Consider the following 56,321-nt stretch of genomic DNA (forward strand, 5'->3'; position numbering starts at 1 on the left):
GGTTCTCGGCGCTCATACGCGCGTGGGACAAGCGAAAATCGTGCACGCGCCGAGGACGCGAGATCCAGGGCAGAAGAGCGCGCGCGCCTTTCGAGTCTGCGACGCGCCCCCGCTGCGTCCTTTCATTCGTGAACGGTCTTCAGATGGCCGGCAGCTCCGACCCTGCGAGATCGAGCCTGCGCCAAGCCCCGCTCCGGAAGCGCAGGAGCAGGATGACGGCCATGATCGCGATGTACCCCGTGAGCCAGAAGACGACCCACCCGATGCCGCCGCCGAGCACCCGCACGGAGATGAACGAGCCCGGCACGAAGACGCACCACGCCACGATCCCGCGGACCCAGGCGGTGAAGGCCGTGTCTCCCGCGGCGCGCAGCGACTCGGCGAGCGTCATCACGGTCGCGTCGAACATCTGCCACGTGATCGAGAGCGTGAGGATACGAGCCGTGATGTCGAGGAAGGCCTCGCGCTCGGCCCCGGGCGGCGCGAAGGGGAGCATGCAGTACCGCGCGAACACGAGGTAGACGAGACCCACGAAGCCCATCCAGCTGCACGCCACGAGGGCCGTGAGCTTCACCGTCTTCGGCACTTGATCGAGCTGCTTCGCGCCGATCGCTTGCCCCGCGAGGATCGCCCCCGCGCTCGTCAGGCCGAACGCGGGCATCGCCGCGACCTGGTTCACCTCCATCGAGGCCATGAACCCGGCGAGCGTGGTCGTGCCGAGCCCGTTGATCACGAGATTGATGAACAAGGAGAACGCGCCGAACTCGACGAACCAGTTGAGCCCCGAGGGGATGCCGAATCGGAGCATGCGCACGAGCTCGGCGAACCGGAGCTTTGCCTTGCCCTCCCGGGCGCTCGGGTGCTCGCCGACGCCCGCGAGGAAACACCCGAGGAGCACGAGGAAGGCGAACAACGTCGCGAGCGCGCTGCCGAGCGCCGAGCCGACGACGCCGAGCGCGGGCGCGCCGAGGTGCCCCGAGATGAACACCCAGTTCAGCGCGACGTTGAGCACCATGCAGAGGACCTGCGTGGCCATGGGCAAACGCGGGTTGCCGAGCCCGCCGTAATAGTTGCCGAGCGCCTCGAGCCCGATCGCCGCGCCGCCCGTGCAGAGGCGGACGGTGAGCCATTGCTGCATGAGCGTCGCGACGGCGGGCGTGTAGCCGATCGCCTCGACGGCCCGCGGCATGACGAGGGCGCCTGCGAAGTAAAGGAGCTGCGCCATCGCAGCCACGGCGAGGCCATAAAACCCGTACCGGCGGGCCCCGGCGTGATCGCCGCGGCCGTAGAGCTGCGAGGCGAAGCTCGACACGATGAAGACCACCCCCATCGGCAGGATGAAGAAGGCCATCAGGTTGAGCCCGCCCGTGGTCGTGGCGGCGAGGCTGTCCTGGCCGAGGTGCGAGACCATGGCGGCGTCGGAGACGCTCACGACGACCTGCGCCGAACGCGAGATGATGATCGGCCACGCAAGGCCGAGGAGCCTCCGCAGCGAGGGGGTGTGCGCGGCGGTTTCGATGCGCGCGGCGTCGATCATGGGGCGCGAGATGTGACACCGGACGAGGCGTCGCGCTCGCATCGCTCGCCTCCTCGGCGGCTTTGAGGCAAGAAAGCGACATGAACCGACCCCGCTTGGCGATCGCCACGTGCGCCCGTCTGCCCAACCTCGACGTCGACGATGCGCGGCTTTTCGAGGCCCTCGATGCGCGAGGGATCTCCTACCGTTGCCTCGTGTGGGACGACCCGTCCGCGCCCTGGGACGAGGCTGATCTCGCGCTGATCCGCACGCCGTGGGACTACTGGGACGGGCCCGGCCGCAGGGAGGCGTTCGTCGCGTGGGCCGAGCGGACGGCCGCGCGCGTGCCGCTCTGGAATGGCGCCGACGTCATCCGCGAGAACACGCACAAGTCCTACCTGCGCTCGCTCGAAGCGGCCGGCGTGTCCGTGATCCCGACGATCTGGCTCGCGCCGGGCGAAGGCGCCGAGGGCCTCGCGCGGCGGATCACGTCGCGGGGTTGGTCCGAGGTCGTGATCAAGCCGGCGGTCTCGGCGGGCTCGGTGGGCGCGATGCGGATCGACGTGCGGACGAACCCGAGCGAGGCGGAGGCGCACGCCGCGTCGCTCACGGCCTCCGGCGAGGTGATGGTGCAGCCGTATTTGCGCTCGATCGAGTCGGAGGGCGAGCTCAGCGTCGTGTTCTTCGGCGGCGAGGCGAGCCACGCGGTCCGGAAGGTGCCGTGCGCGGGGGATTTTCGTTCGCAGCCGGAGTTTCAGAGCCGCGTCTCGGCGACGCCGATCGAGGCCGAGGCGCTTCGCGTGGCCCAGGACGCGTTCGCGGCCGTGGGCAAGCCGCTCCTTTATGCCCGGGTGGACCTCGTGCGCGGCGACGACGGCGCGCTCCAGCTCATCGAGCTCGAATTGACCGAGCCGAGCCTGTATTTCCGATGGAGCGAGGGAGCGGCGGCGCGGTTTGTTGAGACGATTCTCGCGCGGATGTGATCGGGGAGCGATTCCGGCGAGGTCCTTGCGCCTGCCGATTGCATACCGCTGTCCAGCGGTCACCTCGGCGCCGCGCGGAATCACGCAATGCCGAACGATGCCATCGCAAAAGTACCGTCACGATCGCCGCGCCCGGCAAACGCGGGGATCGGCAGGAGGTTGACGCATGATGTCAACGGGGACGGGAAGCGCGCGCGGTGACGAACGCAGCATGTGCGACCTCGTGCCTGTCCGTGATTGACGCGAGCCTGGACAATCCGGTAGCGTACAAAGAATGGTCGCCCCAACCCCCGAAACTCCTTCGCCCCTCGACCAGCCACCGAACTCCGCGCCGATCGACGGCGCCCTCGCTCCCCTCGACGACCCCGACGCCGCGCTCGCCGCGGGCCCGACGAGCCGCCGCAATTTCCTTGCGGGCGGCATCGCCGCGGCCGCCGCGCTCGTCGGGGGCGACGCCCTCGCCTTTGGCAGTGGCGGGGATCCGGTCTACCGGATCCACCCGGCCATCGGCATCGCCCGCGTCGGCAACGCCGACCCGGACACGTACTTCATCGGCCCCGAAATCCCGGGCCAGCCGCCCCTCGGCAGCGCCCCCGGCACCGCCGTGCCGTCGTACAAGGTCGACGGCAAAGTCAAACCCCAGGCCGCACGTTTCCGCATTTTCGAGTATCGCTGGATCGGCGGCAAATTGACGCTGATTCGCGAGGTCACGCTCGGCACGCCCGGCGTCATCGACATCACCTGGACGGCGCACCTCGCCAACAAGAAGGCGTCCTTCCACAAGTTCTACGGCATGGCCGGCGAGAAGGGGCCGCCGGGGCCGCTGCGGAATGCGTCGGTCGCGGATCGGCGCTCGCTCGAGATCGATTTCGGCCCGCGCTCGATCAGCGGCTCCTCCGAAGGCCCCGTCAAGTTCCGCCCGGGCACGAGCGACGACCCCTCCCAGGAGTCGTGTCCGCTCGGCGCGGACGGCGAGCCCGTCATCAAATACCTCGGCCAGCTCCGCACGGACGTCGAGGGGCGGCTCATCGTGCTCGGCGGCAAGGGGCACGCCCGATACAACACGGCCACGCCCCCGGACCTCCCCTCGTACGCGAACAACGACGGCTGGTTCGACGACATCTCCGACGGCCCGGTGACGGCCGTGGTGACGATCGAGGATGGCAATGGCGGCGTGCGAAACGTCCCGGTCGACGCGGCCGGCGGAGCGTGGGTGCTCGTCGGCCCGCCCGATTTCGCGCCGAACGTCACGAGCGCGGTCACGCTTTACGACATCCTCTATGACATGGCCGTGCGCGAGCTGCCCGTCCCGCACGACAACGCGCTCTACGATCCGGGTGGCCCGCTCGCGCGCCTCCGGCAGCTCGCGTCCGATTACCAGCCGTCCGGCGCGGTGGAGTTCCCGGACTTCCTGCCCGATTTCACCACCGAGATCCGCCCGATCTTCGCGCGCGGCGGCGGCTATCGCTGGGTCATCAAGTCGGCGGGGGACAAACACGGACCCCTCTTCGATCCGACGCTGGGCGATCCCTCCCCGCAATACGCCAAGACGCGCAAAGGCTTCTTCGGGGCCATGCGCGCGCCGAACGGGGCCGAGGTCCCGAAGGGAAAGGGGAGCATGCCGCTCCTGCTCGGGGACGACCCCTACAACAACCAGGCGCCCGACTACGAGCAGCGCCTGGCCGTCACGCCGACGCAGTTCGGGCTCTTGCGCAACTGGGCGAACGGGCAGTTCGTCCCGGGCCCGGTCGCGGTCCCGCCTTCGGGGATCACGCCGCACGGCCTCGATCGCGCCCAGCTCGAGGCGGCCTCCGGCGGCGCGTTTTTCCCGGGCATCGAGGTGGGCTGGCAAATCCGCAATGCCTCGCTGTTCATCGAGCCCTTCCGGCTCGACCTCCAGGCGACGAGCGGCTACTGGGGCGAGGACGCCCCCATCGGGCCGGGGCATTTCTCGCGGCAGATGGCGCTGCCCTGGCATGCCGATTTCACCGATTGCGCGGCCGAGGGCAACCGGGGCTGGTGGCCGTCGATCCGGCCGGATGACGTCTTCCCCGACGCCGAGGCCACGACGCGCGTCCCGTGGGCGCGGGCCACGCATCGCTTCGGGAGCGGCAAGACCGAGGTCCAGCACGAGGACATGGTCGACAACTGGTACAAGTTCGGATTCGTCGTACGGCAGCCGGACAAGACGCAGATCGAGACCGAGCGCGCGCCGCACATTCCCTGAGCATTCCTGCCCCCCGCCCCCCGGCGTTCGCTCCGAACCGTAGCGCCACAGACAGAACACCGACGCGGGCGTCCCAGGTGCGTTGACGCTCCTGCCTCCCCGGTGCGACCATCCCGGCCATGCAGGAAACGATGAACCACGTCAGCGCGGGCCTCACGAGCTTGAAGACCACGCTCGTCGAGTTCGCCGTGCGGTACGGGCTTCAGATCCTCGGCGCGTCCGTCATCGTCTTCGTCGGGCTCAAGGCCGCGGGATACCTGACCCGGATGCTCGACGCGTGGCTCGAAAAGAGGACCACGATCGACGTCGCGCTCCGGACCCTCCTCGTCCGCCTGCTCCGCCTCGTCGTCGTCGGCGCCACGATCGTCATTGCCGCCGAGAAGATCGGCGTCCCCGTCGCCTCGCTCATCGCCGGCCTCGGCGTCGCCGGCGTCGGCATCGGCCTCGCGATGCAGGGCGTGCTTTCGAACCTCATCGCGGGCATGACGATCTTTTTCCTCAAGCCCTTCAAGGTCGGCGAATACATCGACGTCCTCAAGGAGCACGGCGAGGTCGTCGATATCACGTTGTTCTCGACGACCCTGCGCCACACCGATCAATCCCTGATCGTCATCCCGAACCGCCAGATTTCCGGGGAAATCCTGCACAACTACGGGACGAAGCGCCAGCTCGACATCGAGATCGGCATTGCGTACGCCTCCGATATCGGCAAGGCGATCGACGTCGCGACGGAGACGGTCCTCGCCGATCCGCGTGTCCTCCGCGAGCCCGCGCCGCTCATCGGCATTCGCAAGGTGGGCGACGCCGTGCTCACGATCTCGGCGCGCCCCTGGGTGCCCGTCCCCGACTTCGAGCAGGCGCACCTCGGCCTGTATCGCGCGCTCGTCGAGGCGTTCCGCGAGCACGGCGTCGACATGCCCTTCCCCCAGCGCGAGATCCGCGTGGTCCACGCGGAGACCGGCGCGACGCGGGCCGTCCTCGGCGCGCCGGTCGTCAAGGTCAACTGACGCGGGTGGTCACTCGTCGTGCACCTTGAGCCCCGGGATGCCCAGCATCACGGCCTGACCGCTCACGGCCGAGCCCGCGATGTGCAGGTTCTTCAGGTTCTTGAGCCCCTTCAGCGGCGAAAGATCGGTCACGCGCGTGTTCTTCATCTGAAGCATCTCGAGCTTCGTCAGCTTGGAGAGCGGCGTCAGATCCGTCACCTCGGTCTCGTCGATCTGCAGCTCCGTCAGGCTCGTCAGCCCTGACAGCGGCGTGAGATCCTTGACCGGCGTCCGGCCGATATCGAGCCGATCGAGCTTCGCGAGGCCCGCGAGCGGCGTGAGGTCTTTGACCTGCGTGGCCGCGATGCGAAGCGACTCGATCGTCGTGAGCGTCTTCAGCGGGCTCAGATCTTCGATCTTCCCGGGCGGCAGGTAGACGCCCTTCACCGACGTGAACAGCGGGAAGATGCACGGGTCGATCTCGTCGAGCTTCACCTCGGTGAGCTTCAGCGTCTTCACTTTGCCGAGGTCCGCCTTCGTCAGCGCGCCCTCGGGCTTCTGCGCCTGGCTGCGCACGGCGTTCTCGAACGCCGGATCCGTGAACGTGATCGTCGCGTCCTTCGAGCACACGACGTCCTTCTTCTTCGGCGGCGGGGCCGGCTCCGCGGCGCTCGGCGTGGGCGCGGGCGTGGGCGCCTGTGCGGCGGAGGCGACGGGCGCGGCGCTCGGCTTCGGGGGCGCGGCGTCGGGCTTCTTTTCGTCGCATCCGACGAGCGACGTGAGGGCGATCGAGAGGGCGAAACCCGCGAGGGGAGCGATCGTTCGGGGCAGCATCGGCGCCGATGGTACAAGGGCCGTCTGCGGAGGGGTAGATCCTGGCTACGGCGGGACGAACGCGCCGTTGCGCCGCGTCACGATCACCCGTACCATCGGGTCTCCCGCGAACCGCGAGGGAGCACTTGACGGCCGCACGACTCGACTTCGGCAACACGCTGAGCGAATTGGCGCTCGCCCCGACCTACAGGGCGTTCGAGAGCTTTCGCGAGGTGCGCGTCCCGCAAGGCCTCGCCGAGGTCTCGCACGACAGGCTGCTCGGGGCGCTCACGTCGGCCGTCGAGATCACGGCGAAGCGGCTCGGCCTCAAGGCCCGCGACGTCGAGGCGATCCTGCCGTGGGCCGGGTACATGGGCCAGCTCCAGCAGCTCGAGCGCGCGCGCGTCGAGGCGCAGAGCGTCTTCGAGCAGTACGCGGCCTCGGTCGGAGGCCTCCTCACGGGCCTCGCCGGCGCCACGATGGAGGTCGATCCCAAGCGCAAGAGCGCCGCGCAGACGCTCACGAACGTGGCGCGCCGCTTCTCGCGCGAGCGCGCGCTCGTGGGCCCGCTGAAGGTGCTCGCGGCCGAGCTCGAGGCCTGGGAAGAGGCCATGGAGAAGGCCGGAGAGCTCATCGATCGGAGCCGGCTCGTCCATCGGCACCTGCAAAGGCGGCAGCTCTTTCGCGTCTCGCTCGTGTTCTTGATCTTCGCGATCTGCTCGGTCGCGGCCGCGTTCGTGATCCGCGAGCGCCGCATCGCCGCTGCGCGTCAGAAGCTCGACGCGCGCATCACGGCCGCGACCGATCCGTGCTCGATCACGGACATCGACGAGGAAGAGAAGCGGCACGCGCTCCCCGAGCATTTCACGCGGATCGACGAGAAGAAGAAGGTCTGCGAGGAGCGCCGCGCGCGCGAGCGGTACGAGGCCTCGTGCGACGCGCTCGCGAAGGCCGTCGAGTCGGGCAAGCTCTCTGCGGAGGACAAGGCGACCGCGAAGACCGCCGCCGAGAAGCTCGAGCGCGCCGCGGAGGGCAAGCTCGTCGCCGCGGACCTCATGGCCAAAGAGTCCGAGATGCCGTGCGGCGACACGAAGGCGAAGGGCCGCATCTGGCTCGCGTACGCGCGCGGCGCGGCGCGCTCGTCGGCCGCATGGGCCGACGTGCCGGAGATCTCCGAGGACCTGAAGAAGGCGCTCGCTTCGAAGGATCTCGAGAAGGAGACGGCCTACAAAAAGGGCATCGCGCCGGACGCCGAAGAGGTCGCGTCCCGCGCGATCAAGGGCGACGCCGTGGCCATGGAGCGCGCCGAGAAGCTCTGCAATGGTCGTGCGGCCTACGGGCTCGAAGTCGGCAAGAAGTGTCAGCGCTTCCTTCAGATTCTCGCAGGGCTCGCGAAGCAAAAAAAGAAGTGAGCTGCGCGCCCGTGAAACCCCGGTGTTGACGTTGGGGGCTCCGCTCCGCGAGCGGAGCTCGCGCCCCCAAACCCCCCGCGCGCCTTGACAGCCTCGCGACGAGACGGTTCGATCAGCACGATGGAGCGCGCGGCCGACGACGTCTTCCAGCGAGCCCGTGCGCGCGTGGGCCAGGTCCTGCGCGGCAAGTGGCGGCTCGACCACCTGCTCGGCGTCGGCGGCACCGCGTGCGTCTACGCGGCGACGCATCGGAACGGCAAGCGCGGCGCGGTGAAGCTCCTCCGCCCCGAGTTCGCGACCGACGAGGAAGCGCGCCATCGCTTCCTGCGCGAAGGGTACGTCGCCAACCGGATCGAGCATCCCGGCGCGGTCGCCGTGCTCGACGACGACACCGCGGAGGACGGCGCGGTTTTCCTCGTGATGGAGCTCCTCGAAGGGCAGAACCTCGAGGAGCGCGGGCGCTCGCAGCCCGGCGGCCGCCTGCATCCGTCCGAGGTCGCGTTCGTCGCGGAGCGCCTGCTCGACGTCCTCGCGGCCGCGCACGACAAGGGCATCGTGCATCGGGATCTGAAGCCCGAGAACGTGTTCTTGACCCGAACGGGCCAGGTGAAGATCCTCGATTTCGGCATCGCGCGCATGCGCGACAACACGGCCGTCGGGGGCGTCGGTCGCGCGACGGAGGTCGGCAGCGTCATGGGCACGCCGGCCTTCATGCCGCCCGAGCAGGCGCTCGGGCATACGGCCGAGATCGACGCGCGCACCGACCTCTGGGCGCTCGGCGCGGTCATGTATTACGCGCTCTCCGGCCGGCTCGTCCACGAGGCCGAGACCGTGAACAAGGTCCTGCTTCTGGCGATGACGCGGCAAGCGCCGCCGATCGCATCGATCGTGCCCGGCCTCCCTTCGAGCTTCTGCGAGGTCGTCGATCACGCGCTCGCCTTCGATCGCCAGCGCCGCTGGCCCGACGCGCGCGCGATGCAGCGCGCCCTCCGCGCGGTGATGCAGCACATGCCGCCGGCGCCGCCGATCACGATGGGCCCGGCCGCGACGGGCGCTGCAAACGTGCCCGGCGCGGCGCGCCTCACGGGCTCGCCGTTCTCGCGTGACGCCTCTTCGCCGCTGCCCTCGCGAAAAACCCTCCTCGTGGGCGTCTCGCTCGCGGCGGCCCTCGTGCTCGGTGCGGGCGGGTTTTTCCTCGTCCGCGTCCGCGGCGCGACGCCTGCTTCGGCGGCGACGCCTCCCACCGCGGCCTTGCCCGAGCCTGCGCGGTCCGTCGCCCTCGCGCAGGCCGTGTCCGCGGCGCCCGCGCCGTCTGCCGCTGCCGCGCCCGCGCCTTCGGCGAGCGCTCCTTTGCCGGCGACGACCGGACCGCGTGTCGCGCCTGCCTCGACGCCCGCTCCGAAACCCTCCACGAAGCCGCCGCAGGGCGGCACGACGAAGGACATCTTCAGCGAATGGTGACCTGGAAGAACGACCGCTCGACCTGGGAGCGGCGCAAGCTGCGCGCCGTGGGGATCAGCGCGGCGCTTCTTTCCCTTTTGCTCGCGCGCCCTGCGGCCGCCGACAAGACCGACGACGACGCGCGCCGCGCCGAGGAGCTCTTCAAGGAGGCGCGCGCGGCCATCGACCGGAACGATTACGTCGCGGCTTGCCCCAAGTTCGAGGAGAGCCTCGCGCTCGTCCGCCGCGCGGGCACGCTCTTCAACCTCGCGCAATGCGAGGAGCACGAGGGGCGCCTCGTCACGGCGCTGCGTTATTACAAGGAAGGCATCGTCGTCCTCGACCCCGGCGACCCGCGCCTCGCGCCTTCGAAGAAGAAGCTCGCGGAGATCGAGCCTCGCATCCCGTACCTCACGATCAAGCCCAAGACGGAGCTGCCCAAGGACGCCCGCGTCACGATCGACGGCAAGGAGGCCGAGGGGGTCGGCGTCGCGATCCCCGTCAATCCCGGCACGCGCACCGTCTCGGTGCTCGCGCCGAAGCGCACCGAGGAAAAGTTCGTCGTCGAGGTCGGCGAGGCGGAGCAGGTGGAGATCCTCGTCAGCGCCGGCAAGGTCATCATCGAGCCGACGCGGCCGGTGACCGCCGTCCTCGGGCCGCGGCGCATCGCGGGCCTTGCGGCGCTCGGCGTGGGCGGGCTCGGGTTCGTCGGAGCGATCATCACGGGCGGGATCGTCGTCTCGGCGAATGGGCGCGTCGAGGAGGGGTGTCCTCGCGTGCAATGCGACACGGCGAAGGGGTACGAGGCGGCCGAGCTCGGCAAGACGATGCTCGTGGCGAATGCGATCGCGTGGGGCGTGGGGATTGCGGGCGCGGGCGCGGGGGCCGTGCTCCTGCTGCTCGACGGGAAAAAGAGCCGGGAAAAAACCAAGACCGGCCATTCCTTCGTCGTCGGGCCCGGCTTCGTGGGGGTCGAAGGGAAGTTTTGATGCGATCCACGAAGAAGACGCAGGTGCTCTCCCGGGCCCTCGCCCTGTCGCTCGTCCTCGGCGCGGGCGGGTGCGTGGTCCTCGGCTACGATTTCGACAAGCAGCCGCCGGTCTCGTGCGAGCGAGCGCAGGACTGTCCGGGCGAGGACACCGCGTGCGGCAAGCGGGCCTGCGAGCAGGGCGTGTGCAACTTCGTCGACGTGAAGCCCGCGGGGGAAAAACCCCTCGGCCAGCCGCTCCACGATTGCCAGGACGTGACCTGTGACGGCGCGGGGCATGCCGTCTCCAAGCCGGCGCCGGATCAGCTCCCCGAGGATGGAAGCGAGTGCACCGAGGACAAGTGCGTCGATGGCACGCCGCTCCTCGTGCCGTTCGAGAACACCACGGCTTGTGGCAAGGACAAGCTGCTCACGTGCAACGGTCTCGGGTCCTGCGCGGGTTGCACGATGCCGAGCCAATGCGGCGACGAGGGCCCCTGCTTGAAATGGTCGTGCGAGGAAGGCGTCTGCATACGAGCCTTCACGCCGGCGGGCACGATCGTCGCGAACACGGTGACGGGCGATTGCGTGGCGGAGGCCTGCGACGGCGCGGGCAACCTTGGCCAGATCCTCGATCCGACGGACGCGGCCGACGACGGCGATCCCTGCACCGACGACATCTGCACGGACACGGGCACCGAGCACGCGAATGCAGCGAACGGCACTCCGTGCGAGGGCGTCTGTCAATCGTGCACGGACGGCGTCTGCGGCGATTGCAGCCCCGGGTTCGTGTGCGATGGCGTGGAGAAGTGCGTCTCGACGGGCGACCAGCCCGTGGGGGCGGTGTGCATGAACAATCCCGATTGCATGACCGGCTTTTGTGTCCAGGGGGTCTGCTGCGACAGCGCCTGTGACGGCAAGTGCATGGGGTGCATCAAGACGGCGACCGGAATGCCGAACGGCGTATGCGCGCCGGCCCTCGACGGCAACAATCCGGGGGGGCGTTGCACGGGCGCGGACACCTGCGTCGGCGGGATGTGCCGGTGTGAGAACGGCGTGCAGGACGGGAGCGAGGCCAAGGTCGATTGCGGCGGGGTCTGCGCGCCGTGCGCGGGCCAGTGGTTCTGCAATGGCGTGGCCGGCTGCGGCGCGCCCAAGCAACAATGCTGCGGGGCCGAGTGCATCTCCGATTGCCCCGACGACACGACGGCGTGCTTCGAGATCCAGGCCATGCCGTGTTTCCTCGGCGAGCCGGCGAGGTCGTTCACGGGCGGCACGGTGAAGGACGGCGGGTGCTTCTTTCAATATGCGTGCGAACGCATGACGTGCATCTGCCAGTAATCGCCCGTCGCACTTGACCCTGCCGGCTTGCCGGCCGAAGCTTGCCGCGTGCACTCGCTCCGCCCGCTCCGAGGTGTCCTCCTCGCGCTGACGTGCCTGGCGCTGCCGATCCGCGCCCACGCCACGCCCGATGCTTCGGCGCTTTCGCCCGGCGCCGCGTCTGCAGCGGCCGCCGCTTCCGCTTCCGCTCCCGCTCCCGCGCCCGCTTCCGCTTCCGCTCCCGCGCCCGCGCCCGCTTCCGCTCCCGCTCCCGCCGCCGCTTCCGCTTCCGCCGCCGCCTCCGCCCCTCCTCCCACCGCCGAAGGCGTCCCCGTCCGTGTCCGCGATGCGCGCCTCTTCGCGCTTCGTGTCCCCCGCGCGGGTGAATCTCCCGAGGAGCGCGCGCGCGCCGCGACGATGGCCCTGCGCGCGGCCGCCGAGAGCGGCGAACAGGCGGCCGTGCGGGTCGAGCGCCGCGGCGATGAAGCTCTCGTCATCGTCGCCGATCGAACCATCGTCACCTTTGGCCCCGACGACGCCGCGTCCGCCGGCGAGCCCAGCGCGGCCACGCTCGCCGAGGATGTCGCCGGCCGCGTCCGGGTCGCGCTCGCCAAGGAGCAATCGCGCAGCGCCGCGCTCCTCACCTTGCTCTCCGTCGCGCTCGTCGTGCTCTCGGGCATGGTCGCCCTCTTCTTCGCCCGCAAGATCGGCCAGATCGCCGACCGGGCGCGCGCCTTCCTGGAGGAGCACCCCGAGCGGATCCCCGCGATTCGCCTGCAATCGATCGAGGTCGTGCGGCCGGAGTCCTTCCGCGCCGCCATGCTCATCGCCACGAAGGCCGCGCGTGTCCTCTTTCGGCTCGGCATCTTTTATGGCTGGGTCCTCATCGGCCTCTCGCTCTTCGAGCCCACGCGCGGTTATGCCGAGCGCCTCAGCGGCTTCGTCTTCGGCCCGCTTTATTCGCTCCTCGCGCGCCTCATCGGCTCGCTCCCCTTGCTCGTCGTCGCGGTCATCGCCGCGATCGCCCTCATCGTCCTCGTCCGCTTCATCAGCCTGTTTTTCGAGGGCGTCGCGCGCGGCCAGACGACCCTCGATTGGCTCCCGGCCGATCTCGCCGCGCCGACGAGCATCCTCGTCCGGGCCGCGGTGGTCATCGGGTTTTTTCTGGTCGCCGCGCCGCTCGTGCTCGGCGACGACGACGGCGCCCTCGTGCGCGCCGGGACGGCCGTGATCGCGGCGCTCGCCCTCTCCACCACGCCCGTCGTCGCCAGCGCGGCCGTGGGGATCGTCGTCGTGTACGGCCGGCGTTTGTCCGTCGGCGATCACGCCGAAATCGGCGGGCGTGCGGGAAGAGTACGCGCGGTCTCGCTCCTCGAAGTGGAGCTCGAAGGCGAGGACGGCACGTTTCGTATCCCGCACCTTTATTCGCTCGTGCGGCCCACGCGCCTCCTTGGCCCCGAGCCGCCGGTCTCGGTCGAGGTCACGCTCGAAACGAGGGCCCTCGACGAGGAGGTGCGCGAGCTCTTGCGCGAGGCGGCGGGCGCCGTGGGCAGCCGGCCGCGCGTCGAGCTCGTGCGGCTCGACGCCGAGGGCGCTTGTTATCGCGTCACCGCGCATCGCGCCGGCGCGGGCGCTTCGAGCGAGCTCGTGGTGATCCTCGCCGAGGCGCTCTCCGCCGCCGAGATCCCGCTCGCGCGGGCCGGCGTGCGCGTCGTGGCTACTTCCCGACCTGCGCGCGCATGAATGCGCGCCAGTCGTCGGGCTTCATCGTCTCTTTCGAGAGCAGCTTCAGCTTGTAGGTCACCCATTCGGGGTGATTCGGCAGGCTCAGCTCCATGTCGACGATGTGGGACTCTTTCTGGTCCACCCAGACGAACCCGCCTCGATTCTTGAGCCCCGGCCCGTCCATCTTGTACTTGCTACACGGCGTGCTCTCGCGCGTCTCGTCGCCCACGTACGACACCACGACCTCGCCGCGGTATTCGAAGATCGGGCCCCTTTCGGCGTACGTCGGGTTCGCGACGCCGATCTTGAACGAGCCGAGCGGGTCTTTCAGGTACCGGAACGCGAGGTTCAGGCTCCCGAAATCGAAGCTGTGCACGTGGAACGGCGATTGCGCGATCGTGATCGTATTCGGGGCGAACCCATTGATCTCGACCCGCAGCGTCTGCGTCATTGGCGCGTATTCGGCCACCGCGACGTCGCGCTCTTTCCCGCCGCGCGTCATCTGCCGCGATTCGAGGCGCGTCGCCAGGAAGCGCGTCCAGTCCATCGTCGCGAGGACGTGGCTCGCGCTCTTGGGCTTCGGCTCCCGGAATTTGAACGCCTCGATGGTCTCTCGATTGACCACGTAGAACGAGACACGCTCCGGCTTCGACCCGTCCGTGTTCGACTTGACGTAGTGGTAGGCGATGCCCACGGGGAGCTTCGACGCGTCGAACGAGAATGCCTCGACGCCCTGCGGCTCGGCTTTCGGGCCGCCGAAAAGCCCGGAAATCGGCCCGCCGCACCCCGCCAAGAAGAGCGTCGCCGCCAGACAGGTCGCCCCCAGGACCGCTCGCATGCGCCCGCATGCTAGCAAAGTTTTCACGCCAAACGAAAGATCCTGACCGGCTCTTTTCGACCGCGCACGTGCAGCGGCGCCGTCGCCGTCGCCTCGGGCAGCTCGAGGCCGCACGATTCGAAGACGCGCGCCGTCACGAGGATCTGGGATCCAAGCTCCTTGTTCAGCCCCTCGACGCGGGAGGCGACGTTCACCACGTCGCCAATGACAGTGTATTCTTTTCGCTCCGACGAACCCACGTTCCCGATGAGCGCCTTGCCCGACGCGATGCCGATGCCGACCCGCGTCGCCGGGATCGATCCGTCCGCGACGAGCGCTTCGAGCTTCGACACGATCTCGATCGCCGCTTCGATCGCGTTCTTGCAATCGTTGTCGCCCCGGAGCGGCGCGCCGAACACGGCCATGAAGCCGTCGCCGAGGAACTTGTTCACGATGCCGTGGTGCGCGTTGACGCTCTCGATCATGAAATCGAAGAGGGCGTTCAGGTACCCCACGACCTCCTCGGGGCTCTTTCGCTCGGCGAACGCCGTGAAATTGCGGACGTCGAGGAACATCACGCAGACCTCGCGCACCTCGCTCTTGACGTCGGCCTTCTGCGCGAGCAGCCGCTCCACGACCGCGGGCGAGACGTGCTGGCCGAACACGCTGAGGATGCGGCTGCGATCTTCGAGTGATTCGAGCGTCCGGCGGAAACCCTTCTCCAGCCGCCGCGCCACGAACCCCGCGGCCACGCCGCTCGCGAGCAGCACGAGCGCCTTGCCGCCGTGGTGCGCCTTCGACGTGAGCGAGGCGCTCGCCACGCCGAGCTGCGCGGCTCCGCCCGAGAGGAACGCGAGCAGGCCGTACTCGGTCGCGGCCACGATGCCCGAGAAGACGCAGAGCTTCGGATCGAGCCGCAGCGTCGAGAGCAGGATGAACACGAAGTACACGAATGCCGGCGGCAGCAGCAGCGCCTCGAAGGGCTCGACGATCGACATGTAATAGACGATCGCCAGCGTGGGCAGGCTCGTCTCGACGAACGTATCGATGTAACGCCGCGCCGCGGGCGGCTTCGTGCGGCTCTTGATGAACTTCTCGAGCCCGCGCAGCACGACGAGCTCGTAGGCCGCGAACCCGCCGAGCAAGAGGCCCACGCGGACGCGATCGAGGCGGCTGTGGAAGAGCTCGGCCATCGCGCCCGGGTACGACGCCGAGAACGCGAGGAACGCGATGAGCGCGCCGCCGAAGATGCCCGCGAGCAGCTGCGCCCGGAAGCGCTCGCTGATGAGGATCTCCCGCGCGAGGCTCGCGTCGATCGCCGCCGTCGCGCGGGGCGTCGGGCCCTGTCTCTGGTCGGTCACCAAGGACCGCGATGCTACCACCTCGCGCGCCGTCGACGGATCGATCGAATGAGCGCACGAGCGCCGACCCAGGTCGAGAGCCTGGATCGGAGCCCGCGGTCGAGCGGCGTCAGGGGGGTTCAGCGAGCATGCCGGGCCGCTGGGAGGTGCAATCGAGGGCCACGGCGGAAGACCTCGTCGAGAGAGGTCAGCCCTGGGCGATCTTCTCGTCGGCGATCGTGAGCGCGGCGTCGAGCGCGGCGATGCCCTCGTCGAGCTCCTCCTCCGTCACGATGAGCGGCGGCGCGATCACGAGGTGGCTCACCCACGCGAGCACCGTGACGCCGCGCTTCGTCATCTCGGCGGCGACCGCGTCGATGACGAGCGGCTTGCGGGCGGCCTTGTCCTGCGGCGTGTTGAACGGCTCCTTCGTCGTGCGGTCCTTGACGAGCTCGACGGCCCAGAAGAGGCCGAGGCCGCGCACGTCGCCGATCGACGGGTGCTTCGCGGCGAGCGCCTTGAGCTTCTGCCCGAGCAGCTCGCCCATCTTCGCCGACCGCTCGATGAGGTCGAGCCGCTTGTACTCGTTGATCGCCGCGATCGCGGGCGCGAGCGTCAGCGGGTGCGCCTCGTAGGTATGGCCGTGCGCGAAGTAGTTGTCGTCGAAGAAGTCGGCGATCGCGCGGCTCGTCGCGACCACGCCGAGCGGCATCGCCGCGTTCGTCACGCCCTTCGCCGTCGTCAGGATGTCGGGCGTCACGCCCCAGTGCTCCACGGCGAACCACTTGCCCGTGCGGCCCCAGCCCGTCATCACCTCGTCGGCGATGAGCAAGACGCCGCGCTTCTTCGCGAGCTCGGCGAGCTTCGGCAGGTAGTCCGGGGGCGGCACGAGCACGCCGTTCGTCCCGACGATCGGCTCGACGATGACGGCGGCCACGTTCTCTTCGTGGTCGATCATGTACGCGAGGTAATCGGCGCAGGCCGTGCCGCACGTGCCCTGCTTTTGCTGGAGCGGGCAGCGATAACAATTCGCCTCGGGCCCGAATATCACGCCGGGGATCTTCCCGGTCGGCTCCACGAACCAGCGGCGCAGGTCGCCCGTCGCGGCGATCGAGCCCGCCGTCGAGCCGTGGTACGAGGTGTAGCGGGCGATGATCTTGTGTTTGCCCGTGTAGAGCCGGGCGATCTTGATGGCGGCCTCGTTCGCCTCGGTGCCGGACGTGGCGAAGAAGAACTTGTCGAGCCCCGCCGGCATCACCTCGAGCATCTTCAGCGCGGCCTTCGCGCGCACGTCGCACGTGTACGAGGGCCCGATGAACGCGAGCTCCTTGGCTTGCGCGCAAATGGCGTCGATGACCGCCTGGTTCTGGTGGCCCAGGTTCGAGCAGACGAGCTGCGACGAGAAATCCAGGTATCGTTTGCCGGAGGCGTCCCAGAAATGGCAACCCTCGGCCTTCGTGACGTGCAGCGGCTTCCAGCCGCGCTGTGCGCGCCAGGTGCCGTAGGTATGCCTCGCTGTGAGCTCGGAGATGTCGTCGGTCATGGCCGCGCATCCTAGGCCATCGCCGAGCGCTACGGAACGCCGGTTTTTGGTGAGGGCCGTTGCCGCGGTCAGGGCATCTTGACGACGTGGAAGGTCTGGACGAAACCCGGCTTCGACGGCGTGCCGAAGACGCCGAGCAGCTTCGAGTCGGGCACGATGTAGATCGCCTTCAGCGCCGAGATGTCGAGCTTGCCGCCGGCCGCCGTGAACGGAGTGGGCTTCTGCCCCTCCTTCACGCCCTCGATCTTGCCCTTCGACCACTTGAGCTTCATCGACAGGCTCGACACGTCGAGCTCGTCGCGGTTGTCCGGCCAGCCGATGCTACGGATCGCAACGAACTGACCCTCCTCGAGCTTCTGCGCGAGCTTCGGCAGGACCTCCGCGACCTTCTCGTCGAGGTGCTCCTCGCACTCGCCGGGCTGACAGACGCGCATCGGATCGCGGCTCTGCCCGTCCTCTCCGAAGAAGTGGATCTCGAGGCTCCCGGTCGACTCGTTGCGCTTCTCCATCGGCACGACGAAGAGCTTCTTCGACGCCGACCAGCCGATGCGCCGGCCGCCGCCCTTGATGATCTCCTTCGCGAGCGACTCCGACTCGCTCAGCGCCTTCGCCTCCGCGGGCTTGCGCTCCGGCGCCTTCGCCTCGGCGGGTGTTTCGCCCGCGGGCTTTGCCTCGGCGGCCTGGGTCTCTTCCGCGGGCTTCGACTCCTCGGGGGCCGCCTCTTTCGTGGTGCTTTCGCCGCCGCCTTCGGGCGTGACGGGTTCCTTCGCGGGGCCGCAGGCCGGCAAGAGCGCGAGCACGAAGGCGAGGGAAGCGAGCGAGCGAACCATGGGGGAGACCTCCTGGGGGTTTGGGGCGCAGGACACCGCAGGTGATCCGAAGCCCCAAGCGTCGACCGATGTGGTTCGAGGAAGCTACTCCAGGCCGAGCCCGCGCGGAAAACCTTTTCCAGCGCGCGGAGGCCGGTACACTCGCGCATCATGCAAAACCACTCGGGTTCTTTCTCTTTGCCTCGCACCACGACCGGGCTCGCTCTTCGGCTCTCGGCGCTCTTCTTGCTCGCCGTTCCGCTCGGCGCGTGCGGGGACGAGGCGCCGGCGCCTCCCGGGCCGATCCCGCTCGACGCGCTGCGTGAGGAGCTCGCGCATGCGACGTGCGAGCAAAACGTGCGGTGCGGGCTCACGCCGGACAAGGCCACGTGCGACGCGACGCAAGGCGACGAGCAGCAGACGCTCCAGCTCCTGACGGACGCGGTGCTCGGGCGCGTGACGTACGATGAGGCCGCGGGCCGCGCGTGCGTCGAAGCGATCCGCGCGTATGCGTGCGACACGCGCGCCTCGGCGCAGAAGGGCGTCTCCGACGCGTGCGCGGGCATGTTCGTCGGGACGGTGCCCGAGGGTGACGCGTGCCTGCTCGCGGAGGAGTGCGCGGGCGACAGCTTCTGCGACACGTCGATGCCCACGGGGGGCGGCGTCTGCTCTCTTGGCGTGTGCAAGAAGCGGCCGGCGCTCGTGGCCGTGGGCGGCGATTGCACGACGAACCCGTGCGTCGCGTCGGCCTACTGCGATCAGGCGGCAATGCCGTTCACGTGCAAGGCGCGCAAGGACAACGGCGACGCGTGCGACGCGGTCGATCAATGCAAGGACGGGATGCGCTGCGACGTCGGCGGCAACCCGCAGACCTGCTACCTCTTGCAAAACCGCGGCGGCCAGTGCAATCCGTCGTTGCAGCAAGGCGCGTGCTTTCGGTTCGACGATTATTGCCACCCGACGGACCGCAAATGCGTGCAGCTCCCGAAGGACGGGACGCCGTGCACGATGGACAACGAATGCCTGGAGTATGCATTCTGCGACAACGGCACGTGCAAGCGGAAGGCGACCGAGGGCGAGGCGTGCATGGGTGACGGCGATTGCCTCGGGACGCTCTGGTGCAACGAGATGGTGTGCACGATGCGGGCGTCGAATGAGGTTTGTGCGTTCTGAGAGGGCGTGACCGCGGGCAAGGAATGCCCGTGGCGGGGGGGCGTCCCGGCGATGCTTCGATCTACATGCCCTCTCGAACCTCCGTGGCGCGTTCAAGCTTCGCGTGGAGCTCGTCGAAGACGGAGTCGGAGAGGGCCGCGGGGTCGGCGGATAACCCTCGCGCCCGGAGCAACGGGACGTAGAGGCAATCGTCGAGGAGCGCGGCGCGCGTGGCCTCGAGCGCCCCGCGGTCCTCGATACCGGCGTCGATGAGCGCGTCGAGGAAGGCGAGGCGGCCCGGCACGTCGTCCACGTGCTCGGCGGCCCGGAGGCCCAGGCGGAAAATCTGCGCTGCGCGTCCATCGAGACCGAGTCGCGAGGCGAGGCCGCCGAGGTAGTGGAGGTATCGGAGCACGCATGGATCGTCCGGCTCGGCGAGGCCGCGCATGCAGAGCACGCGGGCTGCGAGATCCTCCATGACGCGCTGGCACCGGGGCAACTCACCCGATGCTGCATGCAGACCTACGCGGTAGGTGACCCGCAAGAGTTTGTGGAACCCGCTGACGTTCCAGGCATCGCTTTGGAGCAGAGCCGCTGCCTCCGCGAATTGCTCCAGCCTGGCGAGCGTGAGAAGCTCCATCTCTTCCAGTAATAGAAATGGCTGCTCGCCACAGAATGAGCGCGCCCGGCGCAAGAAGTCGAGGGCGCCTGTGAGATCCCGGGCGACGAAGTACGTCTTGACCGAGTCGACGACGTACACGTTTCGGAGCAGGTCGGACAACGATCGACGCCGCACGAGCACTTGCCACGATGCTGGGTCGATCTCCACCTCGCCCAGCCGTACGGGCTCGCCCGAAAGCGTCTCGACCACGAGCGCGAAATGGGCGAGCGCGGACTCGTGATCACCAACGATGCGGCGCAGCCTGCCGAGGTTGATCCAGGGCTGGATCATGTGCGCCCCTGCAATTGTGACGCCGTGCCGTCCGACCAGGCGCGCGGCCCACCCCAGTTGTCGCGCGCAGACCTCTGCCGCCGCGCGCGGGCGACCTCGGTAGACCTCGATGAGCCCGGTGTTGTTGCAGCACTCTTCGATGCGCGAAAAGGCAGCGTCGTCCGGCTCCAGGGCGTTCAGCCTGCCGATCAAATCGGACGCCCACACGCGGAGCGGCGGGCGCCGTACTCTCCCCTGTTCGGCGAGCGTATCAGGGGGGAGCCATGCGTCGCGTGGATCCATGCTGGAGAGCTCCTTCGGCAAAGGGTGAAATGAAAGAAGCGGCTGGCGTGGTCCCACGCGCAACCGCTCCCGGACTATACGTTGCTTGCGGAGCTCGGTCCCGAACGGCAAGAACCATTGGTGCAACCACCACCGTTGACGCTCGCGCCACCGGTCACCCCGGCGAGATCGAGATCATCGAGCTCTGCAATCTCGAACTCGATCGCTTCCTCCGCTGGCACCTTCTCGTTTGGGTTTCTCTTTTCCTCGGGCATATTCTTTCCCTTTGGGTCGCGTACTAATGCGCCATTCGTACTCTGTCGTTGAATAAGGAGAGGCTGACGTGTTCCAACGTGCAGCCGCTTCCGGAGGTCACCTGCAAAATCCGTTGGCAGTGCCGCAACTGCCGCCCCTGCAACCACAGTCGGCGGCGAGAACTGCCTCCGCCACATTCCCCTCGCTGCCGCCGGTCACCTCGGCGAGGTCCATCTCGTCGAGCTCCATGATCTCGAGCAGAATCGCTTCCTCCGTCGTAATTTCTTCGTTCGTGGGTTTCACTTTATCGGACATGTTCTCTCCTGTCGTCAGTCCCGCGATGCGGGCTCATCGAGCCGATCGACGGCCATCGTCGGGAAGCTCGATGTGCTCTTTGCTTGGCGCCATCCTCTCCGCGACCTCGCGGACCCGCGCCATCCGGGTCGGGTATTCGAGCAACTCGAACAGCTCGCTTTTCGAGTTTGTCCGCGTAGGAACGCACGGGCGCGTGCCATCCGTGATTCGCGGCAGCGGGCACGAGATGCCCTGGCAGCTCGGCAGCACCGCGCACTTCTGACACTGGGAATCCCGCTGAAAGGCGGGCTCCGTCCATAACGCCATCCGATCATCATCCAGCACCAGCCTGCCGTCCTCGTGGAGACGGCCCACCACGTTGTTCTCGTCCTTGTCGAGCACGACGGTGCATTTCATGACCTTGCCGCTCGCACCAATGATCAGGTTGAACGGTCGCGCGGCATAACAGACCTGACCTCCGACGAAACTCACGTCCTTCAGGGTGGAGACCCTCAGGCCATGTCGATGCGCCAGCGCTTTCAGCGCGCGTTGCACGGTGTCGCGCTCATCGTCGCTGCACACCTCGAGCTGCGGGTCGTTCGGCCCACCCCAGCGCCCCACGGCATGAAAATCGAGCGTGAAACGTGAATCCCCGTGGAACGTCTTCTCCACGAGTTCAAACAGCTCCTCGAGGTGGGGATGGTTGTTCTTGTCGAAGTTGACCCGCAGCGTGACGGAGAACTGGTCACGCCGTTGCGAGAGTGCTTCGAGGTTCTGGAAGATCGTCGCAAAGCTCCCTTGCCCGTCCCGCGTCGGCCGACTGCAATCGTGGGTCGCGGCGAGACCGTCGAGCGTGATTTGAAAAGCGTTCACCCGCCAGGCGAGCAGCTTCTCCGCGACCTCGGGCGTGAGCAAATAGGCGTTCGTCGTCATGTGGCTCCGGTACGCAACCCCGTGCCTCTCCGCGAGCTCGGAGAGGTACGGCGCCAGGTCCTCGACGGCCTCCCAACCATAAAGGGGCTCGCCGCCGAACCACCGGATGTCCAAGGCGAGCAGCTTCTCGATCCGAGCCTCGACCAGCCGCTTAATGCCGCGCCGTACCCCCGGGCGCATCGTGCCGCGCGCGAAATCCTCGTAGCAATACGTACACCGGAAATTGCAGTCCTCCGACGAGAGCACGAAGAGCTCGAGCCTGTCGCTCCGGTAATGCTGCTGGCCAAAGGCGAGGAGGAACTTCCGATACTCGTCCATTCCCTTCCGAACCAGAAATCCGCGCTCCACGAGGTACCCGGCAAGCCCCTCCCTGCGCGACTCGAACCCTTGCGCCTTGAGCAACGTGAGCACCTGCGGGACCTGCTCGGGCTTGAAGACGCTGATCGCCGTGCTCAGCGTATTCCACAGGATCAATCGCCCGTCGTCGGTCGTCGCGTGCACGTTGAAGCGCGAGGGCACCCAGGACTCGATCCGCGACGCATTCGACAGCTCTTCCGGCTCGGCCTCCGTCAGGTCATGGGGAGATTGCTGCAATACGTTCAGCCGCACGATTCGTGTTGCGCTCATGACGTCTCTCTCGCTCGTACCTAGGTCGATTGCGACCGGAGCGGGAGCCGTGAGATCGTCTGGCCGGATCCGACGCACCGCCTTACATGGTCCGACGCCATGAACGCCGCGAAGAGGGGGCTCGGGGGAGCCGCGATATTCGTCCTGCTCCCGCTGCTCCTGCCCGGGTGCCACGACCCGGAATGCGTACGAATCGCGGCGCAGGTCGATGCTCCGCCGCCGACGAGCCCGGGCTCCGGGACGACGAGCGAAAGCGTGGCAGAGCCGACTCCACGGTTCGTCGGCGTGATCCTTTCTCGAAATACCGTCGATATCGCGCCCAGGTTCGATGGCAAGATTGGTGAGGTCTCCGTTCGTCTCGGAGATCGGGTCCCCGAGGGGGGATTGATTGCCGTCCTCGACGCACCCGCGGTCGCCTTCGACGTACGCATGGCGGCGGCCGCCTTGAAGAGCGCGGAGTTGTCACGCGATCAGGCCAAGCAGGAGCTTGCCGAGGCCGAGGAGCGCTTGGCACGGCGTGAAGGGCTCTCTGCCGAGGGCCTCACGACCGGGGAGGACGTCGCGACCGCTCGCCATCAGGTCGCGATCCGGCGAGCGCACGTCGAGACCCTCTCCGCGCAGATCGACGAGCGGCGCGCGAAGCTCGCGCTTTTCCGTAGAAGCAAGACGGACCTGCACATCACCGCGCCCTTCGAGGGATACATCGCCGCCCGTTTCGTCGATCCGGGCGCCAGCGTGACGGCAGCGACGCCCGTCGTGCGGCTCGTCGGTGCGCGCTCCTTGTTCGTTCGATTCGCCGTGCAGGAGAGCGAAGTCGCGCTCCTTTCCGCCGGTCGCGCGCTGCGCATCGGGACGGTCGAGGGGAAACCCGAGGTGGTGCTCGATGGAAAGGTGGACAGGATCGCTCCGGAGATCGACGCGGCGTCACGAATGGTCGTCGTCGAGGCGACGATCGAGGGAGGAGATCTCCAGAATGCCGTGCTTGCCGGCCGAGGCGCGGAGGTCTCTCTCCGGCCGGACCCGTGAGGCCCCACCATGGATCGAGGCGCGCCCAGGATGTTCCGACGCGAGGCTCTCCGGAGACATGCGGGGCGGCTCGAGGGCGACATCCTCCGAACGCCTTCCGGCTGGACGACGTGGTCGTATCGCATCCTCGTCGCTGCCCTCGTCGTCACCTTCGCATTCACCGTCCTCGCCACGATGTCCGAGTATGCGTCCGGCCCTGCCGTCGTCTGGGTCCCCGGCAAGCTCGACCTCACGGCGACCGTCCAGGGAACGGTGCATTCCATCGACGTTCGATCCGGGCAGCGCGTCGAGGCGGGGGAGCTCCTGGTTCGCCTTCAATCGTGGCAAGCCGAGGCCGAGCTCTCGCGCGCGCAGCGCGAATTCGATCTCCAGCTCATGAAGACCCTGCGTGATCCGTCCGACGCGCAGGCGCGGCAGACGCTCACCTCGCTCCGAGCCCAGAAAGACCTGGCCAAGGCGCGCCTGGAACAGCTCTCGATTCGCGCTCCCCACGCCGGCGTCGTGGGGGATGTCAGGATTCGCCCGGGTCAGGCGGTCGCGATGGGCGACGTCGTGCTCCACCTGCTCGACGCCAGCAGGGAGCCCTCGATCCTCGCCATCGTTCCTGCCCAGTACAGGCCCCAGCTTCGCCCCGGCATGTCCATGCGCTTCGAGCTGAAAGGGTATCGTTTTGCGTACACCGAGGCGACCATCACCTCGGTCGGCAACCAGATCATCGGCCCCCACGAGGTGCAGCGTTACCTGGGACAGGAGCTCGGGGATACGGTCGAGATCAAGGGGCCCGTCGTGCTGATCGAATCGGTTCCCTCGTCCCCGACGTTCGAGATCGAGGGGCAGCGCTTCGACTTCCACCATGGAATGAGCGGCGTGGGGGAAGTGCGCGTGCGGTCGGAGCGCGTGATCGTGGCATTGATTCCGGGCCTTCGCGTGCTGCTCCGGGGGACACATGGATGAAGAAGCGCAATCCCGAGATCTGCGCCGCCGCTTCCCGGCGTTCGCGCGCCTGGGTCAGAAGGCAAAGCGCATCCCGTTCATCCAGCAACTCGCGTCCACCGAATGCGGGGTTGCCTGCCTCGCCATGGTGCTCGGGTACCACGGCAAGAACGTCCCTTACGAGGAGCTCCGCAGCCTCGTCGCGCTCGGCAGGGGCGGCACGACGGCCCGGGAGATCCTGCGCGCGGCCCGGCACCATGGGCTCCGCGGCCGCGGTGTGCGGCTCGAACCGAGGGCCCTCGGGTACCTGCCCACAGCGTCGATCCTCCACTGGGATTTCGACCATTTCGTCGTCCTGGAGAGAGTCACGAAGAGAGGAATCGACATCGTCGATCCGGGCGCAGGCCGGCTCCGGCTGCCGCTGTCCGACGTCGACCGCTCCTTCACCGGCGTCGCGCTCGTGCTCGAACCGTCCGAGCATTTCCCTCCCCCCGAGGGCGTGAGCAAGCGAGCGCCTTCGTCTGGATATCACGCCCTCCTGCGCGAGGCGGGCGCGTGGGGGCGCATCGTCACGACCTCGTTTTTCTTGCAGGCCATGCTGCTCGCTTTGCCCGCGCTGACCGGCACCGTCGTGGACCGCGTGGTGCCCCGGAGCGACCTGCACATGCTGCTCGTGCTGGCCATCGGAATCGTGGGCATCGTGGTGTTTCACCTCCTGGCATCGCTGGTACGGGCGCACCTCCTCCTCGACATGCGCACGATTCTGGATGCCCGGATGACCGTGAGCTTCATGGAGCACCTCATCGCGTTGCCCTACGCTTTCTTTCAGCGCCGCTCGACGGGGGATCTCCTGATGCGGCTGAACAGCAATACCCTCATCCGCCAGATCTTGACCTCGGGCATGCTGTCGGCGCTCCTCGATGGGACGATGGCGGTCGGTTACCTCGCCCTGCTGTTCATGGTGAGCTGGAAAATTGGGCTGCTCGCCCTGGCGTTCGGCATCGCTCAGATCGGCATCCTCGCGCTCACCAGCAAAAAGCGCAGAGAGCTCGACGCCCGTATGCTCGCCAGGCAGGCGCGCGCCGAGGGGTATCAGGTCGAGCTGTTCGCCAACGTGGAGACGCTCAAGTCCATGGGAGCGGAAGCGCGCGCGCTGGAGCAATGGTCGAACCTGTTCGTCGACGTGCTGAACGCGTCGCTCTCGGAGGGCAAGCTCGACGCCGCCGTCGAGGCGCTCGGCAGCACGCTCCGCATGAGCGCGCCGCTCGTCGTTTTGTGGGTCGGGGCCATCCAGGTGCTCGACGGAACGATCTCGCTCGGAGTGATGCTCGCGCTCAATGCGCTGGCCGCCGGCATCTTCGCGCCGCTGTCGAGCCTCGCGTCGAATGGGAGCAAGCTCGAGCTCCTCGGTTGTTACCTCGAGCGGGCCGAGGATGTTCGGCGGACGCCGCCCGAGCAAGTGCCTGGGAGCAAGGTATTGAAGCGCGTGCGCGGGCGCATCGAGCTCGAGCGCGTGAGCTTTCGGTACAACCCGCTCGACCCGCTGGTGGTCGAGGACGTCTCCCTTCGAATCGAACAGGGGCAGTTCGTCGCCATCGTCGGCCGCTCGGGCTCGGGCAAGACGTCCCTGGCGTGCCTCCTCGCAGGCCTTTACCGCCCCGACGCCGGCAAGATCCTCTATGACGGGTGTAACCTCGCGGACCTCGATATCCGTCATGTACGCAGCCAGCTCGGGATCGTCACGCAGAAAATCTCGCTCTTCGGGACCACCATCCGTGACAACATCTCCCTGGGAAACCCGGATGCGACCGTGGACGAGGTCATCGAGGCCGCGCGCCAGGCGCATATTCATGACGATATCGCGGCGATGCCTGCGGGCTACGATACGGTCCTCGCGGATGGTGGGAGCTCGCTCTCCGGGGGCCAGCGTCAGCGCCTGGCGCTGGCCAGGGCACTCGTGCGCAAGCCGTCCATCCTGCTCCTGGACGAGGCCACGAGCGCCCTGGATGCCATCACGGAGGCCGCGTTGAACGATGAGCTGGCGAAGCTGCGGTGCACGCGCATCGTGATCGCGCATCGCCTCAGCACGGTCAGGGACGCGGATAAAATCCTCGTGATGCACGAGGGCCGCCTGGTGGAGCAAGGACGCCATGCAGAGCTCGTGGCCCGCGGCGGGTGGTATGCATCGCTGGTCGCAACGCAGATGGAGAAGGACGCGTGAGCGCGGCGAGCTTGTGGACGACGGCGGCCTAGACGCGGCCGTGCTCCGCGAGCACCTCGCGCAGGCGCGCGCGTTCCAGCTGCGTGAGGACGGGATCGAGCCAGTCGAGGAGCGGCCGCACCTCGGTGAACGCGCGCCGCACGGGGTTATCGGTCTCGCGCAGCATCCGGCGCACCTGGAGCGCCGACGTCGGCGAGTGCGAGAGCAAGGTGCCCGTGCGCTTCAGGTGCGGCTCGGTCTGCATCACCGCCGTGTAGGCGTCCACGGCGTCCTGCGGGAAGACCTTGGCGTCGAAGAGATCGACCAGGCACACGTACGGTCCGCCGATGGCGCTCACCGCGGCGTCGTGATCGCGGGCCCAGGCGACCGCCTCCCCGGCGCTGACCGGTGACCAGACCCGAATCTCGACGAGCTTGCCGACCCGATTCTCCACCTTGTACACGCGCCGAGCGTACCGCTCGGGCCGCGGATCTTCCATTCCTTTGACGTCAACGTGTCGTCTGCTTGCCCGTGAGGCCGCGGCGATCGGCGGGCGCGGGGCCGCCGAGGGGCGCGTCGAAGAAGAGGGCCATCCAGAGGAGCAGATCCGCCTCGGGCGCCGTGGGCATGACTTCCATGCTGACGTGCCACAGATGCTCACCGTCTTCGATGAATCGCTCGTAAAGTTCGGCGCGCTCACAGCCTTTCTCGATGTACGCCCATTCCACGATGCGCCGGCCCTTCTCGTCACGAAACTCGGCGACGCGGTCGAACCAGTTCACGAAGCTGTCGTCCGCCATCTCGTCGGTGATGTCCTCGCCGTTCGCGTCGAACGACTTGGCGGCATGACGAAACAGACTTTGCCCCTCCGGCCGCGCGGCCGGGTGGTCGAAGACCTGGACGACGACCGAAATGTATTCGTGGTCGTCGTATTCGAACTTGGCCACGAGGTCCGCGGGTGTGGGGGTCGTCTCGATCTCGTCGTCCGCGGCGCCGTCGGCGACGTCTTTCGAGACAGGGACGGCGTGGAAGCCCGGCGGCGGCTGCAGCGCCCGGTAGCCCTTCCCCCAGCGGTCCGGGCCGCGCGCGGCGGCTCTGGCTCGTTGCCGCGCGGCTTCGTCGGACCCAGGCGGGGCCACGGCGGAGCCCGACCCACGACAACCAGGCGGGTGCACGGCGGCGCGTTTGCCGGCCTCCGGGGCCGATGGCTCGATCGGGGCCGCGGGCGGCGCGGCGCCGCAGGCGATGAGGAGGAGGGACAGGACGGGGAGCAGGTTCCGCACGCGCGCCCATCGTACCGGCATCCCGGAGTGTGACAACGGCGCCAGAGCCCGCGATCGAAGTCCCTCCCTTCGATATCGAACCCCGTGCGCCCGAGATCGAAGTCTGCGAGCCCGCGATCGAAGTCCTGCCCCAACGACCTCGAAGCCGGCGAGCGCGTGATCGGAGTCCTCCGCCTGCGACCTCGAAGCCGGCGAGCCCGTGATCGGAGTCCTCCGCCTGCGACATCGAAGCCTGCGAGCCCGCGATCGAAGTCCTCGCCCAGCGACCTCGAAGCCTGCGAGCCCGTGATCGAAGTCTCCCCCTTCGACCTCGAAGCCGGCGAACCCGTGATCGGAGTCCCCGGACCGCGTTCACGGTCTGCTCGTACGTAAAAATTGTGCTCCGACCGGATGATGAATCACCGCACTTCGTCGAACGCGCACACAGGGCCCACTCCCCTGCACAAGGAGGATTCGATGTCGGAGAATTCGATTGGCAAGTACACGGGCAATGGCGTCGTCGATGCGTCGGCGTTCCAGCACAAGCTCGTCGACCTCAAGCACGGCGAGATGCAGAAGCTCAAGCGCTCGAAGCCGGGCTGCGCAGGCGTGATCGCCGACCTCGCCGCGGCGATGCCCGGGCACGGCAGCGAGGCCCGTATCCATCCGGATTGGTACGCCGAGATCGTCGAGATCAAGCAGACCCTCGAGGTGATCCGCGCCCAGCGCCCCGAGGCCGACAAGCTCGCCGAGGTCCTCCGGGAGAGCGAAGCCTATTATGAAGACAGACTCGAGGGCTTGATCAGCAGGGTCGGCAAGGCCGTCGTCGATACCGCGAAGGAAGAGAACAAGCCCGGCCTGCTCGCGACCTTCGAATCGACGCTCCAGTATCGCGCGCAATACGCGGAGAAGAGCGCCGCGACCCGCCGCAAGAACCAGCAGAACGCCGCCGAGCCCGGAACCCAGGGCTGAACCCGAATCCTCTCCCCTCCCGACGAAGACATGCGATGCTCTCCTTATCCCGGAGGGCATCGCAGGCTCCTCGGCCGAACCGCTCGATCCCGTGAACGAACTCCGTTAGGATGGCCACGGAGGGATCCTTCCGATGAGCAAGGCCGCCACCGACCGGTTCGACGAAGCGCTGAAGACGCTGGAAGACTTCTGCGCGCAGCGACAGAGCCCAGGCGCGTATTACGCCGTGCTGAACTGGCTCAAGAAGCAGGCCCATCCGGCCACGGCCAAGGCGACGGTGGGCGCCCTCCTCTCCCTCGACACCCACGGCCCTGCGCCCGCGGATCGGAAGCTCGGGCGCGCCTTTTTGCTCGTGTCGGCCACATGCGACGGCAAGAGCGCGGTCCAGGTGGACCAGCTCCGCAAGGAGCTGCTCGCGACGCCGTCAGGCGCGTTCAGCGCCGTGGTCCAGACGAGGCTCGCGTCGGCGATCGCCCGTCATCCCCTCCTCTCGGGCTCCGCCGTCTTCGAAAAGAGCCTGCTCGACAAGATCGGGCTGCTCCAGTTCGACAAGCAAAAGATCCACGACGCGTTCGAGACCACGAAGGGATTGCTCAGGAAGGCGAAGAGCCTCCTCGACGCCAGGCAATGCGACGCCGCCTATACGCGATGGTTCGGCGCCATGGATGACGCGCGGTACCAGGCCGTCACGATGAACATCGGGCGGCTCGTCATCGCATCCCACACGAGGCCCGTCGTGTTCGAATACCTCGGCAAGAGCGACTTCGGCTCTTCGAGGACCCTCGATTTCAAGGGATATACCCGCGAAGGGATCGCGAGGATCGCGCTCGGCGACAAATTCTTCGGGCCCGGTGCGGATCGACAGCCCAGGAACGCCGCGCGTAACGTCGCCCCGGCCATGATGCAGATGAAGGGGCTCAACGACGAGAAAGACCGAGCGGTGAAGGACACAATGCTACGCGTGGCGGCCCTCGATGACCCGAACGCGCGAAGGCTCGCGGACGCGGAAGGAGCCCAGAAGGAGGCAGAGATCAATGGGCGACGCGCAGCGTTGGCGGCGGCGTCTTTGAAGGACGACAGTGTCATCGGGTACGCGGGCATCTGCGTCCACGAGCTCAGCCACAACGTCGTGTCCACGGACGACGTGGTGTACCAGGGCGTCACGATGTACGGCTACAACCTCTGCCAGTACCTCGCCGCCAATGAGCCGAAACGCGCGCTCATCAACGCCGACAACTATCGGTTGTTTTGCGACGAGTTCTCGCCGTTTTGACGTCGTCGTTCAGAGCGCCGCGAGCGCGGCGAGCACCTGGTCGGCGTGGCCGTCGACCTTCACGTTCGCGAAGCGCTTCGCGATTCGGCCCTGCTCGTCGATGATCACCGTCGTGCGCAGCGCGCCTTCGAACGTCCTGCCGTAATTCGTCTTCGTCCCCCACGCCCCATAGGCGCGGTGCACGACGCCGTCCGTGTCGGCGAGCAGCGGGAAGCCGAGGTTGTATTTCGTCTTGAACTTCACGTGCGAATTCACGCTGTCACGGCTCACGCCGAGCACCACGGCGCCCTTGCTTTGCAGCGTCGCGAGGTTGTCCTGGAACGCGCACGCCTCGCGCGTGCAGCCGGGCGTGTCGTCCTTGGGGTAGAAATAAAGGACCACGCGCTTGCCCGCGAAATCGGCGAGCGACACGGTCTTCCCCGCGTCCGAGAGGAGCGAGAACGACGGGGCCGCCTCGCCGCCGCCCGCCGCCGGAGCCGGCGCGGCCGGGGAGGGGGCCGCCGCGGCCTTTTTCGTGGGCGCGGCGGCCTTCTTCGCCGGAGCGGCCTTTTTCGTCGCGGCGGCCTTCTTCGCCGGCGCCGCCGCCGGGGCCTTGGCCGCCGCCTTCTTCGCGGGGGCGGCCTTCTTCGTGGTGGGGGTCTTCTTCGTGGTTGCCTTCGTCCTGTATGACGTCGCCATGCCCGGTCCTCCTCTGCGCGCGGACGAACCGTAGCGCAGAAGGAAGCCCGGGCGCAATGGCCTCCGCTATTCGGGATCGCAGGCGCCTTCGCAGGTGTTCTGGATCTGCCCGTCTGGCTGGAAGAACAGATCGAGCTGGTCCTGCACCTTCACGTTGCGCCGGACGCCCTCGTGGACGTCGTTCTTCTCGTCCTCCGTGGGCAATCTGCACTCGAGCCCGGGCTCGGTCGCGAGCTTGAAGTCGATCACGACGAGCGCGTCGTCCGCGGGCGACATCGTGCTCTCGAGGCCCCAGATCGGCCGCGGCGCGGGGTCGAGCAGGGGAATGCCCGTCGCGCGCGCGACGAGGTGGCTCGCGAGGTTGTTCACCGAATGATCGCCGATCCCGATCTGCATGAGCACGTGCCGATTCGCGGGGCTCTTCGGGTACGTGTCCGTGAGCAGGTGCGGCGCGTAGGTCATGGGGTCGACGCGGTCCCAGGTGCCCTGGCCCAGCGCCATCAGCTTCATGAGGGTGAGCGGGTCCTGGATCTGGCTATGGAGCGCGCCGTAGAGCTGCGAATAACTCGCCGAGCGCGACATCATGAGCGAGTACGGCCCGCCGCCGACGCCGAGCGCCGCGCGATCGAGGATCGGGTTCAGGGCCAGCATGGTGACGCCGAAGATCGAGCCCTGGCTGATCCCGTAATAGAAGAGCTTGTTCGTGTCGTAGAGGGGCTTGCCGAATTGCTGGAGCTCCGGCAGCGCGGCGATCGGGCCTTTCAACGCGTAGCTCAGGGCGATGTAGTTGATGATGCCCTGGTGGATGCGGTCGACGAAGTCGAAGACGGCGCCGGGCTCCCCGAGGGCCTTCTGCAGCACGATCTCGATGTCCGGCTCGGACATGCCCCAGAGATCGACCGCGGCCGCGATGAACTTGCGCTCGTTCTCGTAGCCACGCATGAAGCCATAATTGATCTCCTCGGCGAGCCCGAAGAAGCCGTGCCCGTACTGGAGAATGCGCGCCGGCTCGAAGTTCGCGTCCGCGGGCTTCAGGCTATGCGGGACCTGGAGAATGAACGGGACGTCCGCCTCGCCATTTGGCGCCGGCTTTCCGCTCGCGTCCCTGTGGATCGTCGCGCCCGGATCGACGCTCTCCATGTAGAGCGGCACCTTGATCGTGCCCTCGATCCGCAGCCATATGTTCTCGTTCTCCGCGGGCGTGCTTTCCGTGACCACGACGTTGCTCACGGCCGGCGGCGCCGCTTCGAGCTTGGCGATGAGGTCGTCCCGCATCGTGAGGAGATCACGCGTGTTCACCTCCTCGCTGCTCGTCGTGAAATCCCAGGCGAGCTGGAGCGTGTCCCGAGCGACGCCGTGGGCGGCGAGCGCCGGGAAGACGTCCTTTTCGTAGCGGCTCGCGATGGGACCGAGCACCGGATCCGCGGAGGTCTGTTTGTCGCGGATACGCTTGAATCCCTCCGGCGGCGCGAGGGGCGGGCCAGCGGCCGGCATCCCGTCGACCTCGATGTAGGTCGCGAGCTTCTGGAGCGCGACGATGTACCGCTTGCCATTCGCAAGGCGCACGAACGGGCGAAGGATGAACGCACGCTCCGAAGGTTCGAGCGAGTTCTTGTCGACCTCGGCCCAGACCGGCACGGGTTTGCCCGTCTCCGCGTCGAGCAGGATCACCTTGCTCTCGGGCGAGAGGCTCTTCTCGGGCTCGTCCGTGTGGAAGACGACGCCCTCCGTGCTCACGCCCTCCTTGAAATGCACGAGGATCGGCTGGTGGTGCGAGAACCCGTCGATCGGGTGCGCGACGGTGAAATCGAAGGACTTCTCGTTCTTGTCCTTCATCTTGGCGGCCTCGGGGATCACGACCCGCTTGCCGCTCGGCATGGCTGCGTCGTCCTTCAGGTAGAAATCGGACGGGTAGGGCAGGAGGCAGTCGTGTTCGAATGCGATGGGGTTACACCCCTCGGGCACGGCGAGCGGCGGCGGACCCGCGGGCGTCTCCGCGTCGTCCGAGCATCCGAGCGCGGTGAGACCGGCAAACGAAATGAGGCAAGCGACAAGAGTCCGAGACGGTAGCATGGCGAAGCTCCTTCGCCCGCCACAGTATCACGGCGGACGGAGGAGCGGAGCGTCAGCTTCTGCGGACGCGGTGACACTTCTCGTAGAGGCCCGGGAAGACGCCATGGGGATCGAGCCTACGCTTCGCGGCCTCGTATCGTTCGCGGTCGTAGATCTCCCAGAACCGCTCCTCGGTGTAATGGTTGCGCGAGATCAAGGTCTTCACGCCGCCGAGCTCGTACGTCTTTTGCTCGAGCACCTCGGACCTGTCGACGAGCGGATCGTCATTGGGCATGCCGTAGACGGCGCAGTCGATCCAGAGCTCGTCCTTGTACCGCGCGTGGGATTCGCGGATCCAGGGGTAGGGGCGCGGCATGCGGTAGGGGACGACCCAGAGCGGCCAGAAATCGAATTCGCGTGCGTACCATTCATGGAAGGCGGAGAACTTCCGCTCGGGCACGAAGACGTCGCAGACGACGTCCGGGCGCGACTTCAGGCCGAGCACGCGATCGAGCCGCTTCGACCACCGAATGAGGTTCCGCGATCCGAGCACGTGGCGGCCGACGAGCCAGCGTACGGGCTTCGTCTCGAGCCCCGGCACCGTGCGGCTGAGCCAGTGGCATTCGGCGTCGTAGCGGAAGAAATAGTCGGCCGTCGTGAGATAATCCACCGTCCGTCCGAGGGTGCTCTTGTAATAGACGTCGAGCCACCGGTAGTTCGAGGTGAACGGCGCCTCGTCCACGAACGAGCCGAGGCAGAGCACGAACGAGCGCGGGTCGTGCACGATGCCGTCGACGAAATCGAAGTCGCCCACGCGGCAGCGCTCCGCCATGGCCGCATGGAAGGCGCCGAAGCCGTCGAAGCGGCGGTACTCCATCCGGACGAAGCGCTGCGCCGGCACGAGCTTGAACGTGATGCGCGACAGCACGCCGAGTGTGCCGTACGAGCCGTGGATCATGTCGAAGAGCAGCGGCTCCTTCTCGGCCGAGCAGGTGACGATCTCGCCGTCGCCGGAGATGACCTCGTATTCGAGGCAGCCATCGTGGAAGCCGCCGTGACGGTACGAGCTCGATTCGATCGAACAGCCCGCGACCGCGCCGCCGAGCGTGATGTCTTCGAGCTCGGGGACGACCGCGGGCACGAGGCCGTGCTCGAGCGTGCGCGGGACGAGCTCGGCGAACGTGACGCCGGGCTCGGCCACGCAGACGCGCCTCTCCGGATCGATGGAGAGGACGCGGCGGAGCCGCGAGGCGTCGATCGGCGTGGCGCGCTCCCGGGGATCGCCCGGGACGGGTACGAAATGGGAGATGCCGCCCTTGTCGATACGGACGGGCCCGCCCCGGCTGGCCTGAACACGAATGGTGGTCGCGACGCGAGTGACCTCGCGCTCGTGGGAAGAGAGATCCATTGGTTGCCCCCCGTACCCGGGAGGCGTGGCATCCGAGCAAAGGAGGGTCAAGCCGAGGAAACGCGAATTCCGCGCGACGTGCCGGCCGAAAGGGAGAGCGGCCGGGGCGGATGCCTCTTCAGCTCGCCATGAGCAGCGCCTTCAATTGCGAGGGCTGAATGCCGTATTCTTTGCGGCAATAATCGCAGGTGATCTCGAGGGTCTTGTTGTCGCGGAGCAGGTCCTCGATGTCCGAGCGCGGGAGCGTGGCCAGGCTGGAGAGGACGCGGAGCTCGCTGCAATGGCACGCATACCGGAGGTCCGACTCCGCGAGGAGCGTGTACGGCATGCCATAAAGGAGATCCTCGATCAGCGCATGCGGTGTGAGGTCCCCTTTGCGGAGGAGGTCGTCGAGCTTCGGGAAATCTTCGAGCCGCTGCGTCATGATCATGAGCGGCCCGCGCTCGACCTCCGGCAAAAGCTCGACGATGTAGCCGCCCGCCGCGACGATCTCGTCCCCTTCGAGCAGCGTGGTCACGGCGATCGTGGAGACGATCTGCTCGGAGTGCTGCATGTACGCCATGAGCGCCCCCGAGATCCCGCCGTCCGACGGCTCGAACGAGACCTCCACGATGCCCTGGTGCAGCGAGCCGTTCGGCAGCGTCCGCATCATCTTGAGCAGCGCGTTCTTGGCGCCCGACATGTCGTCGCCCGTCTCGCCGCTGAAGCCCACGAGGCCGCGGTTCGTGCCGTCCGGGTGCGCGTCGGCCACGATGCTGCCCTTGCCGGTCGCGCCCTTCAAAATGCCCTGGACGCGCAGGTTCGGGCTCATCGCCTCGCGGATCAGGATCGCGCCCGTGACGAGCTCACCGAAGCGGCCGGCCACCGCGCCCTTCGCCCCCTGCGAGGCGATCGCGTCGCGCACCGTCTCGGTGGTCAGCGCCGTGATGACGCGAAACGCGCCGTCGTTCGTCATGGCGCGGATGACCTTGTCGGATCGCTTGTTCGTGTCGTTTCGCTCGCTCATCAAACGGCCACCGCCGTCCCGGACGCGATGAGGCCGTCGCGTTCGAGCAGCGCCTCCAGGGTTGGTTCGCGCCCCATGAAGCGCCGGTAGAGGACCATGGGGTCCTCGCTGTCGCCTCGCGCGAGGATCTCGGAACGGAAGGCCTCACCGACCTCCCGGCTGAACAGCCCCTCGCGCTTGAACCGCGAGAACGCGTCGGCGTCGAGCACCTCCGCCCACTTGTACGAGTAATACCCCGCGGCATACCCGACGGGGCTCGAGAAGAGGTGCGAGAACGAGGCGAGCATCGCGTGATCGGAGGGCAGCGCCGCGGGCGAGTGGCGCGAGAGGATCGCGCGGCCGTACTCCGTCGGATCACCGTCCCGCGCCGGATCCCAGTCCACGTGCAGCGCGAGATCGACCTCGGCGAAGCCGAGCTGCCGCATCATCGCGTTCGCCGCGCGGAACGTGCGCGCCGCCCGCATGCGCTCGAGCAGCGGCGCCGGGATCGGCTCGTCGGTCTCGTGGTGCCGCGCGAAGAGGTCGAGCGCCTCCTTCTCCCAGCACCAGTTCTCCATGATCTGCGAGGGCAACTCGACGAAGTCCCACGCCACGTTCGTCCCGGCCAGCGTGCGCACCTCCACGCAGCTCGACGCGTGGTGCATGAGGTGGCCGAACTCGTGGAAGAGCGTCTCGACCTCGCGGTGGTTGAGCAGCGCGGGGCGATCGCCGATCGGCGGCGTGAGGTTGCCCGCGAGCACCTCGATGTGCGAGGCCGGCGCCGCGGCCTTCGCGACGCCCGTCACGAGGCCCTGCATCCACGCGCCGTCGCGCTTCGACTCGCGCGGCCAGAGGTCCACGTAGAACACCGCGCTCGCGTGCCCCTTCGGCTCCACGATGCGGTACGTCGAGACCGACGCGTGCCAGGCTTTCGTCTCGGGCGAAGGCTCGATCCGCACGCCGTAGAGCGACGAGGCGATCGCGAAGACACCTTCGAGCGCCTTGTCCGCGGAGAAATAGGGGCGGAGCGACTCCTCGTCGAAATCGTAACGCGCGCGGCGGAGCTTCTCGGCGTAATACCCGACGTCCCACGGCTCGATCGGCGGCGCGTCCGGCCCCTCGATCTCCTTGCGGAAGGCCGCGAGGTCGGCGTTCTCCCGATCGAAGTGCGCTTGCGTCTTGTCGCGGAGCGTCTGCACGAACCTGCGCGCGGCGTGCCCCGACTTCGCCATGCGATCTTCGAGCACGAGGTCGGCGAAGCTGTCAAAGCCGAGCAGGCGCGCCTTCTCGCGCCGGAGCACGAGGATCCGCTGCACGAGCGGGCGGTTGTCCCAGGGCCCCTCCGTCGCGCGCGTGGCGTAGGCGCGGTACATGCGCTCGCGGACCGAGCGATCGTCGAGGTACGTCATCACGGGCAGGTAGCTCGGCGCCTGCATCGTGAAGCGATACCCGGCGAGGCCCTTCGCCTCCGCGCTCGCCTTCGCCGCGAGCACCGCGCCCTCGGGCAGGCCGGAGAGCGCCTCGCGCTCGCCGATCACGAGCTCGAACGCGTTCGTCGAGTCGAGCACGTTCTGCCCGTAACGAAGCGTGAGCTGCGCGAGCTCCACGTCGATCTCCGCGAGCCGCTTCTTCCCGTCCGGATCGAGGTCCGCGCCGCTGCGCTTGAAATCGGCGATCGTCTTTTCGAGCAGCCGTTTGCGCGTCCCCGTGAGCGCCTTCGCCTCGTCCGTCGCGGCGTAGGCCTTGAGCGCGTTCCACACGGGCTCGGAGAGCGCGATGCTGCTGAAGAACTCGCTCACCTCGGGCTGCACCGCGGAGTACGCGGCGCGGAGCTCCGGCGTCGTGGCGACGGACTCCAGGTGGCCGACGACGCCCATCACGAAATCGAGCTGCTCCGTCGCCCGTTCGAGCGCGGTGATGGTGTTTTCGAACGTGCGAGGACCTTGTTCGGCCGCGAGGGCGTCGAGCCGCGCCCTCGCCTCGGCGACGAGCTCCTTCACCGCGGGCTCGACGTGCTCGCCGCGGATGCGATCGAAGGGAATGTCGTAGCCGAGGTCGAGCAGCGGATTTTCGTGAGATTCGGGCATGGTCGGTGCTCTCGCGGCGCGCGCGCCTCCTCTGGGGACTTCTTCGTCCTTGCTACCTACGATCCCCGCTCGGCTCGCGCAACGCTTCGCGCGCGACATCCGGGCGAGTTCGACGCGAAACACTCCCCGTGAGCCCGGCGACGCGGCAAGAGCGAGCCCTCGGAGGGCGAACAGATCGGACTTCCAGCGTTTTCCTCGGTACCCGGCCTTCGGGCCCCGCGCTCGTTCGCCGGTTTCGAGGCCTCGGCGATTCCGCTACGCTCGCGTCGTGAACGTCGCGCTCTTCCTGATCGGGATCGGCAAGATCCTCTTCGGCATCCTCGTCGGCGCCCTCGGGGTGTGGCTCGGTTCGCGCGTGCTCGGGCGGCTCTTGCGCCTCGGCGAGATCGACGAGGAGCTCGGCAAGGGCAACACGGGCGTGGCCGTGATTTCGGCCGCGGGGCTGCTCTCGCTCGGGCTCCTCGCGCAGCACGCCGTGTCGGCGACGTTCGCCGCGATGGACCTCATGTACCGCGGTCAGAAGCTCGCGCCGGCGATGCTCGGCAAGTTCGCGTTTTACGGCCTCTCGCACGTCGCGCTCTCGCTCGCCGTCGGCGCCGCCGCGATCGCCGTGGGCACGTTCCTCTTCGTTCGCCTCACGCGGGGCGTGGATGAGCTCGCCGAGATCCGCAAGGGCAACGTCGCGCCCGCGCTCGTGCTCGGCGCGGTGATGGTGGTGATCGCGCTCGTGGCCGCGCCGGGGCTCGAGACCGCCCTCGACGGCCTTTTGCCGCTGCCCGAGCTCGCGCGCGACGAGGTCCTGGCGCCGTCATGAACGGGCGAACGTTCCTCGCGCTCGCCGCGACGGCGTGCGTGTTCGTCGCGGGCTGCTGCTGCAACCTCGGCGACCTCGCCGAGCTGCTCTCGCAGGGCGGCGACGAAGAGCCGTCCGAGGACACGCCGGGCGTCGATCTCGGCGTCGCGGTGTATCCCGAAAAGACGCCGGAATCCGGCGCGACGAAGTATGCGTGGCGTGATGGTCGACTCGACCCGCCCGTCTATCGCGCCGGCTACGCGCTCGGTGCCGACGAGCAGCGCGACGTCGATGCCGCGCACCGCGAGCTCGCGCAGCGCCTCAAATACCAGGACGCGGGCGACGGTGCGTTCAAGTGGGTGCCGCCGCCCGGCTGCGACGCGAGCATGCAGTGCATCTTCGAGTCGCTCGCGGAGCGCAGCAAACCCGACGTCGATCCGCTCGCCGCGCGCTTCAAGGCGCGCATCCAGGAGGCGAAGCTCGGCACGCTCGACGCGGTCGAGCTCCTGGCCTCGTTCGTCCAGACGATCCCTTACGAGATCCCCAAGGATCGCCCCTTCGGCCTCATGCCGCCGGCGCTCGTCGCGTCGGCGAAGAAAGGCGACTGCGATTCGAAGGCGCTCCTTTTGCACATGCTGCTCGACGCGATCGGCGTCGACAGCGTGCTCCTCAACTCGAATGCCCACCGGCACGCGATGCTCGGCGTCGCGGTGCCGGCCCAGGGCGAGAAGATCCGCTACCAGGGCCGCGCGTACGCGTTCGTCGAGACGACCGCGAAGAACGCGCCCGTCGGATGGATCTCGAAGGAGCTCTTGAAGCCGAACGACTGGGTCGTCGTGCCCGTGCGAATCCGTTCTCCGGAGAAGGCGCCGAAGAACGATGCCGCGACGGGCAAAGCCGCGGACGTGCCGAAGCCGAAGTCCACGAAGAAGCGTTGATCGGCGCTACGAGCCGAGCGCGTCCGAGAGGGCGTGCACGGCGGCGATCATCCCTTCCGTGGGGTTTTCCCCGCGCGTACGGGCGCGCGCCACCACGAGATCGACGAGCGTCACGAGATACGGCGAGGCCTTTGCCTTGTGGAGCGCTTGTTTCAACGCGCCGAACCTCTTGCGTGTCTCCTCCGTCGCGCCGAGCGCCGACAGCGCGGCGAGCGCCGCGGCCGCGCGCGCTTCGTCCTTCTTTTTGATCGCGTCGCGCGTGACGTCGATGAGCACGTGCCCGAACGCGGCGAGCCGCGCCTCGCCGAGCTCCGGAGAAACCCCTGCGGCTTGCGCCACGAGCTCCTGCAGTTCCGGGAAAGCGCGCCGCTCGACGAGCGCGAGAAAGAGCGCGTATCCGTTCGTCTCCCAGTCGGCTTTCGTGGCGAGCCGCTTTCCGATCCAGGCGACCACGGGCGAGGCCACGGGCGCGCGATGCAGCGAGGCGAGCGCGGCGCTCATGAGCCGCTCGGCGGAGGCGCCTTGCGCGGCGAGCCAATCGAGTAGCATCGCGCGCTCGTCGCCGTTTGTCCCGTCCGTGACCTTCGCAAACGCGTCCTCGACGGTGAGCCCCGCGAACGGATTGGCAAAGAGCGGCCCGCCCTCGTCCTCGCCGAGGTCGAGGCCGAGCTCGTCGCCGAGCGAGCCGCCGCCGAAGAACGAGCCTTCCCCTTCTTTCGAGGCCGAAGCCTCCGGCGCCGTCGCCTCGTCGAGGTCGAACATCGCCGCGAGATCGACGGGTTCGTCCGCGGGGGGTGTGGGGGGCAGAGGATGGCCCACCTCGTGGGCCGACCGGAGCCCCCCACCGTGGGGAGACGACGCGAAGAACGCGACGGCGGGCGCGGGCGCGCTCGTTTCCCGACGCGCGATACGCGCTTGCAGCGCGGGCGGGACCTTTCCGCGGACGAGGTCGGCGAGCGTCTCCCATTCCCGATCCTCGAAGGAGAGGCCCGGCGCGTTCAGCACCTCGTGCTCGAACTCGGCGGGTTTGTCCTCGCAGAGCTTCGCGAGCGCGACGAGGATGGGCGGGCGACCCACGTACGGGGTGCGCGCGCGCCAGCGCAGGAGATCGGCGGACGTGAGCTCGTGCGCGTGTTCGGAAAGGAAGCTGTGATCGTCCGGCGCGAGCGCCGGCTGCCGGAGGACGTGCAAGAAGGCCACGGCGCGGGCGCTTCCCCGATGTGCACGCACGAGGGCGTCGATTTCGGCCTTTTTCATGGGAGCCCCCACCTTACCAGGGACGGGCCTTCCCACGCGACGCTCGTATCGTGCTTCGTCGGGGTAGGACCTGCGCTCCGGAATGACCACCCAAAGGCCCATCCAGCAACGCCGCGCGATGCCGAGCCGGCGAGATTCATTACATGCACACGAATGCATGCGCGTCGCGCGAGCGCCGAAGCCGTTCGGGCGCGCTCCGCCCGGGGCGATAACGCGAAGGTGAACGACGGGCCAAAAGAATTGCATTCGTCGAAATCGAGTTGACGGAACGCGCGGGGCGGGCTTCCATGACGTGGATCGCGATTGTTCCCGCTCGGCGATCCGGCCCCGGGGCTCATGGGGAGCCCGGGGCTGTATGTTTTTCAGGGCCGATCATTTCCGCCGCGCGTGACGGCGGCGCGGCGCGCAAGGGCGCGCAGTCCCGCGCAACGTCTCGCTCGATCGCTGCTCCTCTTTTGCGCGGGCCCGAGCCCGCCGCTGGGTGGCGTCGGCGTGCGCGGAGCCCCTGCGTGCCACCCTGAGCCGCCTCCGACACAACTGCCGCAGGTTCGGCGCGATCGCGACGAAATCGCGGAAAATAGCGCTCGGCACGCCGATTGCTCCAGAGCTCCGGCATGCGAACACTCCCTGTTTTCTCTCTGCTTCTCTCCCTCTCCGCCCTTGCTTGCAGCTCTTCCGCGCCGCCCGAGCCCCCCGGGGCCGTGAATGACGATGATTGCCACGACGTGAACACCGCCGGCTGTGTCGTGACCTCCGGCGCGCAGCGGATCACGAGCCCGAATGTCCCGAGCGCCGACCTCGCCACGTTCGTCGATGGCAACACGGCCTTCGCGCTCGACATTTACAAGACGCTCCGCAGCGAGCCCGGAAACCTCTTCTATTCCCCGCACTCGATCACCAGCGCGCTCGCGATGACCTGGGCCGGCGCGCGTGGACAAACCGAGACGGACATGGCGAAGGCGCTGCACTTCACGCTGCCGCAGGCCCAGCTCCATCCGGCGGCCAACGCGCTCGACCTCGCGCTCGCGAGCCGCGGCAAGGACGCGAAGGGCTCGGACGGCCAGGGCTTCCGGCTCAACATCGCGAACGCGGTCTGGGGCCAGGTCGGTTCTCCTTTCGAGACGGCGTTCCTCGACGTGCTCGGCCTCAATTACGGCGCTGGCATGAACATCGTCGATTACGTCGGTGCGTCGGAGCAGGCCCGCACGCTGATCAACGGCTGGGTCGAGAAGAAGACCGAGGGCAAGATCAAGGACATCCTCGCACCTGGCTCGATCGACTCGACGACGCGGCTCGTGCTGACGAACGCCGTGTACTTCAATGCCGCATGGCGGACGCCGTTCGAGGAGTCGAAGACACAGAACGGCTCGTTCACGACGAGCGACGGCGCGTCGGTCTCCGTGCCCATGATGCAGGGTTTCGTCGAGGCGCCTTACGTGCAGGGCGCGGATTACGCGGCCGTCGAGCTGCCGTATGACGGCGACGAGCTCTCGATGGTGCTCGTCCTGCCGGACGATCTCGACGCGTTCGAGGGCAGCTTCGACGCGGCGAAGCTGAGCGAGGTCGTCGGCGGGCTCTCCGAGCACTCGGTCAACACGCAGCTGCCGCGATTCAAGTTCGAGTCCAAGTTCAGCCTGGTCGAGCAGCTGAAGACGCTCGGCATGGGCGTCGCGTTCACGGACGAAGCCGATTTCTCGGGCATCAATGGGACGGGCGGGCTCATGATCTCGGACGTGATTCACCAGTCGTTCGTCTCGGTGAACGAGGCGGGGACCGAGGCCGCGGCGGCGACCGCGGTGATCGTGGGCGAGACGAGCGCGCCCCCGCCTGCGGCGATCGCGTTCGACAAGCCGTTCCTGTTCTTCATCCGCGACATCGCGACGAAGTCCGTGATCTTCGTGGGTCGCGTGGCCGACCCGAGCTGAACGAGATACCCGGACGGACGGGCGTATCTTGCCGCGCGGAGCCTTCCGCACCAAGATACGCCCATGTTCAAGGTCGACCCTCGCAAGCTGAAGTTGCCCACGAAGGCGGAGGCCCTCCCCGGGAGGACAGCTCGGATGCGCGTGCCCGAGCAGCACTTCGTGAGCGGCGCGCGCATCGTGCCCCCGTTCCCCGAGGGCACCGAGCAGGCGATGTTCGGGCTCGGGTGCTTCTGGGGCGCGGAGCGCAAGTTCTGGCAAACGAAGGGCGTGTACGCGACGGCCGTCGGATACGCCGCCGGATTCACCCCGAACCCGACGTACGAAGAGGTCTGCACCGGAGGCACCGGCCACAACGAGGTCGTGCTCGTCGTGTTCGAGCCGGCGAAGGTCTCGTACGAAGCGTTGCTCTCGGTCTTCTGGGAGAACCACGACCCGACGCAGGGCATGCGCCAGGGCAACGACGTCGGCACGCAGTATCGGTCGGGTATTTACTGCTTCGGCCTCCTGCAAAAGATGGCCGCCGAGCGCTCGCGCGTCGCCTACCAGAAGGCGCTCAAAGCCGCGGGGCACGGCGACATCACGACGGAGATCCTCGAAGCCCCCGAGTTCTATTACGCCGAAGACTATCACCAGCAGTACCTCGCGAAGAACCCGGGCGGTTACTGCGGCATCGGCGGCACCGGCGTGAGCTGCCCGATCGGGCTCGTCTCCGCCGGCTGAGCAAGCGTTCGCGCGCACTCCGGCGTGACACGGCCCGGGAAGCGCGGATACCATCCCATCCATGACGAACACACGACACGCGGGCCGGATGGGGCGCTTTGCGCTCGTCCTTTCGGTGATGGGCCTCCTCGGCGCGGCGACCGCGTGCGGGGATGGCGGCAGCAGCGCGACGGGTGGCCCTTCCGGATCGGGCGCCGGCGGCAGCGGCGCTTCGGGGCAAGGCGGCCAGGGCGGCATGGGCCAAGGCGGGCAGGGCGGCGAGCTTTTCCCCTCGGGCGTCGGCGGCGCGGGCGGGGGCGCGGGCGGCGGGCCGACCTGCAATCCCGTCCTCAAGGCCACCGTGCGCGATTTCAAGGTCGAGCATCCGGACTTCGAGGATTTCCTCGGCGACGATCCGGGCATCGTCGCGAACGAGCTGGGGGCGGACGGAAAACCCGTCTATGCGGGCAACCCCACGACGCCGACGACGTCGGGCAAAGAGAATTTCGACCAGTGGTACAACGACGTCGCGGGCGTGAACCTCGCGATCCCCATCGAGATCCCGCTCACGGCGGCGGGCGGCGGGACGTACACGTACAACAACTCGGCCTTCTTCCCCATTGACGGCCAGGGCTTCGGCGACGAGTTCAACACGCACAACTACCATTTCACCCTCGAGCTCCGGACGCAGTTCATCTACGAGGGCGGCGAGGTCTTCACGTTCACGGGCGACGACGACCTCTTCACGTTCATCAACGGCAAGAAGGTGATCGACCTCGGCGGCGTGCACGGCGCGCAGAGCGCGACGGTCGATCTCGACGCGCGCGCGGCCGAGCTCGGCATCGAGAAGGGCAAGAGCTATCCGCTCGATTTCTTCTTCGCCGAGCGGCACACGAGCGAATCGAACTTCCGGATCGACACGACCATCGGCTGCTTCTCGGAGCCACCGATCCCCGATTGAGTCAGTCGAAAGGCGCGACCGTCACCGCGTGATTCAGGGGCCCGTGCCCGTGCCCGAGCCCCGGCGCCTCTTGGATCGCGAGCCTCAGGTATCGCCGCGCCCGCGTGATGGCCGCCTCCACGCCGAGCCCCTGCGCGATCCCCGCGGCGATCGCCGAGGCGAGCGTGCATCCCGTCCCGTGCGTCGAGGTGGTCTCGATCCGATCGTCCTCGAAGAGCCGCTCGCCCGCAGCCGTGACGAGCACGTCCGTGACCTTCGGCCCTTCGAGGTGCCCGCCTTTCAAGAGCACCGCCTTCGGCCCGAGCGCGAGCAGCGCCGCGGCCACGCGCCGCATCGCCGCGACCGAGTCGATCGTTTGACCCGAAAGTACCTCGGCCTCCGGGAGGTTCGGCGTGATCAGCGTCGCGCGCGGCAGGAGCCGACCGACGAGCGCTTCGCGCGCCTCGGGGAGCAGGAGCGGCGCGCCGCCCTTGGCCACCATCACCGGATCGACGACGAGCGGCACGTCCTTCGCGAGGCGCTCGTGCACCTCGGCGACGACGTCGATCACCTCGGCCGAATGGAGCATGCCGGTCTTGATCGCGTCCGCGCCGATATCCTCGAGGACCAGGCTCATCTGCTGCGCGAGGAACGCGGGCGGGACCGGAAAAACCCCGAAGACGCCGCGCGTGTTCTGCGCCGTCAGCGCCGTGATCGCGGTCGCCCCGAACGCGCCGAGCGCCGTCACGGCCTTCAGATCCGCCTGGATTCCCGCCCCGCCGCCCGAATCCGAGCCGGCCACGATGAGCACACGCCCTTGCATCGCGGCTCGCGTACCAGCGCGGAACCCGGCGCGCAAGGTGCTGGACCGTTCACTTCGTCGACATGGCCAGCGTCGCCCGCACACGGCGCTGCTCGAGCGGCGTGAACGAGCGATCGAGCAGCGCTTGCTCGGCCGCCTTGAACGTGGCGTCGTCGTCCGTCTTCGCGGCGAGCGCGTCGCGCTCCTTCCGGAAGGCCTCGATCCGCGCTTTCCACGCCGCGCGCTCGGCGTCGAGCGCGGCCAGCCTGTCGGCCGCCTCCGCGCCGAGCGTCTCGACGCGCTTCGCGTACACGTCCTCGTCCGTCGCCCCTTCCGCGCGCATCGCGTCCACTTCGGCGCGCGCGCGGAGCGGCAGCGTCGCGTTCTCCCGCGCCTCGCGTGCGGTGCCTGGCAAGCTCTCTTCGAGCGCGGCGATCCGTCGATCCCGCTCCTCGACCGTCAGGGTTTCGTCCTGACGAACCCGGCTCGCCTCGGCGGCCACGTCGCCTTCGCGCTCCTCGTCGCCGAAGAGCGCGTTCGCCGTCTCGTCGCCGAAATGCTTGCGCCTGAGCTTCTTCAGCGCTTCGAGCCTCGCCGTCGGATCGGCCTCCTCGTCCTTCGGCAGCGTGAGCCCGTCCTTGTCTTTTCGATAGGCGAGATATCGATCGAGCAGCGCCGCGGCTTCGAGCGCGGCCGGGCCGTCGACCCGCTCGCGGATGGCGGCGAGGATGCGGGCGCGGATCGTCTCGTCGCTCTCCTCGCCCTCGGTGGTGAAGTAGTAATCGAAGAGGCGCAGGATTTCGGGGCCGAGGATGAGGGATCCGTCGGGACCGACGCGCAAGGCGCCGTCCTCGTCCGTGCCGCGCAGCGACCGGGCCTTGTCCTGGAAGGGGCTCTTCTCGCGGGTATCGATGTTCGCCTCGGCGCGCCGGGCCGAAGCCGAGGTTTTTCGCGTCGCGCTTTTCGGGCCGCCGCGCAATTCGTTCGTCGTTTCGACCGCGCGCGCGGGCTCTTCCCCGCCGCGCCGCCACGCGCCGATGCCGGCGGCGGCGACGAGCGTGACGAGGGCGAACCCCGTGGCGATGCGGCGGCGGTCCACGCGCGTCCTCGCTTGGAAGATCGTCAGAGGCCGAGGTTCTTCAGGCGGTTCGCGTGGGCGCGGAAGACTGACTTCGGGCTTGTCTGGAAGGGCGCCGTGATGCCGAAGAGCTGGTTCACCTCGTCGAGGTGGTTCATCTTGTAATCGTCGCGGATGACGTCGCCGAGGTGCGAGCTGCAGCGGCCGACGAGCCCGTCGTTCGCGTCGTCGTAGATGATGCCCGTGAGCCCCATCGGGTAATCGGAGACGTCGAGCACGTTCGTCACCTTCGAGGTGCCGGACCACGAGAAATACTTGATCCCGTTCACCTCGTGCGCGCCCTCGCCGCACCACGCGGCCGGCAGGCCCGCGCCGTAGGTCGCGTTATACGTCGCGGCGCCGTCGGACGAGAGCGACTCCAGCGCGGCCACGGAGTCCTGCGGGCTCGTCTGGCCAGAGAGCAGGCCGAGGATCGTCCCGAGCGAGTTCGCGAAGAGCGAGAGCACGGCCTCGGAGAAGCCGCCCTCGGTCATGTTGTCGCGGAGGAAATCGGCGAGGTCGGCGCCGTGGTGCGGCGAGCCCACGCTCGTCACGCTCGCGACGAGGTCGGGCCGCACCGTGGCGACGTACCGGATGTCGAGGCCGCCGTGGCTATGGCCGACGAGGTTGACCTTCTTGGCGCCCGTGGCCGCGACGATCTCCTCGACCTGCTGGAGCAGCTCCTCGCCGCGCGCCTCGGTGGACGAGAACGCGGGCACCTGCGTCACGAAGACGCGCGCCCCGCCCGACGCGAGCGACGACTCGATGCCGTGGAAATAGTCCACCACGCCGAACAGCTCGTCGAAGCCCGCCATGCCATGGCAGAGCACGATGGGGTATTTCGTCTGCGTGTACGTGTCGGTGTACCCATTGGCCGCCGACGTCGACGTCTCCTCCGCTGCCGCGAGCTGGTTCGGCGACTCACCGCCGCACCCGCTGATGAAGGCCGACGCGAACATCGCCGCGCCGAACGCCGCCGCCCGACCCAACCGAACCCCCAAGCCAATGTTCCAGCGCATGTTCAGGCCCTCCATCCTATCCGAATGGCACTGTTCATGCCAGAGGATCGAATGACGCACTGCGCGTGGAACAAGCCATTGAGGCTGCAATCTTGCCGAGCGATGGTGATCTGGATTGGGTCAAATGCGATCCAGGGTGGATCTTCCGTGTATCAGTCGCCTCGATCCAAGCCGCGTCACTGAAGCTTGAATTTGAACGTGAGGACGTAACGGACGCTGACGGGACGGCCGCCGTACATCAGCGGGCTGTAGCGCTGCTGCGCGAGCGTCGCGTTCACCGCGGGATCGAGGAACGGGTGCCCCTTGAGGATGCGGCAATCCCGCAGCCGGCCTTCCGTGGTGATGACGCATTGCGCGATGACGGTCCCCTCGACCCGCTGGCGCGCCGCGTCGCTCGGGTAGGGCGGTTGCGCCGGGCCGCCGATGAGGACCGGGCGGCCCATCTCGGAGGACCAGCTCAACGTGGTGTTCGTCGGCGGCGGCTCCGGCGGAGGCGGCGCGGTGCCCTTGCCATTCGGATCCCCGCCGAGCACGCCGTCGGGCTTTCCATTCGGGTCGCCTCCATTGCCCGTGCCGTCCGGCGCCGTCGCGCCATCGCCGGGCGCGGCGGCGGGCGACTCGTCCGTGGGTTCGGGCTCGGTCGGCGCCGTCTTCGGCGGCTCGTTCGTCAAGATCGGGACCTGCGGACGCTTGGGCCGGGGCGTCTTCGGTTGCGCCGCCCGCTCGGGCTGCGGGGCCGCAGGGCCCGGGGAGCCGAGGAGCGCAGGCGGTTTCGGGACCGTGAACACCACGACCGGCTCGTCCTCGTTCGAGGAGGCCTTCTTGCCGGGAATCGCGAACACGATGACCGCCGCGAGCGCGTGCGCGGCAATGGACAGAAGTGCTCCGGTGCCGAGGTGCGGACGAGCGCCCTCGTACCGGCCCAGGGCCGATTCGAACACGAATGCCTCCTTTCCAGGACGAACGGGGTGCGTCCCGGAGAAACCTATTTCAGGACCGATTCACTTCGGCAGAACGAGATTGACCTTCGAGACGTACCGCACGGAGACGGGCCGTCCGCCCTGCGTCGCCGGCGAGAATCGCCACGTGCGCGCAGCCGCGAGCAGCTCGCCGTCCATGTGCGGCAAGGTTTTCAAGAGCCGACAATCCTTCGTCGCGCCCGCCGCCGTGATCTCGCATTGCAAGAGGGCCGTGCCCTCCACGCGCGCTTCGAGCGCCTCGCGCGTGTACACGGGATCGCGACCGCCGATTCGCTTCGGCTGGGACATGGTCCCTTGCTCGAACGGAGGCACGAGCGCGCTCGGCGCCTCGGGTTTGGCCGGAAGCACCTCGGGTGAGCCCACGGCCTCCACCACGGCGACGGGCGGGGGCACGTCCGCGGGCGCGCTCGGCGCCTCGGACGCGGCGGGATCGTCCTTCACGGCCACCTTCGAAGGCGACGCGACGACGCTCGGCACGCCGCGCGGAGCATGCGCGGGCGTCGCGACACGATGGGGCTCCGCGTCGTGCCCCTTTGCCTCCGCGCGAGGCGCGGGCGCGGGGATTCCTGCGCCGAGCTGGAGCTCGGGGTATTGCTGCGGTTCGTCCGCGGGCCCTTTCGACACCTCGGGCCGATGCATCGGCTGTGAGACGAGCGCGATGCCGATGAGCACCACCTGCGCCGCCGCCACGAGCCCGGCGCCGAGCCGTCCTTTTTGGAAAAACCCGACGGGCTTTCCGGTCGGCCCGAGGACGCTCTGGAACAAGACGTGCGGCGCCGCCTGCGCCGATCGCTTCGCGCCGGCCATTGCGACCCGCGCCGGACGAGGCTCGGGCCTCTCGGGACGCGCCGCCGTCGCCGTGCGAGGCGCGTGGACGGCCTGCGCCGGAATCTCTTGCGCCTTCGCCACGCGCGCCGGCTCGATGCCGAGTGCCGCGAGGGCCCGCGCCTTCGACGCAGCCGGCGCCCGATCGGACCGCGCCGAGCGCAGGAGCGCCGTCGCCGCGTCGTCGCCATTCTCGTCGAGCAGCCTGCGCACCTCGCTCACGGCCGCCCCCTTCCTTCGGTCCCGACGACGCGCGCCGAGATCCTCGCAAAGAGCTCCCGCGCGCGCCGCAGCCTCGACGCCACCGTACCCATCGGCAGATCGAGCGCCCCGCTGATCTCCTGCATCGTGAGCTCTTCGAGCTCGAAGAGCACGAGCACCGTCCTCAGATCCTCCGGCATCGCCGCGAGCACCTCGTCGAGCAGCGCCCGCAGGCGCCGCTGCTCCACGATCTCATCGGGCCGAGGCCCCGCGTCGGCGCGCGCGTCGGCCACCTCGTCCCCCTCGGGGACCTCGCGCCGCCGGCGCTGCGCGCGTTTGGCGTGCGAGGCGACGTGCACGGCCGTCCCCATCAGGAACGCCTTCTCCCGCCCCGGCTGAATGGCCCCGAGCTTCCCCGACGCCACGACGAACACCTGCTGCGTGCAATCATCGAGCTCCGCCGCCGGCACCCCGAGCCGCCGCAGCGCCACGTAGACGGCGTCGAAATGCGCGTCGACCATCCCCCGCAGCCGCGCCTTTTCCGCGCCGCCCTCGCCGCCTTTGGCCCACCCCTCCTCGACCGGGCGAGGTTCGTCCGCCTCGCAGATTTCGGCGCCCGAGAAGAGGATGTCCAGGTCAGAGACGAGGGTCACGGGCTCACCCTCCGTTTCGAACGGAGCCCCGGGGCCACGCGAGGCGCGGCGAACGCAGGGGGCACATGGGCAAGAGCGGGGGCCACGTCTCTACCATGCCCGGTCCGGGGCAGGTTGATCACGAAAAATGAACGGGGCGCGTCGATGCCCGAGATGTGCGGGAGGCGACGGTTACTGCTGCACGGGCGCTGGCGCCTTGGTCACCGCCACCACGCCCCATCCCGGCTACTTCTTCGATTCTTGCTCCCCCGGCTTGGGCAAGCTCGCCGGGTCGTAGATCCCATCACTCTCGATCTTCCCCCACCGATCCTCGAGCAATTTCACCCTGCCCGGGTCGTGGATCTCCGCGAGCTTCTTCTTCCACGCGCCCTCGAGAAAGCTCGTGCTGAAGGGATCCCCTCGGTCCTCGGGAATCCCCACCTCCGTCTTGCACACCTGCATCTCGTAGCCCCCCGGGGAAGGCTCCGCCTGCTTCATGCAGAGGTCGTATTTGTTCTTCCAGTTGCTGATTTCGAGCCTTTGCACGAGCAGGCCTTCCGCCTGCTTGAGGAGCGGGTGGACGCGCTTGTATTCGGCGTCGACGAGCGCCTTCGCCTCGCCGGCCTCGGGGCTCGTGGGGAAGAGCTTGGCGATTTTCTTGCCGAGGTCGACGCACGAGCCGGTCCCGTCGGGCTTGCACGCGGCCTTCACTTCGTCGAGGAGGAGCGCCGGGCCATTCTTCGTGAGCCACTCCTTCGCCTTGTCCGCGACCGGAGAGCTTTGCCCGGCGAGCTCTTCCATCTTGGCCCGCGCCGCGGCCTTGTCCGCCGAGGCGTTTGCCTCGTCGAACGCGGACGCCTGGCTCATCGCCCGCGTCTTCGCGAGCGCTTCGAATGCCCGCTTGGCCCGCGCATCCGTGACCGTCGCGGCGAGCTCCTTGGCTTTGCCGTATTGCCCCTCGGCGACGAGCGTGGTCGCCTCCCGGACCGTCAACGCCTCGATGCGTTGCTTCGCCGCGGGGCAAAAGGGCGAGCTCTCGGAGGCCTTGCAGACCTCCGCATAGAGCGCCTTGGCCTCCGCGACCTTGCCGGCCGCCTCGGCCTCCCTCGCTTTGGACATCGGCTCCTTGGCGGCATCGCAGCCCGCGAGCGCGAGGGCGAGTACCACGATCGTCTGGGCAATGGAGCGGCTCATTTCGCACCTTTCAGGGCCTTCAGCGGATCCTCACCCGTCGCGACGGCCCCGGACCGGCGCGCCTCGTACGTCGCAATGAGGCCGGGATCGCCGAGCGTCGCGACGCGCCTGCGGAAGAGCGAGTCCTCGGTCTGCCGCGCGTCGAACCGCTCGTAGGGAGACTTGCCGTCGTCGTAGACGGTTTCCTCGCAGGCGCGGATGCGCTGGAATTCTGCCTCGATCTCGGCGGTCTTCTCGGCCATGCAGAACGTGAAGGCCAGGTCCTTCTTGCCCCGCTGCATGAAGACGCCGATGAACCTGTCGAGCTCGGCGCGCGCCTTCTCCGTGCGCTTCTGCTCGGCGTCGTGGGCGGCTTTGGCCTCGTCGAATCCGGGCGGCTTCTCGGGCAGCGCCGAGAGCTTTTCGAACGTATCGATGCACGAGCCCTGATGCTCCGGGCCACACGCGGCCTTCACCTGCGCCACGACGAGCCCCGGTCGCTCCTTGTCGATCCATGCCTTCGCCAGCGCCGCCGCGGGCGTGTTTCCGCCAGCGATCGCGTTCATCGTATCGAACGCGCGTGCCTTGTCCGTATCGGCAGAGGCCTGCTCGAAGCGAACGCCTTCGGTCAGGTCCTCCTTGCCGAGGCGAGCCTCGATGTCCTTGGCCGTGGCTTCGTCCGCGAGGGCGAGGGCGCGGAGCAGCAGGCGCTCGGCCTTGCCGAATTCGTTTTTCTCGGTGGCCTTCGTCGCGGCCGTCACGAGCGCGCCCGTGGCCTTCGCGCCGCTCTGCTGGCATTCCGGGCTCGCCGGCCCCTCGGCGCAGACGAGCTCGAACTTCTGCGCGGCCTCTTCGAAGTTCGCTTGGGCTTCGAGGTTCTCCGCCTCCTTGAACGAAGGCGGAGGGCCCGAGCATCCGCCGATGGAAAGCGGCAGAAGGACCAGGAAAGATGTACGTGCGAGCACGGAGCGAGTAGACCCGCGCGGCCTTTGCCTGTCAATCTCTCAGGCCGCCTCGCACCGCGGGCACCACGCGCCGCTCGGTCATGTCGGACAGCCACGTCTGCCGGAGCGAATACGAGGGGCGCGTCATGCAAACGCGAGCGTATCGCGATAGCCGCTCGCGTGAGGGCTCACTCGCGGATCAGGGAAGGCAGCGCGACGAGCAGGTAGGCCGCGGACGTGCCGGCCATGATCGATTGGGCGATGACCGCCGCGGGTCGCTCGACCGGCTCTCCGCGGAGCAGCGCTGGCAGCTTGCCGAGCCCGCGCGCCGAGCCGGCGAGCCCGAGGCCGGCCACGGCCGTCGCGCCCACGAGCGCCGCCTTCCGGGACGAACCACGCCGGGCGAGCAGGCCGAGCCCCAGCGCCGCCGCGCCCACGCCCGCGGGGATCAGCGCCGTCTTGTGCTCCCTGCCTGTCGCGACGAACCCCCCGATGCCGAGCGCGGTCAAGAGACCGCCGTACCCGATCGTCCAGCCTGTCATGACGTCGAACCCTCCTTCGGCCGTGACGCGCGGCGCGTCATGCGTCTCGCGCCGACCCTTCATGACACGCCACGCGGCGCCGCGCTCGATACGTCGAGGGCGACGTGGCCGCCGGCCGCGACGGCAGCGGGCGAAAGCCACCCCGGGAGCGCGAGCCGCTCCCCAGGGGTGAGCTTATCATCCGCGCTTCTTCGCCGCGGGCGCGGGCGTGGCCCGGCCTTCGATTTCTTTCCGCAGCTTCTTCCACTCGCCCTTCGGCAGCTTGCGGACGGCGTCGGCGATGCGAGCCCGCTCGTCCTCCCCGGGGAAGGCGAGGATGTACAGGGGCGGGATATCGAGCGCGCGGGCGATGCGATCGACGGTCTCGATCGTGATTGCGGCGAAGCCGTGCTCGATGTTCGAGAGGTGGCCCTTCGAGATCGAGCTCGCCTCGCCGAGCGCGGGCAGGGACATGTTGCGCTCGAGCCGCAGCTCGCGGATACGCGCGCCGACCTTGGAGGAGAAGGGGCTGGGTTCGGTTCGTCGGGGCATGGATCACCTCTCGTCAGCGAGGATTCCCCCTTACCACAACATGCGCGGAAGACAAACTACCCAGTTCGTCCGACCCGTAGATTTTGGAGAGGACGTCCGAGAACCAGCCCACATCCAGGGGCGCCGGGGGAACGTTTGGCCCCCCCGCACATAGTTGTTGCGTGTTCCGGGGAAAACAGGCAAAGTCCAGGCCGGGCGAGATCCGATCCGGCCGGCGCTCGGGTTCAGAGCTCGACGTTCACGAGGGGCAGGAACGGCAGCCCGCCCTGGCTCGACAGGTTCACGCGCCCGAGCTGCACGCCTTGCAGCCGCGCGGCCCGATTGACGAGCTTGGCGAGGCCGCCCGCGAGGATCGTGAAGCAGAGGCGTCCGATCTGCATGCCGTGCGTCATGGAACGGCGGCAGCACTGCGATCCCGCACGCGCGCCGTGCCGGGGGAGTGGTAGGACGTTCTATGGCCGACCATCCTTGCGTTGCCCTTGCGGCCGTGACGAATCCGGAATACGCAGTGGATATCCGAACACGCTTTGCGGGAGGTGCACGCTTGAATTCGTCTCGATCCTTCGTCGCCATTTCATTCGCGGTTGTCCCGTTCGTCCTTTTCGCCTGCGCCAAGGGAAACACCCGTCCCGGCGGCGACGGCGGTGCAGGAGGCGAGGGGGGCGACGATTGGGGCGGGCCCGCGCAATCCTCGAGCAGCAGCGGAGGGATGGGCGGCGGGCCCGGCGGAACCGGGGGCATGGGCGGCGGGTCGAGCTCGAGCAGCGGATCGAGCTCGTCCTCGGGCAGCGGCGGCATCGGCGGCGGCGGGAGCGAGCCTTTGCCGATCGTGCTTCTGCGCGTCGGGGATGGGTTCACGACGCTCTCGTCCGCGGCGTCGCCGGTCTCCATCGAGTGGCGGCTCACGGACGGCTCGGCCATGCCCGGCTCGCCGGGGACGACCGGGATGCCGCAGTCGACCTCGGGGTCCAATTACGCGTTCACCTTGTCGGGAACGGCGACCTCGGAGGGCCACCTGTCGCTCTCGTCGGCGAACGGCAAATACGTGTTTCTCGCAGGGTATGCCGCCGGCGTGGGGATCGCGAACGTGAGCTCGCAGTCGGCGGACCTCGTCCCGCGCGTCGTCGGCCGGATCGACGCCTTCGGCAACGTGAACACCTCGACCCTGGTCTCGGGCGCGTTCAGCGGCAGCAACGTGCGCGGCGCGACGTCCGAGGACGGCACGTCGATCTGGGTCTCGGGCAACAGCACCACGACCGGCGGCATTCATTTCGTCACGCTCGGCTCCGTCTCGGGCACGCAGATCCTCTCGAATCCGCTCAATACGCGCTGCGTGCACGTCGCCGGCAACCAGCTCTACGCGACCTCGGGCGCGGGCACGTTCGTCAACGTCTTCACGGTCGGCTTCGGCACCCCCACGTCGAGCGGGCAAACGGCCACGTCGCTCCCCGGCCTGCCCACCCTCGGCGCGAGCCCGTATGGGTTTGCCCTGCTGGATCTCGTGGGCGGCATTTCCGGGCCGGACACGCTCTACATCGCGGACGATCGGAGCCCGGCGAGCGGCGGTGGAATTCAGAAATGGACGTACGACGGCGGCTCGTGGACGCTCGCGGCGACGTGGAGCGACGGGACGTCCGGCGTGCGGGGCATCGCGGCCGTCCCGTCGGGGGCAGGCGTTCGTGTCGTGGCGACGACCACGGAGCCCAGCGAAAACAGACTCATCACGCTCTATGACGATGGATCGGCGTTCCCCGAGGTCACCGTCTCCACGATCGCGCCGCCGAATACCGTGTTCCGCGGCGTCGCGTTTGCGCCCCAGTGACCCTTGACAAGGGCCCGGACGCCCGGGACCCTTCAGCCCGATGTCTCCCCTCCTCGCGCACGGGCCGTCGGATCTCCTCGAAGGACGCTGGGTCCCGCTGCCCGGCGACGCCATCACCTCCCGGAACCCCACGCGTCCGGCCGAGATCGTCTGGCAAGGCAGCCCCGAGCCCGCGCATGCAGGCGAGGCCGTCGCGGCGGCGCGGCGCGCCTTGCCTGCGTGGGCGGCGCTGCCCGTCGAGCGGCGTTTCGCGGCGCTCCGCCGCTTCCGCGACCTCTGCAAGGCGCGCGCGGCCGACATGGCCCGCCTGATCGCCGACGAGACGGGAAAGGCGCTCTGGGACGCGCGCGCCGAGGCCGATCTGCTCGCGGCCAAGGTCGACATCACGCTCGACGCCTCCGAGCACGGCGGGCTCCGGCGGGTCTCGGGCTTCGAGATCCCGCTCTCGGCCTCGCGCACGGGCCGCACGTGGTTCCGCCCGCACGGCGTCATGGTCGTGCTCGGCCCCTTCAATTTCCCGGCGCACCTGCCGAACGGGCACATCATCCCCGCGCTCGCCCTCGGAAACACGATCGTATTCAAGCCGAGCGACAAGGCCCCGGCGGTCGGACAAACCCTCGCGGCGTGGCTCTCCGAGGCGCTCGCCGCCGAGGGCGCGCCGCCCGGCGTCGTGAACCTCGTGCATGGCGGCGCGAGCGTCGCGTCGCGCCTCGTCGCGAACCCCGACATCGACGGGGTCCTCTTCACGGGCTCGTGGCCCGTGGGCCGGCGCATCCTCGAAGCGAGCCTCGATTGGCCGGGCCGCGTGCTCGCGCTCGAGATGGGCGGCAATGCCCCGTCCGTCGTCCTGCCCGACGCGGATCTGCGGCAAGCGGCGATCGAGGTCGCGCGCTCGGCGTTCGTCTCGACGGGGCAACGCTGCACGTGCACGCGGCGGCTCGTCGTGCACGGCGCCGTGGCCGAGAGGTTCGTCCGGACGATCGTGGAGATCGCATCGGCGCTCCGCGTCGGGGATCCGCTCGCGGATCCGCAGCCGTTCATGGGGCCGATCATCTCGGCGGAGGCGCGCGCGGCCGTGCTCGCGGCGCAGGAGCGATTCGCGGCCGGAGGCGCGGAGAGCCGGCTACCGGCGCGCGCCCTCGAATCCCCGTCCGGTGGGCATTTCCTCTCGCCGGGGATCGTCCGCGTCGACAGGTTCACGCTCTCCGAGGAGGGGCCGGGCGCGGACGTCGAGGTGTTCGGGCCGCTGCTCCGGTACGTCGTCGTCGATTCGGTGGACGAGGCGATCGCGCAGGCGAACGCCACGCGCTTCGGGCTCGCGGCCTCGATCTTCACGAAGGACGCGGCCGTCGTCGAGCGATTCCTCGCCGAGGCGCGCGCCGGCTGCGTGAACGTCAACACCGGCACGGCGGGCGCGAGCAGCAAGCTCCCGTTCGGCGGGATTGGTTTGTCTGGGAACCATCGGCCCGCGGGGGCCTTCAGCCTGGACTATTGCGCGTATCCGGTGGCGGGGATGATCGAGAGCGGCGCGGCGGCGCCGCTGCCGATCGGGATGACGTTCGAGGAGAGCTGGCTCGGATAGGGAGCGCGGCTCAGTTCACGTTCGGATCCGACGCGGCGTTCGTCGCGTCGGCTTCGGCCGCGTTCGCCTCGGCGTTCGCCTCGGGGGCCTTCTTCGGCAGCTTCTCTTCGATGGACGCGAGCCGCTCGGCCGCGCGCTCGAGGGCGCGCGCGCTCGTCGTGAGGGCCGTGCGCCCGTATCCGAGGCCGAAGCCCGCCCATTTCACCGAAGCGTCGACCAGCACGTCGTACATCTCGCGCGCCTTCTGCTCGACGCGGGCCGACGCGGCCTTCACGTCCTTCAGGCTCGGGATCTTCGTCTCGCTCTGGGTTTGCGTCTCGACCATGAGGGATGCCTCCTGTTCGTCTGGAA

At 68.4% G+C, this 56,321-nt stretch carries 52 protein-coding genes (2 of these 52 only partly in view); 21 read left to right on the forward strand and 31 right to left on the reverse strand.

All coding sequences use genetic code 11. The features are described 5' to 3' along the window. Both QHF85_RS05220 and QHF85_RS05225 read right to left on the reverse strand, forming a co-directional pair. On the reverse strand, positions 1 to 16 hold the start of the coding sequence (locus tag QHF85_RS05220; RefSeq protein WP_281325936.1) for an STAS domain-containing protein. It extends 1,241 nt beyond the left edge of the window; the window shows 16 of its 1,257 coding nt (coding positions 1-16); the start codon lies at positions 14 to 16; the stop codon falls past the left edge of the window. Positions 17 to 139: 123 nt separating this feature from the next. Then, positions 140 to 1,579, reverse strand: coding sequence for an MATE family efflux transporter (locus tag QHF85_RS05225; RefSeq protein ID WP_281325937.1), 1,440 nt, complete (start codon positions 1,577 to 1,579; stop codon positions 140 to 142). A 38-nt stretch (positions 1,580 to 1,617) separates the two neighbouring features. On the opposite strand from QHF85_RS05225, the gene QHF85_RS05230 reads away from it, so the two are divergent. The 3 genes from QHF85_RS05230 (at position 1,618) to QHF85_RS05240 (ending at position 5,733) form a co-directional block, all read left to right on the forward strand. Then, the gene (locus QHF85_RS05230) at positions 1,618 to 2,499 is read left to right on the forward strand and encodes a hypothetical protein (protein ID WP_281325938.1); all 882 of its coding nucleotides are present in this window, start codon (positions 1,618 to 1,620) and stop codon (positions 2,497 to 2,499) included. A 274-nt stretch (positions 2,500 to 2,773) separates the two neighbouring features. Further along, a complete protein-coding gene (locus QHF85_RS05235; protein ID WP_281325939.1) occupies positions 2,774 to 4,726 on the forward strand; it encodes a LodA/GoxA family CTQ-dependent oxidase in 1,953 nt (650 codons plus the stop codon). A 131-nt stretch (positions 4,727 to 4,857) separates the two neighbouring features. After that, positions 4,858 to 5,733 carry a mechanosensitive ion channel family protein gene (locus QHF85_RS05240; RefSeq protein WP_281325940.1) on the forward strand — a complete coding sequence of 292 codons (876 nt, stop codon included), beginning with the start codon at positions 4,858 to 4,860 and terminating at the stop codon, positions 5,731 to 5,733. A 9-nt stretch (positions 5,734 to 5,742) separates the two neighbouring features. On the opposite strand, the gene QHF85_RS05245 is transcribed toward QHF85_RS05240, so the two are convergent. Continuing rightward, positions 5,743 to 6,546, reverse strand: a complete 804-nt coding sequence (locus tag QHF85_RS05245) for a leucine-rich repeat domain-containing protein (RefSeq protein ID WP_281325941.1) — start codon at positions 6,544 to 6,546, stop codon at positions 5,743 to 5,745. A gap of 125 nt (positions 6,547 to 6,671) precedes the next feature. On the opposite strand from QHF85_RS05245, the gene QHF85_RS05250 reads away from it, so the two are divergent. The 5 genes from QHF85_RS05250 (at position 6,672) to QHF85_RS05270 (ending at position 13,407) form a co-directional block, all read left to right on the forward strand. Beyond that, the gene (locus QHF85_RS05250; RefSeq protein WP_281325942.1) at positions 6,672 to 7,937 is read left to right on the forward strand and encodes a hypothetical protein; all 1,266 of its coding nucleotides are present in this window, start codon (positions 6,672 to 6,674) and stop codon (positions 7,935 to 7,937) included. A 120-nt stretch (positions 7,938 to 8,057) separates the two neighbouring features. Beyond that, a complete protein-coding gene (locus QHF85_RS05255) occupies positions 8,058 to 9,398 on the forward strand; it encodes a serine/threonine-protein kinase (protein WP_281325943.1) in 1,341 nt (446 codons plus the stop codon). Then, the gene (locus QHF85_RS05260) at positions 9,392 to 10,366 is read left to right on the forward strand and encodes a tetratricopeptide repeat protein (RefSeq protein ID WP_281325944.1); all 975 of its coding nucleotides are present in this window, start codon (positions 9,392 to 9,394) and stop codon (positions 10,364 to 10,366) included. The genes QHF85_RS05255 and QHF85_RS05260 overlap by 7 nt, the downstream gene beginning before the upstream one ends. Beyond that, the gene (locus QHF85_RS05265; protein ID WP_281325945.1) at positions 10,366 to 11,685 is read left to right on the forward strand and encodes a hypothetical protein; all 1,320 of its coding nucleotides are present in this window, start codon (positions 10,366 to 10,368) and stop codon (positions 11,683 to 11,685) included. Before QHF85_RS05260 ends, QHF85_RS05265 begins: the two co-directional genes overlap by 1 nt. Positions 11,686 to 11,733: 48 nt before the next feature. Continuing rightward, positions 11,734 to 13,407, forward strand: a complete 1,674-nt coding sequence (locus QHF85_RS05270) for a mechanosensitive ion channel (RefSeq protein WP_281325946.1) — start codon at positions 11,734 to 11,736, stop codon at positions 13,405 to 13,407. Here QHF85_RS05270 and QHF85_RS05275 read toward each other — a convergent pair. The 4 genes from QHF85_RS05275 to QHF85_RS05290 all read right to left on the reverse strand — a co-directional run bounded on the left by QHF85_RS05275 (position 13,382) and on the right by QHF85_RS05290 (position 17,919). Continuing rightward, complete coding sequence (locus tag QHF85_RS05275) at positions 13,382 to 14,227, reverse strand: hypothetical protein (RefSeq protein ID WP_281325947.1); 846 nt, start codon at positions 14,225 to 14,227, stop codon at positions 13,382 to 13,384. The two genes, QHF85_RS05270 and QHF85_RS05275, sit on opposite strands and share 26 nt — an antisense overlap. A 23-nt stretch (positions 14,228 to 14,250) precedes the next feature. After that, entirely contained in the window at positions 14,251 to 15,567 is a 1,317-nt protein-coding gene (locus QHF85_RS05280; RefSeq protein WP_281325948.1) for an adenylate/guanylate cyclase domain-containing protein, read from the reverse strand. A gap of 187 nt (positions 15,568 to 15,754) precedes the next feature. Continuing rightward, positions 15,755 to 17,089, reverse strand: coding sequence for an aminotransferase class III-fold pyridoxal phosphate-dependent enzyme (locus tag QHF85_RS05285; RefSeq protein ID WP_281325949.1), 1,335 nt, complete (start codon positions 17,087 to 17,089; stop codon positions 15,755 to 15,757). Between the two features lie 68 nt (positions 17,090 to 17,157). Further along, positions 17,158 to 17,919: a hypothetical protein gene (locus QHF85_RS05290; protein ID WP_281325950.1), complete on the reverse strand. Its 762-nt coding sequence runs from the start codon at positions 17,917 to 17,919 to the stop codon at positions 17,158 to 17,160. Between the two features lie 150 nt (positions 17,920 to 18,069). Between QHF85_RS05290 and QHF85_RS05295 the strand changes: the two genes are divergently transcribed. Further along, on the forward strand, positions 18,070 to 19,071 hold the full coding sequence (locus QHF85_RS05295; RefSeq protein WP_281325951.1) for a hypothetical protein: 1,002 nt from the start codon (positions 18,070 to 18,072) through the stop codon (positions 19,069 to 19,071). Positions 19,072 to 19,132: 61 nt separating this feature from the next. Here the strand turns inward: QHF85_RS05295 and QHF85_RS05300 are convergent, their stop codons facing one another. From QHF85_RS05300 to QHF85_RS05315, 4 genes are all read right to left on the reverse strand, one after another. Beyond that, on the reverse strand, positions 19,133 to 20,284 hold the full coding sequence (locus tag QHF85_RS05300) for a hypothetical protein (RefSeq protein ID WP_281325952.1): 1,152 nt from the start codon (positions 20,282 to 20,284) through the stop codon (positions 19,133 to 19,135). Between the two features lie 74 nt (positions 20,285 to 20,358). Next, the gene (locus QHF85_RS05305) at positions 20,359 to 20,538 is read right to left on the reverse strand and encodes a hypothetical protein (protein ID WP_281325953.1); all 180 of its coding nucleotides are present in this window, start codon (positions 20,536 to 20,538) and stop codon (positions 20,359 to 20,361) included. A gap of 97 nt (positions 20,539 to 20,635) precedes the next feature. Next, positions 20,636 to 20,833: a hypothetical protein gene (locus tag QHF85_RS05310; protein WP_281325954.1), complete on the reverse strand. Its 198-nt coding sequence runs from the start codon at positions 20,831 to 20,833 to the stop codon at positions 20,636 to 20,638. 33 nt (positions 20,834 to 20,866) lie between these two features. After that, a complete protein-coding gene (locus tag QHF85_RS05315) occupies positions 20,867 to 22,372 on the reverse strand; it encodes a radical SAM protein (RefSeq protein ID WP_281325955.1) in 1,506 nt (501 codons plus the stop codon). Between the two features lie 99 nt (positions 22,373 to 22,471). Between QHF85_RS05315 and QHF85_RS05320 the strand changes: the two genes are divergently transcribed. From QHF85_RS05320 to QHF85_RS05330, 3 genes are read left to right on the forward strand one after another with little or no spacing between them, the layout of a single operon-like run. Beyond that, positions 22,472 to 23,398 (forward strand): efflux RND transporter periplasmic adaptor subunit, encoded by a 927-nt coding sequence (locus QHF85_RS05320; RefSeq protein WP_281325956.1) that lies wholly within the window; start codon positions 22,472 to 22,474, stop codon positions 23,396 to 23,398. A gap of 30 nt (positions 23,399 to 23,428) precedes the next feature. Continuing rightward, positions 23,429 to 24,352 carry an HlyD family efflux transporter periplasmic adaptor subunit gene (locus QHF85_RS05325; protein WP_281325957.1) on the forward strand — a complete coding sequence of 308 codons (924 nt, stop codon included), beginning with the start codon at positions 23,429 to 23,431 and terminating at the stop codon, positions 24,350 to 24,352. Beyond that, on the forward strand, positions 24,345 to 26,552 hold the full coding sequence (locus QHF85_RS05330) for a peptidase domain-containing ABC transporter (RefSeq protein ID WP_281325958.1): 2,208 nt from the start codon (positions 24,345 to 24,347) through the stop codon (positions 26,550 to 26,552). Before QHF85_RS05325 ends, QHF85_RS05330 begins: the two co-directional genes overlap by 8 nt. Before the next feature lie 28 nt (positions 26,553 to 26,580). Here the strand turns inward: QHF85_RS05330 and QHF85_RS05335 are convergent, their stop codons facing one another. Together QHF85_RS05335 and QHF85_RS05340 are read right to left on the reverse strand one after the other, a co-directional pair. Beyond that, complete coding sequence (locus tag QHF85_RS05335; protein WP_281325959.1) at positions 26,581 to 26,994, reverse strand: hypothetical protein; 414 nt, start codon at positions 26,992 to 26,994, stop codon at positions 26,581 to 26,583. A 46-nt stretch (positions 26,995 to 27,040) separates the two neighbouring features. Next, on the reverse strand, positions 27,041 to 27,814 hold the full coding sequence (locus QHF85_RS05340; protein WP_281325960.1) for a hypothetical protein: 774 nt from the start codon (positions 27,812 to 27,814) through the stop codon (positions 27,041 to 27,043). Positions 27,815 to 28,270: 456 nt separating this feature from the next. Between QHF85_RS05340 and QHF85_RS05345 the strand changes: the two genes are divergently transcribed. After that, entirely contained in the window at positions 28,271 to 28,765 is a 495-nt protein-coding gene (locus QHF85_RS05345; protein WP_281325961.1) for a hypothetical protein, read from the forward strand. Positions 28,766 to 28,898: 133 nt separating this feature from the next. Then, the gene (locus tag QHF85_RS05350) at positions 28,899 to 30,038 is read left to right on the forward strand and encodes a M35 family metallo-endopeptidase (protein WP_281325962.1); all 1,140 of its coding nucleotides are present in this window, start codon (positions 28,899 to 28,901) and stop codon (positions 30,036 to 30,038) included. 9 nt (positions 30,039 to 30,047) lie between these two features. Here QHF85_RS05350 and bcp read toward each other — a convergent pair whose 3' ends face one another. From bcp to QHF85_RS05375, 5 genes are all read right to left on the reverse strand, one after another. Beyond that, positions 30,048 to 30,716 carry a thioredoxin-dependent thiol peroxidase gene (gene bcp, locus QHF85_RS05355; RefSeq protein ID WP_281325963.1) on the reverse strand — a complete coding sequence of 223 codons (669 nt, stop codon included), beginning with the start codon at positions 30,714 to 30,716 and terminating at the stop codon, positions 30,048 to 30,050. Between the two features lie 66 nt (positions 30,717 to 30,782). Next, positions 30,783 to 32,789, reverse strand: a complete 2,007-nt coding sequence (locus QHF85_RS05360) for a hypothetical protein (protein WP_281325964.1) — start codon at positions 32,787 to 32,789, stop codon at positions 30,783 to 30,785. Between the two features lie 52 nt (positions 32,790 to 32,841). After that, positions 32,842 to 34,176: an FAD-binding oxidoreductase gene (locus QHF85_RS05365; protein ID WP_281325965.1), complete on the reverse strand. Its 1,335-nt coding sequence runs from the start codon at positions 34,174 to 34,176 to the stop codon at positions 32,842 to 32,844. A 118-nt stretch (positions 34,177 to 34,294) separates the two neighbouring features. Then, positions 34,295 to 35,182 (reverse strand): Hsp33 family molecular chaperone HslO, encoded by an 888-nt coding sequence (locus QHF85_RS05370; protein ID WP_281325966.1) that lies wholly within the window; start codon positions 35,180 to 35,182, stop codon positions 34,295 to 34,297. Beyond that, entirely contained in the window at positions 35,182 to 37,248 is a 2,067-nt protein-coding gene (locus tag QHF85_RS05375; protein ID WP_281325967.1) for a M3 family metallopeptidase, read from the reverse strand. Before QHF85_RS05375 ends, QHF85_RS05370 begins: the two co-directional genes overlap by 1 nt. A gap of 268 nt (positions 37,249 to 37,516) precedes the next feature. Here QHF85_RS05375 and QHF85_RS05380 point away from each other — a divergent pair, with 268 nt between their 5' ends. Further along, the gene (locus QHF85_RS05380) at positions 37,517 to 38,062 is read left to right on the forward strand and encodes a DUF350 domain-containing protein (RefSeq protein WP_281325968.1); all 546 of its coding nucleotides are present in this window, start codon (positions 37,517 to 37,519) and stop codon (positions 38,060 to 38,062) included. Continuing rightward, positions 38,059 to 38,979 carry a hypothetical protein gene (locus QHF85_RS05385; protein WP_281325969.1) on the forward strand — a complete coding sequence of 307 codons (921 nt, stop codon included), beginning with the start codon at positions 38,059 to 38,061 and terminating at the stop codon, positions 38,977 to 38,979. Before QHF85_RS05380 ends, QHF85_RS05385 begins: the two co-directional genes overlap by 4 nt. A 6-nt stretch (positions 38,980 to 38,985) precedes the next feature. On the opposite strand, the gene QHF85_RS05390 is transcribed toward QHF85_RS05385, so the two are convergent. Continuing rightward, positions 38,986 to 40,236, reverse strand: coding sequence for a hypothetical protein (locus QHF85_RS05390; RefSeq protein WP_281325970.1), 1,251 nt, complete (start codon positions 40,234 to 40,236; stop codon positions 38,986 to 38,988). A 701-nt stretch (positions 40,237 to 40,937) separates the two neighbouring features. On the opposite strand from QHF85_RS05390, the gene QHF85_RS05395 reads away from it, so the two are divergent. From QHF85_RS05395 to QHF85_RS05405, 3 genes are all read left to right on the forward strand, one after another. Further along, complete coding sequence (locus QHF85_RS05395; protein WP_281325971.1) at positions 40,938 to 42,161, forward strand: serpin family protein; 1,224 nt, start codon at positions 40,938 to 40,940, stop codon at positions 42,159 to 42,161. 63 nt (positions 42,162 to 42,224) lie between these two features. Further along, a complete protein-coding gene (gene msrA, locus QHF85_RS05400) occupies positions 42,225 to 42,881 on the forward strand; it encodes a peptide-methionine (S)-S-oxide reductase MsrA (RefSeq protein WP_281325972.1) in 657 nt (218 codons plus the stop codon). A gap of 61 nt (positions 42,882 to 42,942) precedes the next feature. Beyond that, positions 42,943 to 43,821: a fibro-slime domain-containing protein gene (locus tag QHF85_RS05405; RefSeq protein WP_281325973.1), complete on the forward strand. Its 879-nt coding sequence runs from the start codon at positions 42,943 to 42,945 to the stop codon at positions 43,819 to 43,821. 1 nt (position 43,822) lies between these two features. On the opposite strand, the gene thiD is transcribed toward QHF85_RS05405, so the two are convergent. The 11 genes from thiD to QHF85_RS05460 form a co-directional block, all read right to left on the reverse strand. Next, positions 43,823 to 44,623, reverse strand: a complete 801-nt coding sequence (gene thiD, locus QHF85_RS05410; protein ID WP_281325974.1) for a bifunctional hydroxymethylpyrimidine kinase/phosphomethylpyrimidine kinase — start codon at positions 44,621 to 44,623, stop codon at positions 43,823 to 43,825. Between the two features lie 49 nt (positions 44,624 to 44,672). Continuing rightward, entirely contained in the window at positions 44,673 to 45,701 is a 1,029-nt protein-coding gene (locus QHF85_RS05415; protein ID WP_281325975.1) for a lipase secretion chaperone, read from the reverse strand. A 23-nt stretch (positions 45,702 to 45,724) separates the two neighbouring features. Further along, complete coding sequence (locus tag QHF85_RS05420) at positions 45,725 to 46,738, reverse strand: triacylglycerol lipase (protein ID WP_281325976.1); 1,014 nt, start codon at positions 46,736 to 46,738, stop codon at positions 45,725 to 45,727. Between the two features lie 176 nt (positions 46,739 to 46,914). After that, on the reverse strand, positions 46,915 to 47,679 hold the full coding sequence (locus QHF85_RS05425; protein ID WP_281325977.1) for an energy transducer TonB: 765 nt from the start codon (positions 47,677 to 47,679) through the stop codon (positions 46,915 to 46,917). Between the two features lie 60 nt (positions 47,680 to 47,739). Beyond that, positions 47,740 to 48,765, reverse strand: a complete 1,026-nt coding sequence (locus QHF85_RS05430) for an energy transducer TonB (protein ID WP_281325978.1) — start codon at positions 48,763 to 48,765, stop codon at positions 47,740 to 47,742. Next, positions 48,762 to 49,397, reverse strand: coding sequence for a sigma-70 family RNA polymerase sigma factor (locus tag QHF85_RS05435; RefSeq protein WP_281325979.1), 636 nt, complete (start codon positions 49,395 to 49,397; stop codon positions 48,762 to 48,764). Before QHF85_RS05435 ends, QHF85_RS05430 begins: the two co-directional genes overlap by 4 nt. Positions 49,398 to 49,622: 225 nt before the next feature. Beyond that, positions 49,623 to 50,570: a hypothetical protein gene (locus QHF85_RS05440; RefSeq protein WP_281325980.1), complete on the reverse strand. Its 948-nt coding sequence runs from the start codon at positions 50,568 to 50,570 to the stop codon at positions 49,623 to 49,625. After that, a complete protein-coding gene (locus QHF85_RS05445; protein ID WP_281325981.1) occupies positions 50,567 to 51,514 on the reverse strand; it encodes a hypothetical protein in 948 nt (315 codons plus the stop codon). Before QHF85_RS05445 ends, QHF85_RS05440 begins: the two co-directional genes overlap by 4 nt. A 167-nt stretch (positions 51,515 to 51,681) precedes the next feature. Then, positions 51,682 to 52,098 carry a hypothetical protein gene (locus QHF85_RS05450; RefSeq protein ID WP_281325982.1) on the reverse strand — a complete coding sequence of 139 codons (417 nt, stop codon included), beginning with the start codon at positions 52,096 to 52,098 and terminating at the stop codon, positions 51,682 to 51,684. A 114-nt stretch (positions 52,099 to 52,212) separates the two neighbouring features. Next, positions 52,213 to 52,566: a helix-turn-helix domain-containing protein gene (locus QHF85_RS05455; protein ID WP_281325983.1), complete on the reverse strand. Its 354-nt coding sequence runs from the start codon at positions 52,564 to 52,566 to the stop codon at positions 52,213 to 52,215. A gap of 224 nt (positions 52,567 to 52,790) precedes the next feature. Beyond that, a complete protein-coding gene (locus QHF85_RS05460; RefSeq protein ID WP_281325984.1) occupies positions 52,791 to 52,946 on the reverse strand; it encodes a hypothetical protein in 156 nt (51 codons plus the stop codon). A gap of 164 nt (positions 52,947 to 53,110) precedes the next feature. On the opposite strand from QHF85_RS05460, the gene QHF85_RS05465 reads away from it, so the two are divergent. Continuing rightward, on the forward strand, positions 53,111 to 54,388 hold the full coding sequence (locus tag QHF85_RS05465; protein WP_281325985.1) for a hypothetical protein: 1,278 nt from the start codon (positions 53,111 to 53,113) through the stop codon (positions 54,386 to 54,388). 40 nt (positions 54,389 to 54,428) lie between these two features. Then, positions 54,429 to 55,970, forward strand: a complete 1,542-nt coding sequence (locus QHF85_RS05470; protein ID WP_281325986.1) for an aldehyde dehydrogenase family protein — start codon at positions 54,429 to 54,431, stop codon at positions 55,968 to 55,970. A gap of 10 nt (positions 55,971 to 55,980) precedes the next feature. On the opposite strand, the gene QHF85_RS05475 is transcribed toward QHF85_RS05470, so the two are convergent. Beyond that, positions 55,981 to 56,321: the 3' portion of a hypothetical protein gene (locus QHF85_RS05475; RefSeq protein ID WP_281325987.1), read on the reverse strand. It continues 70 nt past the right edge of the window; 341 of the gene's 411 nt are visible here — the last part of the coding sequence; the start codon falls outside the window, past its right edge — the gene reads right to left on this strand; it ends in the stop codon at positions 55,981 to 55,983.

The sequence above is a fragment of the Polyangium sp. 6x1 genome (assembly GCF_029946515.1).
In the GTDB taxonomy this organism is placed as follows: Bacteria; Myxococcota_A; Polyangia; order Polyangiales; family Polyangiaceae; genus Polyangium.

What these genes read in the sequence shown, in the direction of transcription:
- QHF85_RS05255 (WP_281325943.1), top strand. Translation starts at nt 8,058, where the DNA reads ATGGAGCGCGCGGCCGACGACGTCTTCCAGCGAGCCCGTGCGCGCGTG.
- QHF85_RS05295 (WP_281325951.1), top strand. Translation starts at nt 18,070, where the DNA reads ATGCAAAACCACTCGGGTTCTTTCTCTTTGCCTCGCACCACGACCGGG.
- QHF85_RS05330 (WP_281325958.1), top strand. Translation starts at nt 24,345, where the DNA reads ATGGATGAAGAAGCGCAATCCCGAGATCTGCGCCGCCGCTTCCCGGCG.
- QHF85_RS05420 (WP_281325976.1), bottom strand. Translation starts at nt 46,738, where the DNA reads ATGCGCTGGAACATTGGCTTGGGGGTTCGGTTGGGTCGGGCGGCGGCG.
- QHF85_RS05240 (WP_281325940.1), top strand. Translation starts at nt 4,858, where the DNA reads ATGAACCACGTCAGCGCGGGCCTCACGAGCTTGAAGACCACGCTCGTC.
- QHF85_RS05245 (WP_281325941.1), bottom strand. Translation starts at nt 6,546, where the DNA reads ATGCTGCCCCGAACGATCGCTCCCCTCGCGGGTTTCGCCCTCTCGATC.
- QHF85_RS05375 (WP_281325967.1), bottom strand. Translation starts at nt 37,248, where the DNA reads ATGCCCGAATCTCACGAAAATCCGCTGCTCGACCTCGGCTACGACATT.
- QHF85_RS05285 (WP_281325949.1), bottom strand. Translation starts at nt 17,089, where the DNA reads ATGACCGACGACATCTCCGAGCTCACAGCGAGGCATACCTACGGCACC.
- QHF85_RS05325 (WP_281325957.1), top strand. Translation starts at nt 23,429, where the DNA reads ATGTTCCGACGCGAGGCTCTCCGGAGACATGCGGGGCGGCTCGAGGGC.
- QHF85_RS05315 (WP_281325955.1), bottom strand. Translation starts at nt 22,372, where the DNA reads ATGAGCGCAACACGAATCGTGCGGCTGAACGTATTGCAGCAATCTCCC.
- QHF85_RS05310 (WP_281325954.1), bottom strand. Translation starts at nt 20,833, where the DNA reads ATGTCCGATAAAGTGAAACCCACGAACGAAGAAATTACGACGGAGGAA.
- QHF85_RS05260 (WP_281325944.1), top strand. Translation starts at nt 9,392, where the DNA reads ATGGTGACCTGGAAGAACGACCGCTCGACCTGGGAGCGGCGCAAGCTG.
- QHF85_RS05230 (WP_281325938.1), top strand. Translation starts at nt 1,618, where the DNA reads ATGAACCGACCCCGCTTGGCGATCGCCACGTGCGCCCGTCTGCCCAAC.
- QHF85_RS05365 (WP_281325965.1), bottom strand. Translation starts at nt 34,176, where the DNA reads ATGGATCTCTCTTCCCACGAGCGCGAGGTCACTCGCGTCGCGACCACC.
- QHF85_RS05275 (WP_281325947.1), bottom strand. Translation starts at nt 14,227, where the DNA reads ATGCGAGCGGTCCTGGGGGCGACCTGTCTGGCGGCGACGCTCTTCTTG.
- QHF85_RS05455 (WP_281325983.1), bottom strand. Translation starts at nt 52,566, where the DNA reads ATGCCCCGACGAACCGAACCCAGCCCCTTCTCCTCCAAGGTCGGCGCG.
- QHF85_RS05235 (WP_281325939.1), top strand. Translation starts at nt 2,774, where the DNA reads ATGGTCGCCCCAACCCCCGAAACTCCTTCGCCCCTCGACCAGCCACCG.
- msrA (WP_281325972.1), top strand. Translation starts at nt 42,225, where the DNA reads ATGTTCAAGGTCGACCCTCGCAAGCTGAAGTTGCCCACGAAGGCGGAG.
- QHF85_RS05350 (WP_281325962.1), top strand. Translation starts at nt 28,899, where the DNA reads ATGAGCAAGGCCGCCACCGACCGGTTCGACGAAGCGCTGAAGACGCTG.
- QHF85_RS05390 (WP_281325970.1), bottom strand. Translation starts at nt 40,236, where the DNA reads ATGAAAAAGGCCGAAATCGACGCCCTCGTGCGTGCACATCGGGGAAGC.
- QHF85_RS05320 (WP_281325956.1), top strand. Translation starts at nt 22,472, where the DNA reads ATGAACGCCGCGAAGAGGGGGCTCGGGGGAGCCGCGATATTCGTCCTG.
- QHF85_RS05345 (WP_281325961.1), top strand. Translation starts at nt 28,271, where the DNA reads ATGTCGGAGAATTCGATTGGCAAGTACACGGGCAATGGCGTCGTCGAT.
- bcp (WP_281325963.1), bottom strand. Translation starts at nt 30,716, where the DNA reads ATGGCGACGTCATACAGGACGAAGGCAACCACGAAGAAGACCCCCACC.
- QHF85_RS05265 (WP_281325945.1), top strand. Translation starts at nt 10,366, where the DNA reads ATGCGATCCACGAAGAAGACGCAGGTGCTCTCCCGGGCCCTCGCCCTG.
- QHF85_RS05440 (WP_281325980.1), bottom strand. Translation starts at nt 50,570, where the DNA reads ATGAGCCGCTCCATTGCCCAGACGATCGTGGTACTCGCCCTCGCGCTC.
- QHF85_RS05370 (WP_281325966.1), bottom strand. Translation starts at nt 35,182, where the DNA reads ATGAGCGAGCGAAACGACACGAACAAGCGATCCGACAAGGTCATCCGC.
- QHF85_RS05360 (WP_281325964.1), bottom strand. Translation starts at nt 32,789, where the DNA reads ATGCTACCGTCTCGGACTCTTGTCGCTTGCCTCATTTCGTTTGCCGGT.
- QHF85_RS05305 (WP_281325953.1), bottom strand. Translation starts at nt 20,538, where the DNA reads ATGCCCGAGGAAAAGAGAAACCCAAACGAGAAGGTGCCAGCGGAGGAA.
- QHF85_RS05405 (WP_281325973.1), top strand. Translation starts at nt 42,943, where the DNA reads ATGACGAACACACGACACGCGGGCCGGATGGGGCGCTTTGCGCTCGTC.
- QHF85_RS05450 (WP_281325982.1), bottom strand. Translation starts at nt 52,098, where the DNA reads ATGAAGGGTCGGCGCGAGACGCATGACGCGCCGCGCGTCACGGCCGAA.
- QHF85_RS05385 (WP_281325969.1), top strand. Translation starts at nt 38,059, where the DNA reads ATGAACGGGCGAACGTTCCTCGCGCTCGCCGCGACGGCGTGCGTGTTC.
- thiD (WP_281325974.1), bottom strand. Translation starts at nt 44,623, where the DNA reads ATGCAAGGGCGTGTGCTCATCGTGGCCGGCTCGGATTCGGGCGGCGGG.
- QHF85_RS05290 (WP_281325950.1), bottom strand. Translation starts at nt 17,919, where the DNA reads ATGGTTCGCTCGCTCGCTTCCCTCGCCTTCGTGCTCGCGCTCTTGCCG.
- QHF85_RS05225 (WP_281325937.1), bottom strand. Translation starts at nt 1,579, where the DNA reads ATGCGAGCGCGACGCCTCGTCCGGTGTCACATCTCGCGCCCCATGATC.
- QHF85_RS05470 (WP_281325986.1), top strand. Translation starts at nt 54,429, where the DNA reads ATGTCTCCCCTCCTCGCGCACGGGCCGTCGGATCTCCTCGAAGGACGC.
- QHF85_RS05300 (WP_281325952.1), bottom strand. Translation starts at nt 20,284, where the DNA reads ATGGATCCACGCGACGCATGGCTCCCCCCTGATACGCTCGCCGAACAG.
- QHF85_RS05460 (WP_281325984.1), bottom strand. Translation starts at nt 52,946, where the DNA reads ATGCAGATCGGACGCCTCTGCTTCACGATCCTCGCGGGCGGCCTCGCC.